Below are 49,170 nucleotides of genomic sequence, written 5' to 3'. Positions count from 1 at the left end.
ACTTGAGGCCCGCGCCCGTCTCGACCGCCACGCTGGCGCCAAGACCGACAAGACGCTTCACCGTATCCGGGGTCGCAGAGACCCGCGGCTCGCCGAGATCAACCTCGGCGGGGACAGCGATTTTCATCTAAGATGTCTCCGGTGCTCCAACCCGTCAGGGGGTCAGAGGAGGAAGATCCACATGAGGGTGAGGAGGACGGCGACCGCGATCGCGCCCCATTTGGTCAGGGCGGTGAAGAGCACATAGGTGCTCTCGTGCTCAGCGTAGTCGTTACCGTCCGCAATGGCGTATTCGGTCGTGGCGTGTTCAGCCATCTTTTCCCCCTTTTCAGGCCTCAATTAGCGCTTTAGCGGAGATGCGAATGTCTGGCAACCGGGTTGTGGTGTACAATATGCCAAATCCAAGCCGCTGAGTCACCGCCCTCATCCGGCAACCGTCTGAAGGCAATGGGAAAGGCACGGGCAGCTTCTTAAGTTCTTGTTTTGTTCTCGCTCGAGTGCTACTTTTTTTGCCATGAACCTCGAGCGCGAATCCCTCCCCGATCCTGCGAGCCAGCCCTCCTGCTCGGGCGAGTGTGCCATGGCAGCCAGGTCGCCGGCCGGTCCCCAGGTCAAGGCTGCCGCTCAGGTCAAGGCGGTACCGAAGACCGCCACCACCCCGAAGGCCACCCAGAAGGCCAAGGCGGCGCCGCTCGCGGCGAGCGAGCCGCGCGCCAATCGCATCCTCGGACGTCTTGTCGTGGAGAGGGCGGCTCCGCCCCCGGCGGTGCCGCCGGCCTTCGACGGGGAGGTCGGGATCGAGGTGGAGGCCGAGCGCCGGCGCGGTCGGGGGGCGGTCTCCAACGCCGCGGGGCGCTTCGAGCCGGCAGCCCGCATCCTGTTCGACGACGGGTGGCAGAGCCTGGAAGACCTGCCGCCCCTGCGCACGCAGGTGACGGAGGAGCGCGCGCGCACGGTCATCACCCGCAACCAGTCTCCTGACGTCGCCTTCGACCGCTCCATCAATGCCTATCGGGGCTGCGAGCACGGCTGCGTCTATTGCTTCGCCCGGCCGACCCACGCCTATCACGGCCTGTCGGCGGGGCTCGATTTCGAGACCAAGCTGTTCGTGAAGCCGGACGCGCCGGAGCTGCTGGCGCGGGAGCTGTCCCAGTCCTCCTACCAGCCCCGCGTCATCGCCATGGGCACCAATACCGACCCCTACCAGCCCATCGAAAAGCGCTACGAGGTCACCCGGCGCCTGCTGGAGGTGCTCTCCGAGTTCGGCCATCCGGTGGGCATCGTCACCAAGTCGGGGCTGGTGGCGCGCGACATCGACATCCTCGCCCCCATGGCCGAACGGGGCCTGGTGAAGGTGGCCATCTCCATGACCACCCTCGATCCGCAGCTGTCCCGCACCATGGAGCCCCGGGCCGCGAGCCCCCACGTGCGGCTCGGCACCATCCGCCGGCTTGCCGATGCGGGCATTCCAACGGCGGTGCTCACCGCGCCGCTCATCCCAGCGCTCAACGACATGGAGGTGGAGCGCATCCTCGACGCCGCCAAGGCCGCCGGCGCCAGCGAAGCCGGCTATGTCATGCTGCGCCTGCCGCTTGAGATCGCCGACCTGTTCCGCGAATGGCTGGTGACCCACTTCCCCGACAAGGCGCGACATGTGCTCGGCCTCATCCGCCAGATGCACGGCGGCAAGGACTATGACTCCACCTTCGGAAAGCGGATGCGCGGGGACGGCCCCTATGCCTGGACGGTGGGCCGCCGCTTCGAGATCGCCGCGCGGCGGCTCGGCCTTGCCGGCCGCGGGCTGAAGCTGACCACCGCCCATTTCCGCCGCCCCAAGCCGGCCGGCGTTCAGCTCAGCCTGTTCGATTGACGCGCCCCATGGAGACACCCGTGCCACCGCAACCCGCGCTGCGCCTGCATCTTGTCACCCTGGGGGTTGGCGACCTCGGCCGCGCCATCGCGTTCTATACGGCGATGGGGCTGGAACGGCGGGACCTGGACACGCAGGGCGTCGCCTTCTTCCTCGCCGGGCATGTGGTGCTGAGCCTGTATCCGCGCGACCGCCTGGCCGATGACGCCACGCTGGTCGACACGCCTCCGCAGCCCTTCTGCGGCCAGACCCTGGCCTGCAACGTGGCGCAGGAAGAGGAGGTCGCGCTCGTCATCGCCCGCGCCGTGGCGGCCGGAGGCAAAGAGGTCAAGCCGGCGCAGAAGGTGTTCTGGGGCGGCACCAGCGGCTATTTCGCCGACCCGGACGGGCATCTGTGGGAAGTGGCGCACAACCCCTTCTTCCCGTTCGATGCCGAAGGCCGGCTCACGGTGCCGGAGCGGGCCGCCTCATGACGGGGCGTGCGGACTGATCCTCGCGGGGCCAAGCTGGCCCGGGATCACTTGGCGCCATAGGCGCGCATGAAGACGCGCACCGCCCCCTTCACCGATTTCTCCACCGCAGCCGGATCGGGCGCGTCGGGCGCGCCGACGAGGGCGGGAATGGTCACCCCGTCCTTGCACAGGGTGAGGAACTGGCTCGCCGCCTGCTCCACGTCCTCGATGTCGAGCACGCCCTGCTCCACCTTGGCGGCGAGATAGGCCGACAGGCGGTACACCCCCTCGCAGGGCCCCGCCTCGAAGAAGCGTCGGCCGATGTCGGGAAACTTGGCGGAAATGGCAATCACCGTGCGCAGCAGCGCGATGCTGCTCGGCCGCAGGATGGCGTGGATGAACGAAAACCCGAGCTTGGTGAGGGCGGTTTCCACGTCCTCCTCCTCGGAATCCACCACGAACATGCGCTCGGCGGTCTCCTCGCACTCGCTGCCCACGAGGGCGGCGAAGAGGTCCTCCTTGTTCTCGAAATAGACGTAGAGCGTGCCCTTGGAGACCCCCGCCGCGCGGGCGATGTCGCCCATGCTGGCCGCATCGAAGCCCCGCTCGAAGAACACCCGGCGGGCGCCCGCGAGGATCTGGCTGCGCTTTTCCGGGTCCTGGCCCGCGCCATGCCCGCTGTCGCGGTGCCCGGTCTCGCGAGGCTCCGGGTTGCGCGGCTTGAGGTCCGCGCCACCAATCTCCGTCATACTCCCCCGTCTCTTTCTTTCCGGCCTTACGCTCTCGCGGGAGCGGGACCGGCGCGCAAGCCCCGGCCGGCGCATCCCGCGCCACGCGTGAACGACAGACATCCTCGCAGCACGAAAGCCTCGCAAAAAACCGACCGAACGGTTCAGTTCTCTCTTGCCAAGCTGGTCGCGCTCCGCTAGTTAATAAGCAACGAACCGAACCGTTCGGTCAATGTCGCGGTACCGCAACCCGCGTCGTGATCGAACCAGGGGGAGGAGAGCAACGCCCCCGCTCTCCTCCCCCGAATTTTTTGAGCGCACCTCAAAACCCACCGCCCAGTTGCGCCAGCACGCGGCAGGCCGGTGCGCTCAACCGCTTCTGACCGCGCGCGATCTGCGACATTCAGCCACATCACCTTGGCCGTCGCGCGCCGCACCTTACCTTACCGAAACCGATCCGGGCCCCTCTGGCGCAGTTCTGCTGCGCGATGTCGGATCACCGCGTGCTCAGCACTCACCGGAACCCATGGCCCATGATCGTACCCCACCAGAAATGATGCCGCCGCGCCCTCCCCACCGGCGCCGCGCGCTGTTCATGGTCAACCCCGGCGCCCGCCAGGGCACCGCGTCCCTCGGCGCGGTGCGCGACCTGCTGTCGGCCGAGCTCGACCTCACCGACGTGCGATGGCCCGGCGCCGCCGCAATCTCCGACACTATTCGCGCCCGTGCGGGCGAAGCCGATCTCGTCATCCTCGGCGGCGGCGACGGCACGCTGAATGCGGCCGCGTCGGGTCTGTTCGACACCCAGTTGCCGCTCGGCGTACTGCCGCTGGGCACCGCCAACGATTTCGCGCGCACCCTCGCCATCCCAACCGATCTTGCGGCCGCTGCCGACGTGGTCCTGGCCGGCGCACCGCGCCCCATCGACCTCGGCGAGGTGAACGGCCATCCCTTCCTGAACGTGGCCAGCATCGGCTTTTCCGCCGATCTCGCCCGCGCCCTGACGCAGGAGGCCAAACGCCGCTTCGGCGTGCTCGGCTATGGCATCGTCGCCGCCCGCCTTCTCATGCAGTCGCGGCTGTTCACAGCCTTCATCGAGCATGACGGACAGGTGGAGCATGTGCGCACCCTGCAAGTGTCCGTGGGAAACGGCCGGCACTATGGCGGCGGCATGACGGTGGAAGCCACCGCCACCGCCGACGACGGCCGGCTCGATTTCTACAGCCTCGAAGTCGACCACTGGTGGCGCCTGCTCGCGCTCCTGCCCTCGCTGCGGCGCGGCACCCAGGGCACCTGGGATGACGTGCGCACCTTCCGCACCACGCAGGTGGTGGTGCGCACCAGCCGTCCCCGCCCGGTGAACACCGATGGCGAGCTGGTCACCTATACCCCGGCTCATTTCCGGATCCGGCCCGCGGCCATCCTCGTTCATGCCCCACCGGCGCCCGCGTTTTCCTCGTTCCCCTCCCCTCACCTCCAGCCCGAAGGTTCTGCCTAGATGGACTACCTCCTTCAACTCGCCGCCGACCCCGCCGCGTGGGTGGCCCTGGTGACGCTGGTGGCCATGGAAGTGGTGCTCGGCATCGACAACCTCATCTTCATCTCCATCCTCACCAACAAGCTGCCGCCCCAGTACCGCACCAAGGCCCGGCGCATCGGCATCGGCCTCGCGCTGGTGATGCGGTTGGCGCTGCTCGGCACCATCGCCATCATCGTGAAGCTGACCGCTCCCATCTTCGAGGTGTTCGGGCACGGCTTCTCCTGGCGCGACCTCATCCTCATCGCCGGCGGCCTGTTCCTGGTGTGGAAGGCGACCACGGAGATCCACCACAATGTGGACCCGCGCACCCATGCGGAGGACGTGCAGGACGCAAAGGTCACCATCGGCTTTACCGCAGCCATTGCCCAGATCCTGATGCTGGACCTCGTGTTCTCCATCGACAGCATCATCACCGCCGTGGGCATGACCGAGCACATCCCCATCATGATCATCGCGGTGATCGCGGCGGTGACCTGCATGCTGCTGGCCGCCGATCCGCTGGCAAAGTTCATCGAGGCCAACCCCACCGTGGTGATGCTGGCGCTGGGCTTCCTCATCATGATCGGCATGACGCTGATCGCGGAAGGCTTCGGCGCCCACGTGCCCAAGGGCTACGTCTATGCGGCCATGGCCTTCTCCGCCGCCATCGAGGCGCTCAACATGCTGTCCCGCCGGCGCCGTCCGGCCTCCGGCGGGCATTGAGCGGGCCGCGCGGTCACGGACAAATGGCGGCTGGCGGGCCGCCATTTGCGCAAGGCCAATGGCAAGGCGGCGCGCGCCTCTCTATGCTCGTTTTGGGCCGGCCCGGCCGGCCCGATCTAAGTCTTCGAGGTCGAGAATGATCGCCCTGTTTGCATCCCGCACCGTTTGCGCGCTCGCCGCGACACTCAGCCTCCTCGCCTGGTCGGCGCCCGCCGACGCCGCCTGCCTTGAGCAGATCGTCACCGTGCAGGCGGAGCTCAAGGCGCGCGAGCCCGCGCCGAAGAAGCCGCCGTCCCAGGAACAGACCATCGGCGCGCAGACCGACCAGCAGCCGACCCCCGGCTCGCTGGCCGCCGCCGGCCTCACGCCGCCGGACAGCGGCGCCTATGGCGCGCTCAACCAGGCCATCAACCTCCAGGCCGGGGGCGACGAGGCGGGCTGTCTCAAGGCCCTCGCAGAGGCACGCCGGCTCGGCGGGCTGAACTGAGCCTGACCGGAGCTTTTCAAGCGCAGGGTGGGCCGGCTCGCGTCAGAGCCGGTCGCGCATGGCGTAATAGCTGAGGCCCGCCACCAGCAGCGGGTAGCGCATGAGCCTGCCGCCGGGAAACGGCGGCACCGGCAGGCGCTGGAGCAGGTCGAAGCGCTCCAGCTGCCCCTTCACCGCCTCGGCCAGGATCTTGCCGAACAGGGGCGCCAGCGCCACCCCCTGCCCGCTGTAGCCGGCCGAGACCAGCACCTTGTCCGACAGCCTGCGCACGAACGGCATGCGATTGAGGGTGATGGCGAGCACCCCGCCCCAGGCATAGTCGATGCGCACGTCCTGAAGCTGCGGGAAGATGCGCAGCATATAGGGCCGCACGAAGCCGGCCACGTCGGTCCGTAGGCCCCGCCGGTAGCTCTCGCCGCCGCCGAACAGCAGCCGGCCGTCGCCGCTCAGGCGGAAATAATTGATGACGAAGCGGCTGTCCGCCACCGCCGCGTCGTTGGCGATGATTTCCCGCGCCCGGGCCCCCAGCGGTTCCGTAGCGATGATGTAGTTGCAGATGGGCATGACATGGGTGTCCACCCGCCGGTCGAGGCCATCCATGAGGCCGTTGCCGCATTCCAGCAGGAAGCCGGCACGCACCACGGCGCCGCCTGCGGTGGTGACGGTGACCCCCGCCCCCTCCTCCTTCACGCCCACGGCGCGGGTACCCTCGAAGATCCGCGCGCCGGCCCCGGCCACCGCCTTGGCGAGACTGAGGGCGAAATTGAGCGGGTGGAGGTGGCCGGCTTTCCGGTCGATCACCCCGCCGTGGTAGGCATCGGTGCCCACCAGGGCGCGGATCTCCTCGCGGGTCAGCGGGTCGACCGCGTCATAGCCGTAGCGCTCCCGCAGCAGGCGGGCGTAGTCGTGGCTTTCCTTCACGAAGTGCGGCTTGTGGTCGGCATGGATCAGGCCGCTCTTCAGGTCGCACGCCATGCCGTGGCGCGCGATGAGGCCATGGACCAGCGCCTTGCCCTCCTCGGCGAGGTCCCAGAGCTTCTTCGCGTCGTCGAGGCCCACCGCCTTTTCGATCACGTCCTGGCCGTGGCGCTGGCCGGAATGGAGCTGCCCGCCATTGCGGCCCGACGCCCCCGAGCCGACGCGGGAGGCTTCCAGCACCACCACGTCGAAGCCGGCTTCCGCCAGATGCAGCGCGGCGGAGAGGCCGGTGTAACCGCCGCCGAGGATGCACACGTCCGCTTTCACCTCGCCCGCAAGCGGGGGAAAGGCGGGACAGGCGATGGCCGTCGCCGCGTACCAGGATGCGGCATGCCCGGCGGGATCGAGCCCCGCCGGCGGCCTGGATTGAGCCTCGCCCACCATGCGCGCCGTCAGACGTTCAGCAGCAGATATTCCCGCTCCCACGGCGAGATCACCCGCATGAAGGTCTCGAACTCCGCCTGCTTCACCGCCGCATAGGCGGCCACGAAGCGATGGCCGAGCACCTCGGCGAGGGGCTCGCTGTCCGAGAAGGCCGCCACCGCCTCCAAGAGGCCGCGCGGCAGGTCGAAGTCGAGGTTCTTGGCATCACCCTCAAGCGGATCAGTGGCGCGCAGGTTCTCGGTGAGGCCGAGATAGCCGCACGCCAGCGAGGCGGCGATGACGAGATAAGGATTGGCGTCGGAGGACGGCACCCTGTTCTCCAGCCGCCGCGCCTCGGGGGTGGAGGGGGGCACGCGCAGGCCCGCGGTGCGGTTGTCGTAGCCCCATTGCAGGTTGATGGGTGCCATGGAATCGCGCGTCAGCCGCCGGTAGGAATTCACATAGGGCGCCATGATGCACATGACGGACGGCAGGTATTTCTGGTGCCCGGCGATGAAGGAGAAGAATTCCGGGGTCGGGTCGCCGTCGTCGTCCGAGAAGATGTTCTTGCCGGTCTGCGCCGAGATGACCGACTGGTGGATGTGCATGGCGCTGCCCGGCTCGTTGGCGATGGGCTTGGCCATGAAGGTGGCGTAGATCTTGTGGGCCAGCGCCGCCTCTCGGATGGTGCGCTTGAACAGGAACACCTGGTCGGCCAGCGTCAGCGGATCGCCGTGGCGCAGGTTGATTTCCATCTGCGCGGCGCCGTCCTCATGGATCAGCGTATCGATCTCGAGCCCCTGGGCTTCGGAATAATCGTAGATGTCCTCGAACAGGGCGTCGAACTCGTTCACTGCCTGGATCGAATAAGACTGCCGGCCGATCTCCGGGCGGCCCGAGCGGCCCACCGGCGGCTTCAGCGGATAGTCGGGATCGGTGTTGGGCTCCACCAGATAGAATTCGATCTCCGGCGCCACCACCGGCTTCCAGCCCTTCTTCTCGTAGAGCGAGATGACGTGGCGCAGCACCTGGCGGGGCGCCAGCTCCACCGGGCGGCCGTCGCGATGATAGGCGTCGTGGATCACCTGGGCGGTGGGGTCCTGCGCCCACGGCACCGAGCACAGGGTGGCAAGGTCCGGCTCCATCACCAGGTCGCTGTCGGCGACCACGGAATCCACCAGCCCCTCATAGTCCGGATACTCGCCCGAAATGGTCTGGAAGAAGACCGACAGGGGCAGGTTCATCACCGGGGAGGAGAAGAATTTCGAGGCGGGCATGATCTTGCCGCGCGCGACGCCCGCGAGATCTGGGACGGTGCACTCAATTTCGGTGATGCCCCGGCCGGCCATCCAGGCCTTGGCCTCGGCGAGAGAGCTGACACCCCGCGGCGCCGTCACCGGAGTCTTTTGCGCGCCCTTGCTGCGTTTCGCCATGATGTCCTCGCGCGTGAACCGCTCACGCCCGATGAGGGAACACCTGTGCCATGGCGGGTGTCAACGCGGCGCTGTCAATGCCGGGCCGTCTGTGCCGGAATGGGGCACTTTCGCGCCATCCCGCCGGGCCGGGAACAGGCCCCGAACGAATCGCGACCGAATCGCATGGTTCCCGCTGTTCCTGCTTCTCCCCCTACGACCTGTGGGGGTGCGACAGGCCGCATGGCGGATTCAGGCCGGCGCGCCTCAGGGGCGAGGCGCGCTCACCGGGACGGTTCCCGACTTCACCTGCGTTTCGAAAGAGGAGGCCGCCAGCACCGCCGTGCCGATCATGGTGGCCACCGACACCTTGAAGGGCGCCAGCAGGCGGGTGCCGGCGATGGGCACCAGCCAGACCTGCATATCCTTGTTTTCCTGCATATATTTCACGGTAGACCGGGTCGGACGATGGCCGGCGACCGGGCTGTAGCGCACTCCGCACACCACGGCGGAGCCGGCATAGCCCTCGGCCTTCACCTTCTCCGTCCGCAGGAACGAAAGCTGTAGATCATAGCGCTGCCGGCCGTCGAACACCGGGATGGAACGGTCGCAGGCGGCGGCGGAGAGGAGGTCGGCGGTACCGGGCACGTAGATGAAAGCCCCGCTCATGGGGTCGATGACGTTCTGGAGCGCATCGCTCGTCACCGGCACGCGGTCGGGCACCGGCTTCAGCGGCGGTTCCACGTCCATGTCCTTGACCGCCCCGCCAGCGATGGTGATGCGGGCGGTCTCGGCCTTGCCGTCGGCCTCGGCATTCATGGCATAGACGCGGGGCGCCATCTTGCCGCCAGCCAGCGCCCCGCGCGACGCCGCCACGCCTTTGCCGGAGGACACCGCGCGCAGCACACCGGTGACCCGGGCGGCGCCGGTGATTTCGTAGGCGGTATCCCCCGCCTCCACCACGATGGAGCCACGCCCGAGTTCCACGCTGCCCACCGTCAGCGTGTATTTGGCTTCGAGGCGCCCATCGGCGCGGGCCGGGCCGGGCCGCGCCAGCAGGGCGCCGGCCAAAATGGCTCCAGCCGTCGCGAAAGCGTGCGCGGACAGAAAGGCGGAACGGGCGTTGCTCATCGGTGCGTCCGTGGCCGGAAAGGCCGGTTGTTCACGGGAAAGGCCCGCAAATCGGCGGCATTGTTACAGATGCGCAGGGAAGGCGGCTGAACTGTGGCTCGCCCCCCATCGGGAAAACCGCGCCCCAATGCCGCGAGAACGCCCCGCGAATCCTCATGGGTCATTGACTTTACGACCGTTTGTCACGATCTTTCCAGCCTACCCTGAGACGCGGGTCACATGGACGACGGCAGGAGCCGGCGCCGTGGCCCATTCGCCTCGGGTATTTCGTCAATGTCTGAGGAGTGAAAAGCCATTCGTCGCCCCATGAGACCCGTCGCGCCGGAGAAGGATGGTCCGCGCGTCAACGAGGAAATCCGCATCCGCGAAGTCCAGCTGATCGACCAGGATGGGCAAAACCGCGGCGTGGTGGCCATTCGCGATGCTCTCACCCTTGCGCAGGAAGCCGGCCTCGACCTCGTCGAGATCTCGCCGAATTCCGCGCCCCCCGTCTGCAAAATCCTCGACTACGGCCGGTTCAAATACCAGAACCAGAAGAAGGCGAGCGAGGCCCGCAAGAAGCAGAAGGTGGTGGAGGTCAAGGAAATCAAGCTCCGCCCCGGCATCGACACCCACGATTACGAGGTCAAGATGCGCTCCATGGAGCGCTTCTTCGAGGAAGGCGACAAGGTGAAGGTCACCCTGCGCTTCCGCGGCCGCGAGATGGCGCACCAGGACATCGGCTTCAAGCTGCTTCAGAAGCTGAAGGAGGATGTCGCCGCCATCGCCAAGGTGGAGGCCGAGCCTATGCTGGAAGGCCGGCAGATGATCATGATCCTCTCGCCCAGGTGAGCCTCTCGCACGGGGGAGCCCCGCACGAGAATGGGGAAAGTCAGTCAGGCCGGGCCTGACGCGGACATCTCCCGCAAGGACCGCTCAAGCACCCAAGAGCCCGTTCGGATCAGATTGCACCGCGATCTGATCCGAACGGGCTCTTTTTTTGGCCCATCCGGGGCGGCTCCGAAGGGATCGGAAATCACGCGTTTCAGCTGCCGGAGCGGCACGGGCCGTGCGACATCTTTCGCACACGGCCCAGACAGAATGATCGATGCACGCACATTGATACCGCCGCCATCGTCCTGCCACCTGAAATGGTATTGCGACGCCGGGGCAGTTTGCTAGACACGGATTAATCCAATTCGCAGTTAAGCCCTGAATGCTGGTTCTGCTCATCAATCTTGCCCGTCGCCCCGATCGACTCGCTTTCGTGCGCAACCAGCTGGATGCGCTGGAAATCGCCTTTGAGCGCATCGACGCCATCGACGGGAAGGCCGTGAACGTGGGGCCGGGCACCGACCTCATCTCCCCAGTCGAACGCGCCTGTGCCCTCAGCCATCGCGCGGCCTGGACACGCTTCCTCGAAACCGACGAGAGCCACTGCCTCATCCTCGAGGACGACGTGCTCATCTCGCCGCAGGCAAGGTGGTTCATCGAGGACCCGCCCGGTTTCCCCAAAGGCGCGGAAATCCTGCGGCTGGAGACGCGATTGCAGCTCTCGCTCCTGGGATCGGGGCGGCGGTGCGGTCCGCCGGGCTTCAAGGTGCATCCCCTGTTTTCAAGGCACCACGGCTGCGCGGCCTACATCATCACCCGCGCGTTCGCGGAGCGCGCGCTGCGCGATCTCACCGTGTTCGTGGAGCCGGTGGACGAGGTTCTGTTCGAGGTTAAAAGCCCGAACTACTACCCCAATGTCTCCTACCAGGTGCGCCCCGGCGTGTGCCTCCAGGCCGAGCTTTACGAGCCGGCGCAGAGCGCAGCCGTTTCAAGGTCCGACCTGGAGATGGACCGCCGGGTCCGCTTTCCCCGGCACGAGCCGGGCCCCCGCATCAAGGTGCAGCGGTCGTTCCTCAAGAAATGTCTGCGCGAGGTCGCCCGCTGGTGGCGCCGAAGCAAGGCGAAGGTGGAGTTTCTCTATGCGCGGTTCATTGTCCGGCGCGCCTGGCGCGACGTCCCCTTCGCCGGCGGGATCCTCCCGGTTGCTGCCGCCACGCTTTCTGTTTCTGGAAGTGAACAAGCGCTGCAACCTGAAGTGCAAGCATTGCGACTTCTGGCAACGGACGGATGACGACCGGGCAAACTACCTCTCTGTCGCCGGCCGCTCCCAGCTGATCGCGGAGTTTTCGCAGATCAATCCCAAGGGCAACGTGGTGATCTGCGGCGGCGAGCCCATGCTCGATCTGGAAGATTACTTCACGCTGGCGAAGGCATGCCGCAGCAATGGCCTTAACGCCCTCTCTGTGGTCAACGGCACGCGCATCCGCGAGGACAAGCTGGCCGAGCGCATGATCCTTGAAGGGCCGCACGAGATTTCCATCTCGCTCAACAGTCCCTTTCCGGCGCAGCATGACGAGACCCGGGGCGTGCCCGGCGCGTTCGACAAGGCGGTCCGAGCCCTGCGGCTTCTCGTGGCCGCCCGCAAGCGTCTGAACGCCCAGGACAAGACTCGCATCTATGTGATGGGGCTCATCTTCGGCGACAATTATCGCTCCATCGATGCCTTCTACGATCTCGTCCTGAACGACATCGGCGCCGACAAGCTGAAGCTGAACTTCCTCCAGCCCAGCTTCGGCCAGGCCGGCGAGCAGGACCCCTTCTTCGCCGCCCAGACACAGGTGGACCCCGACGAGATCGTGGCCATCCTGAACCACTGCGACGCCAAATACGGCCTCGGCTACAACCCGCTGTGGGTGGCCCAGGTGGGCATGTATTTCCGCTCGCTCACGGGCGCGTCGGACCTCGGCCGCGGCTGGCATTCCAAGACCGCGACGCAGGAGCACATCTGCAACTCCTACGACCGCAACATCATGGTCAATCATTACGGCGTGGCGCGGCTGTGCTTCTCGGGCCAGTTCCCGGGCAAGACGCTGCAGCGCAGCGGCGACCTGAAGCGGTTCTGGCTCGGCTCCGACAACATCCGCAAGCTGATGCGCTCCTGCAACCAGTTCTGCGGCATCAGCCACAGCGTGAAGCGCGAGAGCAGCACGCTCGATGGCCGGCAGAAGATGCTTGACCATCAGGCCGATGCCGCTCCCATGCGGCCCGATCTCGGGATTGCAGGCGACCTGACCTGGAAGATCATGGCCGGCATGCAGGCCGTCGCCCGCTTCACCGAACGGCCCCTGCCCTGAGTCCGGCAACCGGACCCTCCAAGCCTCGAGCGTGCGCGTTGAGCCCGCGCTTTCTGGCGAACCCATTCCGGCATCCGGCGTTGTGACAAAAGAACGAACCGCGCGCCTGCATCATCCGGGTGTAGCGCCGCCAGGAAAGTCCGCTATAAGTTGCACAATCTGACATTGCATTCGATGACTCACGCATGCAGATTCTGCTCATCAATCTTGCCCGCCGACCCGATCGGCTTGCGTTCATGCGCAGCCAGCTCGATGCCTTGGGCCTGGCATTTGAGCGCATCGAGGCTGTCGACGGGCGACAAGAGGACGTGGGGCCGGGCACGGACTTGGTCACCCCCGTCGAGATCGCGTGCGCGCTCAGCCACCGCAAGGCGTGGCTGAGGCTTCTCGACAGTGGTGACAGTCACTGTCTCGTCCTTGAGGACGACGTGCTGATCGCGCCAGGCGCAAAGCTCCTGCTCGACAACCCGCGCGGCCTGCCCCGCGACGCGGACATCGTGCGGCTGGAAACCACCTTGGAGCGCACCCTTCTCGGGTTCGGCCAGCGGTGTGGGTTGCCAGCCCACAAGGTTCACCGCCTCTATTCGCGTCAGCGTGGCACCGCTGCCTACATCATCACTCGCGCGTTCGCGGAACGGGCCGTACGCGATCTCACCACGTTCGGGGAACCTATCGACGATATCCTCTTCGTCGTGGACAGCCCTGGGCATTTTCCGAGCATCAGATACCAGATCCGCCCGGGGCTCTGCCTCCAGGCGGATCTATACGCGCCCGCGCGAAAATCCCTCCTCGCCGCATCGGATCTCGATACAGACCGGAAAATCCGTTGGGTCCCCCCAAAGCCGGTTTCCAGAATCAAGACAAAGTATTCTTTCTCGAAAAAATGTTTACGCGAGTTAAACCGCTGGTGGCGCCGAAGCAGGGCGACTGCCAACACTCTCCATCAATACGTCATCGTCGGGCGAATCTGGCGGGACGTGCCCTTCATCGGGACCGTCCTTCCCGCCGCCGCTACTGCTCTGGCCGAAGCTGAAACGCTGCCTTCATGCACACCGGCCAGCCATGCCATGCCGACGGACATCGCGACGAAACGATCGACCGGGCCCGATCCTGTCCGATGGGGCCCGGAGCCGCATTCGCAGGGTCGGGCGAGGTCCTCGATCCGCTCCTGACGGGTCCCGAAGCTCCCAAAAAGAAAGCCCGGCGCATCGGCCGGGCCTCCTTTACGCTCAGCCCACTGCCGGTCACGGGCAGGGATGCTGGTATCCGTCATAGCCGGTGTAGGTGCCGGTCGCCGGGTTGTAGGACCGGAAGCGCTGCATGCAGTAGGCCACCGCATCGTCGCCGTAGACCGGCTCGGCCGTGGCCGCCACGGCACCCAGGGCAAGGCCGCTGGCGACGCCGAGGGCGATCCACCCGCCATTGTTGTTGTAATAGCCCCAGCCCCAGCCGGGCCGGTACCAGCCCCAGCCCGGACGCCACGCACCCGGACCCCAGGCCCCCGGCGGCGGCCGCCAGCCCGGATGGCCCCAACCGGGACCACCGCCGGGACCCCACCCCGGACGCCCTGGACCCCAGCCCGGACGCACAGGCCCAGGACCTGGACGAAAGCCGGGACGATAGCCCCCGACATAACGGGGCCCCACGGCACGCGGTCCCACATAGCGGGCGCCGCCATAGCGCGGCCCTGCCATGTAACGGGCACCGCCACCGTAGCGCGGAGCCATCATGCGCGGCCCACCGCCATAGCGGGGACCACCCCCCACCCGCATGCCGCCGCCGCGATAGCCGCCGCCGCGGTAACCGACGACGTCCGCCGTGGCCGCGGCGCGTTGCATGTCTGCGTTCACGAGACCGAGCCGCAACGCCTGCGCGCTGGCGGGGCCTGGGGAAAACGAGAGCACGCTGCCCGCGACCATGGCGGCCGCGAGCAATGCCACTCTTTTCGTTCCGAACATGATTGCTCACTCCCTTGACGCGATACAGACTCACCGGAGTTTGTGTCGTTTGTTTCGCCGACCCTTGACAACCTACGGCGACAACGCGGCGAAGTTGTTGCCGTTGCTCAAATTCCGGCGGCGCGCGTTCAAGCCTGCGTGACGGTGCGGCACACAAACTCCATCGCACCGCAGCGCCAGCTGGCCACGTCCGGCCTGCCGCGCGCTTGCCTTTCCCGTCATCCTCCTGTAACGACTTTCGCCTTCGAGCCGGCCGGCGAACAAGGGCTGCCGCGCTGGCTCATATCGCTCAACAGCAACAAGAGGCTGAGCGTTCCCCGCCGCAAGGCGTGGCGAACCCATGCCACGGAGAGCCAAATGCCCAAGATGAAGACCAAGTCGGGAGCCAAGAAACGCTTCCGCCTGACGGGTACGGGAAAAGTGATCGCGGGCCAGGCCGGCAAGCGCCATGGCATGATCAAGCGGACCAACAGCCAGATCCGCAACCAGCGCGGCACGACCATCCTCGCCGAGTGCGATGGACGGATCATCCGCAAGTCGTTCCTGCCGAACGGCTGACGCCGCACCGCGATCTGAAGGAGTTTTTCCATGGCCCGCGTCAAACGTGGCGTTACTTCCCACGCCAAGCACAAGAAGGTCTTCGAAGCCGCCAAGGGCTTTTACGGCCGTCGCAAGAATACCATCCGCGCTGCCAAGTCGGCCGTCGAACGGTCGATGCAGTATGCCTACCGCGATCGCAAGGTTAAGAAGCGCAACTTCCGTGCGCTCTGGATCCAGCGCATCAACGCCGGTGTGCGCGCGCTCGATCTCGACCTGACCTACTCGCGCTTTATCAACGGTCTCGACAAGGCCGGGATCGAAGTCGACCGCAAGGTGCTTTCGGATATCGCCATCCACGAGCCCGATGCGTTCAAGGCCCTGGTGGAAAAGGCCAAGGCCGCCCTGGCCTGAGCCGGGCTCGCCTGAGCTTCCACCCCCGTCTTTGCGAGACCTTCAAAAGCCCCGTGCGGTCATCCGTCCGGGGCTTTTGCGTTTGGGCGGCCCCCGTCTATAAGCGGCGCAACCGTCCGCGAGCCGCGCCCGCCCGCCCCCGCGGGACTTCCAGAACTTCAAGAGTATCGACATGTCCGACATCGACGTGACCGACCAGAGCGCCATCGCGGACCTGGAGCAAGACATCGCGAGCGCGATCATGCGCGCCGAGGATGAAGCCGGCCTCGAAGAGGTGCGCATTGCCGCCCTCGGCAAGAAAGGCTCGGTCTCGGAGCTGCTCAAGTCGCTGGGCGCCATGAGCCCGGACGAGCGCAAGGTGATGGGCCCGGCCATCAACGGCCTGCGCGACCGGGTGCAGGGCCTCATCACCCATCGCCGCGCCGCGCTGAAGACCAAGGCCCTGGAAGCGCGCCTCGCCACCGAGACGGTGGACGTGACCCTCCCCGTCCGCGAGGCCGCCGCCGAGACCGGGCGCGTCCACCCCATCGCCCAGGTGATGGAGGAGCTGACCGCCATCTTCGCCGACATGGGCTTCTCGGTGGCGGAAGGCCCGGACATCGAGGACGACTTCCACAACTTCACCGCGTTGAACTTCCCCCCCGGCCATCCGGCGCGGGAGATGCACGACACCTTCTTCCTGCCTCCCGACGCGGACGGGCAGCGCAAGGTGCTGCGCACCCACACCTCCCCGGTGCAGGTGCGCACCATGCAGACCAAGACGCCGCCCATCCGCGTCATCTGCCCCGGCCGCACCTATCGCTGCGACTCAGATCAGACCCACACCCCCATGTTCCACCAGGTGGAGGGGCTGGTGATCGACAAGGGCGCCCATCTCGGCCACCTGAAGTGGATTCTGGAAGAATTCTGCAAGTCCTTCTTCGAGGTGGAGGGGGTGAAGATGCGCTTCCGCCCGTCCTTCTTCCCCTTCACCGAGCCTTCCATGGAAGTGGACATCCAGTGCGACCGCTCCCGCCCCGGCGAGATCCGCTTCGGCGAGGGCTCGGACTGGCTGGAGATCCTCGGCTGCGGCATGGTGCACCCCAACGTGCTGCGCAATTGTGGGCTCGACCCGGATGAATACCAGGGCTTTGCCTGGGGCATGGGCATCGACCGCATCGCCATGCTGAAATACGGCATGAGCGACCTGCGCGCCTTCTTCGAGGCCGACGTGCGCTGGCTCTCCCACTACGGCTTCCGCCCGCTGGATTTCCCGACCCTCGCCGGCGGCCTGAGCGCGTAAGGAGCAGGACCCATGAAATTCACCTTCTCCTGGCTCCAGGACCACCTTGAGCCCACCGCCTCCTTCGACGCGATCGTCGAGCGCCTGTCCCTCATCGGCCTCGAGGTCGAGGGGGTGGAGGACAAGGCCAAGCAGCTCGCGCCCTTCGTGGTGGGCGAGGTGCTGACCGCCGAGAAGCATCCCAACGCCGACAAGCTGAAGGTGTGCACCGTCTCCATTGGGAAGGGCGAGCCCGTCCAGGTGGTGTGCGGCGCGCCCAATGCGCGGGCGGGGCTGAAGACCGTGTTCGCGGCGCCGGGCACGGTCATTCCCACCTCCGGGCTGGAGCTGAAGATCGGCAAGATCCGCGACGTGGAAAGCCGCGGCATGCTGTGCTCGGCCCGCGAGCTGGGCCTGTCGGAAGAGCATGACGGCATCCTGGAGCTGCCGGAGGACGCCACCCCCGGCGCGCCCTTCGCCGAGGTGCTGGGCCTCAACGACCCGGTGGTGGAAATCGCCGTGACCCCCAACCGAGCCGACTGCCTCGGCGTCGCCGGCGTGGCGCGCGATCTCGCCGCCGCCGGCCTCGGCGAGCTGATGGCGCCGAAGGTGAAGCCGGTGGACGGCACCTTCCCCGCGCCGCTGGGCGTGACGCTGGAATTCGGCGAGACCGGCTCGCTCTGCCCCGCCTTCGCCCTTCGGGTGGTGAAGGGGGTGAAGAACGGCCCCTCCCCCCAATGGATGCAGGACCGCCTGCGCGCCATCGGGCTGCGCCCCATCAACGCGCTGGTGGATGTCACCAATTTCATGACGTTCGACCGCAACCGGCCGCTCCACGTCTTCGACCTTAACAAGGTGAAGGGCAATCTGGTGGTGCGCCGGGGCCGGCCGAGCGAGACCCTGCTGGCGCTGGACGGCAAGACCTACGCGCTGGATGAGACCATGTGCGTCATCGCCGACGAGAACGGCGTGGAAAGCCTTGCCGGCATCATGGGCGGCGAGGCCTCCGGCTGCGACGAGAGCACCACCGACGTGGTGATCGAATCCGCCCTGTGGGACGCCATCACCATCGCCCAGACCGGGCGCAAGCTCGGTATCAATTCCGATGCCCGCTTCCGCTTCGAGCGCGGCGTGGATCCGGACTTCACCGTGCCGGGGCTGGAGCTGGCCACCCATCTCATTCAGGAGATCTGCGGCGGCGAGGCCTCCGAGGTGGTGCTGGCCGGCGCCATTCCGGACACCACCCGCACCATCGCCTTCCCCCTCTCCGAGGTGAAGCGCCTCGCCGGGCTGGAAGCCTCCGAGCAGGAGATCCGCACCGTGCTGGAGGCGCTGGGCTTCGCCGTTTCCGGCGCGGCGCCGGTGCTGGATGTGGTGCCGCCCTCCTGGCGTGGCGACATCGAGGGCAAGGCGGATCTGGTGGAAGAGGTGGTGCGCATCCTCGGCCTTGATCGCGTGCCGGCCACCGAGCTGCCGCGTGGGGACGATGCCCGCAAGGCGGTGCTCACCCCGCTCCAGCTGCGCAGCCGCAAGGCCCGCCGGGCGCTGGCCGCGCGCGGCATGGTTGAGGCCGTTACCTGGTCCTTCGTCTCGCAGGAGGCCGCCAGGACGTTCGGCGGCGGCGCGGCCGAGCTGGCCCTGTCCAACCCCATCGCCGCCGAGCTGTCGGACATGCGGCCGAGCCTGCTGCCCGGCCTCATCAAGTCGGCCGGCACCAATGCGGCGCGCGGCTTTGCCGACGTGGCGCTGTTCGAGGTGGGCCAGATCTTCCTGGACGACACCCCCACCGGCCAGCGCCAGGCGGCCACGGGCCTGCGGCGCGGCACGGCCAAGCCCTCGGGCGCCGGTCGCCACTGGTCCGGTACCGCCGGAGCGGTGGACGTGTTCGACGCCAAGGCGGATGCCTATGCGGCGCTCGCAGCCTGCGGGGCGCCGGTGGCGAACCTCCAGGTCACCACCGATGCGCCGGGCTGGTACCATCCCGGCCGCTCGGGCACGCTTCGCCTCGGCTCCAACGCCATGGCCCATTTCGGCGAGATCCATCCCGCCGTGCTGGAAGCGCTGGACGTGAGCGGCCCGCTGGTGGCGTTCGAGATCATCCTCGACAAGATCCCCGAGCCCAAGGCCAAGGCGACGCGGGTGAAGCCCAATCTCGATCTCTCCGCCTTCCAGGCGGTGAAGCGCGACTTCGCCTTCGTGGTGGGCCGCGAGGTGGCGGCGGCGGACATATTGAAAGCCGCCCAGGGCGCCGACAGGAAGCTGGTCACCGCCGTGAACCTGTTCGATGTCTATGAGGGCAAGGGCATCGACCCCGACAAGAAGTCGGTGGCGGTGGAGGTCACCCTCCAGCCGCGCGAGCGCACCTTGACCGACAAGGAGATCGAGGAGGTGGCAGGCCGCATCGTCGCGGACGTTACCAAGAAGACCGGCGCCACCCTGCGGGCCTGACCCGCGCCCCGATCCCATTTCGCGGCGGCGCTTATGCTGCACCGCCGCGAATGCAATTTGCGAAAGGGCGGAAAAGGGCCTCCGGGCCTGCCCCGAAAAGCGCGCCGCGGTCTGCCGTAAGACCGGATTAGTTATTATAATACCGTTTATATGCTACTTTTTGCCGTCTCGGGAGCTATTCTCAAGCTTCCGGCGTTCGTTCGGTCACGAAACCGTGCTATCTCGCAGCTGCGAAATTCAGGCCCGCAGGAGCTCTCTGCATGTTCCCCACACCCAAGCCGGTCTTGACCCCCAACACCTATGCGTACGAGTCCGAGCCCATGGTGAAGCCGACCGGCTTCCGGGAGTATGACGCACGCTGGTTGTTCCAGAAGGAAATCAACCTGATGGGCGTGCAGGCGCTGGGCATGGGCCTCGGCACCCTGATGCACGAGATGGGCGTGAAGCCGGAGATCGTGACGGGTCACGATTTCCGCAGCTATTCGTCCTCCATCAAGCTGGCGCTGGTGTCCGGCCTCATGGCGGCGGGCATCAAGGTCCACGACATCGGCCTCGCCATGTCGCCCATGGCCTATTTCGCCCAGTTCGCCCTGGACGTGCCGGCGGTGGCCATGGTGACCGCCTCCCACAACGACAACGGCTGGACCGGCGTGAAGATGGGCGTCAACCGCCCCCTCACCTTCGGCCCCGACGAGATGACGAAGCTCAAGGAGATCGTCCTTAACGCCAAGTTCGACCTCAAGGGCGGCGGCTCCTACGTGTTCGTGGAGAATTTCCCGGACGTCTACATCAAGGACCTCACCGACCGTCCCAAGCTGAAGAACCCCATCAAGGCGGTGGTGGCCTGCGGCAACGGCACCGCCGGCGCGTTCGCCCCGAAGATCCTTGAGGCGCTGGGCGTCGAGGTCATCCCGCTCGACACCGAGCTGGACCACACCTTCCCCAAGTACAACCCGAACCCCGAGGACATGGAGATGCTCCATGCCATGCGGGACGCGGTGCTGGAGCACAAGGCGGACGTGGCGCTGGGATTCGACGGCGACGGCGACCGCTGCGGCGTGGTGGACAACACCGGCGAGGAAATCTTCGCCGACAAGGTGGGCGTGCTGCTCGCCCGCGACCTCGCCAAGATCTACCCCAACCCCACCTTCGTGGTGGATGTGAAGTCCACCGGCCTGTTCGCCACCGACCCCGAGCTGATCAAGCTTGGCGTGAAGGCGGACTACTGGAAGACCGGCCACTCCTACATGAAGCGCCGGGTGAACGAGACCGGCGCCCTCGTCGGCTTCGAGAAGAGCGGCCATTATTTCTTCAACAAGCCCATCGGCCGCGGCTATGACGACGGCCTCGTCTCCGCCATCGCCGTGCTCGACATGCTGGACCGCAACCCCGGCAAGAAGCTCTCCGACCTGCGCGAGGCCCTGCCCAAGACCTGGTCCTCGCCCACCATGTCGCCCCACTGCACCGACGAGGCCAAGTACGGCATCGTCGCCAAGGTGGTGGAGCATTACGAGAAGCTCGCCAGCGAAGGCGCCCTCGTCACCGGCCAGAAGATCCGCGACCTCGTGACGGTGAACGGCGTGCGCGTCACCTGCGAGGACGGCTCCTGGGGCCTGGTGCGCGCCTCCTCCAACAAGCCCGAGCTGGTGGTGGTGGTGGAGAGCCCGGTTTCCGACGCCCGCATGCGCGAGATGTTCAAGGAAATCGACGGCGTGCTGCGCACCTTCCCGGAAGTGGGCGCGTACAACCAGACCATCTGAGCGGGGCGGCCCGCCGCCTCTTTTTCGGCGCGCGGATGCTTTAGCGTTGCAAGTCTTCGACCCTCCGCCGTCGTCCGGCGGAGGGTTTCTCGTTTCAGGGCCCGGCCCACTCCGGGCGGCCCCTGGCATAAGGCAACAGATTGACCCTCGACGCGCCCTTCATCGCCATCGTCGGTGCCGGCCCGGCGGGCCTCGCCGCCGCGGAAATGCTCTCCGCCGCCGGGGCGCGCGTCGGCGTCTATGACCGCATGCCGTCCGTCGCCCGCAAGTTCCTCATGGCCGGGCGCGGCGGGCTCAACCTCACCCATTCGGAACCGCTGCCGCGCTTCCTGAACCGCTACGGCGCGGCCGAGGGCCGCCTCGCCCCGGCGCTGGAGGCGTTTCCCCCGGAAACCCTGCGCGACTGGGCCTTGGGGCTCGGCGAGGAGACCTTCGTCGGCTCCAGCGGGCGGGTGTTTCCCCTGAGCTTCAAGGCCTCGCCCTTGCTGCGCGCCTGGCTGGCGCGGCTCGCGCAGCAGGGCGTCACCTTCCACCTGCGCCACGCCTTCCGGGGCTGGAGCCCGGCGGGCGCCGTGCAGTTCGACACCCCGCAGGGTCGGGCCGAAGTGATGGCCAATGCCGTGCTGCTGGCGCTGGGCGGCGCCTCCTGGCCGCGCCTCGGCTCGGATGGCGGATGGGTGGAGGGGCTGCGGGCCTTGGGCGTTTCGGTGAACGCGCTGGCCCCCTCCAACATGGGCGTCACCATCTCCTGGTCGGAGAGATTCCGCACCCGCTTCGCCGGCACGCCGCTGAAGCGCATCGCCCTGCGCTTCGGCAAGACCCTGGTGCGCGGCGAAGCGGTGGTGACGGCCACGGGGCTGGAGGGCGGCGCCATCTATGCCCTCTCCACCGACCTGCGGCGGGCGCTGGGCCACCGCTCCATCACCCTCCATCTCGACCTGCGGCCGGACGTGGACGAAAAGGCCCTCGCCGCCCGGCTCGCCACCGCGCCGCAGAAGGCCTCCTTCTCCACCGTTCTCGGCAAGAATGGCGGCCTTGCCCCGGTGGCGGCGAACCTGGTGCGCGAAGTCACCGGCCCGGTGCGGCCGGATGCGCAGGCCCTCGCGCGCCTCATCAAGGCGCTGCCGCTGGAAGTGACCGGCCATGCCGGGCTGGAGCGCGCCATCTCCACCGCCGGCGGCATCGCCTGGAGCCATGTGGGCGACGACTACGCCCTCGCCGGCCTGCCGCCCCACCTGCCCCCGGTGTTCGCCGCCGGCGAGATGCTGGATTGGGAAGCCCCCACGGGCGGCTATTTGCTGCAGGCCTGCTTCTCCACCGGCCGCGCGGCGGCGGCGGGCATCAAGGCCCGGCTGAATTTCTGAAGAGAGGCGCCGTCGCGCTCCCTCTCCCGCGTGCGGGGGAGGGTTGGGGAGGGGGAAGGGCACACGCCGTCGAAACCGGTGGCCTCAGTGGCCCCAACCTGCCCTCACCCGCTGAAGCCGCCGCCATCCAGATAGGCCTGCTCCTCCGCCGACATGGGGCGGCCGAGGATGGGGTTGCGGTGGGGGAAGCGGCCGAAGCGGTCGATGATCTCCTTGTGGACCAAAGCGTAGCGCACGCCCTCCTCCTGCCCCAGCGCGCGGTAGAGGTCCACGCAGCGCGCCTGCGCCGCCCCGTCTTCTGCGTGCATGAAGGGCAGGTAGAAGAAGCTGCGCAGGGCCGCCGCGATGCCGGGCGCCCCGTCGAAGCCCCGCGCCACCGCTTGCTCGGCAGCGGCCAGCGCGCGGGGGTCGGTGGCGAAGGCGCGAGGGGTGGCGCGGAACACGTTGCGCGGCACCTGATCCATCAGAATGATCCAGGCCAGCGCGCCTTCCGGCGTCTCCCGCCAATCGTCCAGCGTGCCTGCTAGGGCGGCCTCATGGGCCGGCAGCAAGGCTTCGCGCACCTCGTCGTCGAAGGCCGCGCCGCCGCCGAACCATTTATCCCGGCCCGCCGCCAGCCAGAAGGCGAGCACATCCGCAGGCACCGTTTTCCCAGGTGTCATGTCCTTGAGCATCACCGCAGCCCCGGCGGCGCGAGTGGATTGTCGGTGAGCGCGGCGCGGTCCGGCGTATCCACCTGCGGCACGCCGAGGAAGGCGTTGAACAGGCGGGCGATGACCTTGGGGTCGAGGTCGCGCACGATCATCACCAGCCGGGTGCGATGGTCGTCGTCCGGCCAGGCGGGCAGGCGCGCGGGCGGGTGCATCACATGTTGCACGGCGTGGATGACGATGGGCGCGTCCGGCTCCTCCGCCACCTTCACGATGCCCTTCATGCGCAACACGTTGCCGCCATGGGTGGCACGCAGCAGCTCCAGGAACAGGTCGAGGGTGGAGGCCGGAATGGCGGCGTCGGTGGCCAAAGTGAAGGCGCGAATGCGGGCATCGTGGCGGTTGGGATCGAGGCCCGCCCCATCCGGCTCCGCCGCCGCCACATCCTCCGCCGCGAGCCAACGGGCCACGTCCGGCGCCTTGCCGGCGGCAACATAGAGCCCGGCACCGAGAATGGATGCGGCATCCGCTTCCCCCGCCGCCGCGTCCAGCAGCCGGGCGCCGGGGGCGAGGCTTTTTAGCCGTGCCTTCAGCGCCTCAAGTTGCGGGCGGTCCGCGTCCGCCACGAGGTCGGTCTTGGTGAGGACGATGCGGTCGGCCATGGCCGCCTGCTTCACCGCCTCCTCATGGGCATCCAGGGTGGCATCGGCATTCACCGCATCCACCACGCAGACGAGGCCGTCGAGCCGGTAGCGCAGGCCGAGATAGGGGTGGGTCATCAGGGTGTGGATCACCGGCGCCGGATCGGCAAGGCCCGTGGTCTCGATGATGACGCGGGCGAACGGCGGCAGGCGATCGTTGTCGCGGCCGCGCAGCAGGTCCTCCAGCGCCGCCACCAGATCGCCCCGCACGGTGCAACACAGGCAGCCCGAGGCGAGCATGACGATACCCTCCTCCACCGGCCGCACGAACAGATGGTCGAGCCCCACCTCGCCGAACTCATTGATGAGCACGGCGGTGTCGGCCAACCCCGGATCAGCGAGGAGCGCGTTGAGCAGGGTGGTCTTGCCGGCACCGAGGAAGCCGGTCAGCACGGTGACCGGAATGGGCTCCGGCGGTCCGCGACGGGGCGCGGGCGCGGTGTCGGCCGGCGCGTTTTGGGCGGGCGCCTCTGGGGCGGGCACGTTGCCCGGCATGGCGGTGTCTCCACAGGACAAAGGGACGTCTCTTCCCCCTGCCTCCATCACCCCGCGCGCCGGGTCAAGGGCGATGGATCTTCGTCACGCGCGGAGCGTCGCGGATGCATACCCGGCCGGTGCGCCTGGGGCACGGGCTGGATGCGGCTTTCTTTCGGCTGGAGACGGTTTGAACACCGCCGTCCACCGAGGCGCGCGCCTCAGGTGGCGGGCTTGGGCGCGGGGGCGGTGCTCTCGGCCGGGGTTTCGGCGGGCTTCGGCTTGGGCTTGGGCTTCGGTGCGGGCACCGAGCCGGCGGTGATCGGCGCCTGGGGCTGCACCTGCTTCTTCTGCGCCGTGCCGCTCGCAGGCTTGTCGCTCGCAGGCTTGTCGCCGGAGGTGCTGGCGGTCGCAGTCGCGGGCTTGGCGGCGGTCTTGGGCTTCGGCTTGGCGGCCGGCTTGGCGCCGTCACCGCTTTCGGCGGAGGCGCTCTCGCTGCCGGCGGAGGTCTTGGCCTGCTTGGTGTCCTTGGCGCCCGGCTTCTTCTTCGGCTTTTCCTCCTCGGGATAGGCCGAAGCGAGATCCTGCGGCGCGCCGCGGGTGCCCACATAGACCACCACCGGCGGCATGGAAGGCGGCAGGGTCTGGAGCAGCTCGGCGCCGGACTTGGGCAGCACCGGCGCGGCAAAGGCGAAGCCGCCGCTGCTGCCTTCGGATTCGTCGTCGGCCTCGGAGGCGGTCACGGCGCGCTTGCCGCCGCACACCTCGGGCTTCATGTCGTAGGCCGGGCCGCCGGTATTGGAAATATTGGACAGAAGCGGCTGCGCCGACCCGAACACCCCCCAGGACGACTGGAAGCCCTTTTCGAACAGCAGCGCCGCCTGCTCGGTGCGGGCGGTGCCGGAGCGGGCGCCCAGGATCACCGCGATGAGCCGCTTGTTGCCGCGGGTGGCGGTGGCCACCAGATTGTAGCCGGAGCCGCAGACGAAGCCGGTCTTCATGCCGTCCGCGCCGGGATAGCGGTCGATCAGGCGGTTGTAGTTGCGCAGCACCGCCTTGCCGATCTTGATGGCGGGGATGCGGAACAGGGCCTCGTGCTCGGGGAAATGATAGATGATGGCCCGCGCCAGGATGGCGAGGTCACGGGCGGTGGTGATCTGGTCCGGGTCCGGCAGGCCGTTGGGATTCTCGAAATGGGTGCCGCTCATGCCGAGATGGGCGGCGGTGGTGTTCATCTCCGCCACGAAGGCGGGCATGGAGCCGGCGACGCCTTCGCCCACCACCCAGGCCATGTCGTTGGCGGACTTCACCAGCACCATCTTCATGGCGTTGTCGAGGGTGACCACCGTGCCCGGCTTGAAGCCCATCTTGGACGGCTGCTGGGAGGCAGCGGCGGCCGAGACGGTGAGGGGCGTATCCAGGGTGAGGCGCCCGTTCTTCACCGCGTTGAGCGCCACATAGACGGTCATCAGCTTGGTGACGGAAGCGGGATGCCAGGGCCGGCCGGCTTCTTTCTGGTCCAAAACGCGGCCGGTATCGGCCTCCACCAGGAGAACCGGATTGGCCTGCGCGGGCTGTGCGAGCGCGAGGCCGAGCACCGCAGCGGCAAGACCGAGACAAAGTCCACGGCAGGCATCGCCCATGGAAGTCGCCCGGGCGCCGGGACTGGATTTCGTGCGCGCCAACCGATCAGCTCCCGTGTCAGCCAGAATAGCTCATCACCCTATAGTTCCTTCATTACCCGCTTTCGCCCCGCCGCGAAAGCCGCAATAGGGCGGCGCAAGGCAAGCAATGGCGCCATGGGCACGGTTCTGTTTGCCACATTCTTGCCCCACTCCGGGTAATGCCGGAATTGGGCTCCAGAAAACCTTTCCGTCGCGTTACGTTTCCACGATGGGGTGCGCCACGACCGGATGGGCTGCATCTGGCCCGCCGGTCATGAACTGGGCGCTGGCGAGGGCAGCGAACCGGCCGCCAAGCTGCACCAACTCGTCGAAGGTGCCGGCCTCCACCACGCAGCCCCGCTCGAATACCAGGATACGGTCGGCATTACGCACCGTGGCGAGGCGATGGGCGATGACCAAAGTGGTGCGGTCCTTCATCACCTCGTCCAAAGCGGCCTGCACCTTCACTTCCGTCGCGGCGTCCAGCGCGCTGGTGGCCTCGTCGAGGATGAGGATAGGCGGGTTCTTCAGCAGGGCGCGGGCGATGGACAGGCGCTGGCGCTCGCCGCCGGACAGGGCCCGCCCGCGCTCGCCCACCACCGCCTTGAGGCCGAGGGGATTGCGCTCCACCAGCTCCAGCGCCTGGGCGCGGGACAGCGCCTCGCGCATCTCCGCCTCGGTGGCGTCGGGCTTGCCGACCCGCAGATTGTCCTCGATGGAGCGGTTGAAGAGCAGCGGCTCCTGGAACACCACGCCGATGGCATGGCGCAGGGAGGAGAGCGTCACGTCGCGGATGTCCACGCCGTCGACGCGGATCGAACCCGACTGGGGGTCGAACACCCGGTGCAGCAGCGCCAGCGCGGTGGACTTGCCCGCCCCCGTGGTTCCCACGAACGCGAAGGTCTGGCCCGGCGCCGCGTGGAAGCTCACATCCTCCACCGCCGTGCGCTTGCCGTCGTAGGAGAAGGAGACATCGTCGAACACCACGTCGCCCACCACCTGCGGCAGGGGCTTCGCCCCCGGTCGGTCGCGCACCGAGCCCACCGTGTCCAGCACCTCGAAGAACTGGGCGAGCTGCGGGGCCGACATGATGAGCTGGTTGAAGAAGCTCACCGTATGGTCGAGCCGGCCGATGAGCATGTTGGCGAAGGCCACATAGGTGACGATATCGCCGATGGCGGCCATGTCGTGCAGATAGAGCCAGGTACCGATGAGCAGGATGGCGAGGATGGTCAGCGTGGTCGCCGCCTTGGTGGCCATGGACACCATGGCCCACCAGGACAGCACCGGGATCTGCACCGCCAGCACCTGCTTCACCGTGTCCTTGAGGCCGGTGACCTCGGCCTCGGTGCGGGTGTAGCTCTGGATCACCGCCACGTTGCCCAGGGCGTCGGAGGTCCGCTCGGCGAGGTCGGAATTATATTCCTCCACCTCCCGCTGCATGGCCTCGGTGCGGCGGATGACATAGCCGGTGACGATGCCGAACACCGCCATCAGCACGATCAGCACCAGGCCCAGCCGCCAGTTGATCCAGATGCCCACCGGCACCAGCACCACCAGCGAGATGATGGCCGCGCAATCCTGCCGGAAGAAGGAGAGCCACAAGCCCCATAGAGAATCCACGCCCTCCAGCATCACCTTCAGCAGGCGACCGGAATGGGTCTCGCCATGAAAGCTGAGGGGCAATTGGAGCACGTGCTCGAAATATTGCGTCAGGATGCCGAGGCGGCGGCGGTGGGAGAGCCGGTCCGCATGCAGCGAGATCAGCACCCCGGCGCCGATGTTGAACAGCCCGAACCCCACCCAGGCGGCGAGCAGGGGGGTGAGGTCGCCAAAGTTGGACAGGCGGCTGTCGGCCTTGGTGGCGGCCAGCGTATCCACGATGCGGCCGAACAGGATGGGCTCGGCGAACTGGGCGATGGCCAGCAACAGGTTGGAGATCACCAGCACCGCGCCGAGCCGGGCTTCGGGCCCCAGAAGGCCGATGGTGCGGGCATAAACGCGAAAAAGGCTCATGGTCGCGGGCTTCCCGTGCCGGTCTGTCGTCACAAGAGCGAAGCGCGGGCGCGGGCGCAAGGGGGTGGATCAAAGCGGGGGGGCTTCTCGCTTTCAACGCCCGCTGCGACCGGGCGCGCTCTTGAACCCGCTCCCGCGTGCGGGGGAGGGCAGGGTGGGGGCAGACCCGCTCCGCCAACACCCGCCGCCGGTGTCATGCCCCCGGCGCCGAGCCCCCTCCCCAGCCCTCCCCCGCAAACGGGAGAGGGAGTTGGCCGGTGCGGGGATGGAGAGCGGTGTTCACCGGTGATTCTTTTCAGACGAGATACCGCCCCCCGCACGCTGCCGATTGACGCGCGGGCTTCCCGCCCCTATAAGCCGACCCCGAACTCAGGCGGCTGCGGCGGCCGGAGCCCAGTCCTCATTGCTCGCATCGAACCTGGTATTGAATCTGGTTTCGTGCCGCGCGAAAGGGGTCCGGCGACAAGCGCCGGCGCAGCTCTGCTGCGGGGGTCCGATGCCTCAAGCCACGCAAGATACCCGGAGATTTGACCGTGAAGCGCACCTATCAACCCAGCAAGCTCGTGCGCAAGCGCCGCCACGGCTTCCGTGCGCGCATGGCGACCCGCAACGGCCGCAAGATCATTGCCGCACGCCGTAACCACGGCCGCCAGCGCCTGTCCGCCTGAGGGGTGGACATTCGCGGAGCTGCCCAGCTTGGATCATCTCCGCAAACGCCGTGACTTCCTCGCAGCCGCCAAGGCCGAACGGGCCGGGGCGACCTCGTTCCTGATGCAGGGCCGTGATCGCGGCGATGCCGGAACGATGCGCGTGGGCTTCACGGTCACCAAGAAGACCGGCAACTCGGTGGTGCGAAATCGCATCCGCCGCCGTCTGCGCGAGGCGGTGCGCCGCGTGCTGCCGGACGCCGGCCGGGCCGGTTTCGATTATGTGCTGGTGGCGCGCGAAGCTGCGCTGCGTACCCCCTTCGAGACCCTGGTGCAGGAGATCGAGCGCAGCGTGCGCAAGGTCAACACGCCCAAGGTCCCGGGGGCCAGGAAAAGCCCTTCCAAGACGAGCGCTTCGAAGACAAGCGCTTCCAAGGCAAGTGCCCTCAAGACCGGTGCACAGCCCGACGCACCCAAGCCCAATGCTCCCCACGACGCCCGCGAAACGGACGGCCGGCCGGAGCACCCCGCGTCCACCGGAGGGGCCGGCGCCGCGGCCGGCGCGCCTACCCCCCCATCCGACGACATTAAGCCGACGCCCGCCGACGGAGGCCTTCCGGCATGAGTGACAACCGTAACATGTTCATCGCCATCGGCTTGTCGCTGGCGATCCTCATCGGCTGGCAGTTCTTCTTCGGCATTCCACAGGCCGAGCGCCAGCGTCAGGCCGCCGAGCAGCAGCGCATCGCCCAGGAGGTGCAGCAGCAGGCGCCGAACGCCACCCCCGGCGCAACCGCTGGCACGACCCCCGGGGCTGCCCCCGGCTCGGCTGGCGTGCCGCAGGCGGGAAGCTCTGTCCCGGCGCGACCGCTGACCCGCGAGGAAGCCCTCGCCCTGACCCCCCGTGTCGCCATCGAGACGCAGCGCCTGAAGGGCTCCATCGCGCTCAAGGGCGGCCGCGTGGACGACCTGCTGCTCACCGAATATCACGAGACGGTGGACCCCAAGAGCCCGAACATCGTGCTCCTGTCCCCCTCCGGCGCGCCCCATCCCTTCTATGCGGAATTCGGCTGGACCGCGGCTGCCGGCACCGGAGTCAAGGTGCCGGGGCCCGACACGGTGTGGACCGCCAGCGGCACCCTGACCGAGAAGACCCCGCTGACCCTCAGCTGGGACAACGGCGCGGGCCTGATCTTCCACCGCACCTACACCATCGACGACCATTACATGTTCGCGGTGAAGGACGAGGTGGAGAACAAGACCGGCGCGGCGGTCACGCTCTATCCCTACGCCCTCGTCTCCCGCCATGGCCTGCCCAAGGTCGAGGGCTTCTACATCCTGCACGAAGGCCTCATCGGAGTGCTGGGCGACAGCGGCCTGCAGGAAATCACCTACGCCAAGATGGACAAGGAGAAGCCCCACACCTTCGCCGCCACCGGCGGCTGGCTGGGCATCACCGACAAATACTGGGCGGCCACCGTCATCCCCGACCAGAGCGTGAAGGTGGACGCCAAGTTCTCCACCTCCACCTTCGCGGGCACCCAGACCTTCCAGGCCGACTATCTGGCCGCTCCCCTCACGGTGGAGCCGGGCGGCACCATCGCCGCCAAGGGCCAGCTGTTCGCCGGCGCCAAGGTGGTGCAGGTGGTGGACGGCTACAAGACGCGCTACGGCATCGACCGCTTCGACCTGCTCATCGACTGGGGCTGGTTCTACTTCATCACCAAGCCGCTGTTCCTCGCCATCGACTGGCTGTATCGCCTGGTGGGCAATTTCGGCGTCGCCATCCTGATCATCACGGTGGCGTTGAAGGGCCTGTTCTTCCCCCTGGCCAACAAATCCTACGCCTCCATGGCGAAGATGAAGGCAGTGCAGCCGGAAGTGACCGCCATCCGCGAGCGCTACACCGAGGACAAGGTGAAGCAGCAGCAGGCGCTGATGGAGCTGTACAAGAAGGAGAAGATCAATCCGGTGGCGGGCTGCCTGCCCATCCTGATCCAGATCCCGGTCTTCTTCGCTCTGTACAAGGTGCTGTTCGTGACCATCGAGATGCGGCACGCGCCGTTCTTCGGCTGGATCCGCGACCTCTCTGCGCCCGACCCCACCACCATCTTCAACCTGTTCGGGCTCATTCCGTGGGACCCGTCCTCGGTCCCGGTGGTCGGCTCCTACCTCATGCTGGGCGCCTGGCCCATCATCATGGGCGTCACCATGTGGGTGCAGATGAAGCTGAACCCGGCCCCGCCGGACCCCACCCAGCAGATGATCTTCAACTGGATGCCCATCATCTTCACCTTCATGCTGGCCCATTTCGCCGCCGGCCTGGTGATCTACTGGGCGTGGAACAACACGCTCTCGGTCAGCCAGCAGGCCATGATCATGAAGCGCCACGGCGTGAAGATCGAATTGTGGGACAACATCAAGTCGGCCTTCAAAAAGAAGCAGCCGGCCAAAAGCTGAGGCCCACAACGGACCGGCACGGGCGATACCCGCCCGTGACCACCGCCGCAGGTTGACGAAAGGGACGCTCACCCTCGTGTGATGGCGTCCCTTTTCTTTTGCGCCATCCGCCCGCGATATCCCGGCGTACCGAGCGACACACCCCTTCGCCCGGGAGTCTTTTCCCATGCTCCGCAATTCCGTCGTCCTGTGCGCGGCAAGCCTTGTCGCTCTTGCCCTCGCCCCGCTGAGCCCGGCCGCAGCCGCAGCCTATCGCGTCGAAACCGGCCAGACCCATATCGACTTCGCCATCGGCGCCAAGGGCTATCCGGTGACGAGGGGCGAGTTCCATCGCTTCAACGCCAGCGTCGCCATTGATGCGGCAGCCCCGGCGAAGAGCCAGGTGGCCTTTGACGTGGCGGCCGCCTCCATCGACACCCACGCGCCGCTGCTCGACGATTATGTCCGGGGCGCCGGCTTCCTCGACACCGCCCATCACCCGGGCATCGCCTTCCACTCCACCACGGTGCGCCAGATGAACGACCGCACGGTGGAACTGGCCGGCAACCTCTCGCTGCTCGGCGTCACCCGCCCCGAGACCTTCCGCGTGACCGTGACGCCCGAGGGCACCGCCTTCCGGCTGGTGGCCCAAGGGGAAATCAGGCGCTCCGATTTCGGCATGACCGGCGGCCTGCCCTTGGTGTCGGACACGGTGACCATCACCGTTTCCACCCTGGCGCTCGCCCAGTGAGGAAGGCTCCGGAGGCGACCCGGCCGGCGCGCTGGAGCGGGCCGGTGCGGCTGCTGCACTGGACCATGGCTGGCCTGGTGCTCACGCTGCTCGCCCTCGGCTTCGTGATGACGCAGGGCACGCTGGGTGGGGCGTTCGATCTCGCCACCAGCTTCACGCTCTACCAGTGGCACAAATGGATCGGCCTGCTGGTGCTGGCCCTGTGGCTGCCCCGGCTCGTCGCTCGCGGCGCCACACAAGCCCCAGCCGCGCTGGCGGGATGGCAGGGACGTGCCGCCCGCGCAGCCCATGGCGGGCTCTACGTCCTCATGCTCGCCATGCCGGTGACCGGATGGCTCGCCACCTCCGCATCGCCCCTGCACCTGCCGTTGTTGGTGCCGCTGCCGGTGCTGGGGCCGGTGGCGCTGCCCGATCTCATCGCGCCGGATGCCCGCGCCTACGCGCTGCTCAGCACCGCCCACGAGATCCTCGCCTTCGCCCTCATCGGCCTCGTCGCGCTGCACGTGGCGGGGGCGGCAAGGCACGCGCTGGTCAATCGCGACGATACCCTGCGCCGCATGGCTCCTTGAGGCCCCTCACCGTTGCACTCACGCCGCCGGCTTCTGCGGCAGAAAGCAGCGGCCGCCCTCGCCTTCCGGCATCTGCGGCAGGAAGCTGCCGCCCTCGCGGGCGAGGAAATCCAGCAGCGCCCGGCCCGCCGGCAACAGGCGCTTCTCCTTGGCCCGCACCACCAGCCACTGACGTACCACCGGCAGGCCCTGCACCTCCAGCACCTTAAGGCGCCCGTCCGCCACCTCGGCCGCCACCGTATGGGCGGAAATGAAGGACAGGCCCAGCCCCGCCATCACCGCCTGCTTGATGGTCTCGTTGGAGCCGATCTCCATGGCGATGGCCGGCTGGGCGACGCCCGCCTCCTCGAACACCCGCTCCATGAGGATGCGGGTGCCCGATCCGCGCTCGCGCACCAGCAGCGGCTCCCTGGCCAGATCCGTGGGCGAGAGGCGGCGGCCGATGAGGCGGTGCTCGGGCGGGGCGATGACCACATGGGGGTGGTCGCCGAGGATCTGGGTTTCCGCCTCCAGCTCCGCCGGGGGGCGACCCATGATGCCCACGTCGAAATCGAGGCTCATGAGGCCGGAGATGATTTCCTCCCGGTTGCCGATCATGAGCTTCAGCTCGATCTCGGGCCGGCGCTTGCGGAACGCCGCCAGCGCCATGGGCGCGAAATATTTGGCGGTGGACACCACCCCCACCACCACCGAGCCGCGGTCGGGGCTTTTGAGCGCCGCGATCGCCCGCTCCGCCTCCTGGAGGGCGTGGGCGATGCGCTGCTGGGCGGCCAGAAGTTCCGCGCCAGCGGCGGTCGGTCGCAGCCGGCCATCCACCCGCTCAAACACCGGCACGCCGAGATCCTCCTCCAGCGCCTTCATCTGGGCGGTCACCGCCGGCGGGCTCAAACCCATGTCCTGCGCGGCCTTGGCGTAGGAGCCGGAGGCGGCGGCGAGGGCCACCAGCCGCAGCTGCTTCAGGGTCCAATGGGAGGCCATTTCAGATTTCCTGAATGCTCAGTTCATATCATTCAAATTTACCTAAATCGGGGCATGGGGCAAGGTCCCTCCAACAAGCAAGGAGGGCCGCCATCATGGGTGCCGACGCCGCCATCGGGCAGATCAAGGACGCCAAGAAGAGGTACGCCGCCGGCGTGCTGAAGTACGCCCAGATGGGCTATTGGGACGGGGACTACCAGCCCAAGGACACCGATGTCCTGGGCCTGTTCCGCATCACCCCCCAGGACGGCGTGGACCCGGTGGAAGCCGCCGCCGCCGTCGCGGGCGAAAGCTCCACCGCCACCTGGACCGTGGTGTGGACCGACCGCCTCACCGCCGCCGACATGTACCGCGCCAAGGCCTACAAGGTGGAGCCGGTGCCGGGCCAGCCGGGCCAGTATTTCTGCTGGGTCGCCTACGACCTCGACCTGTTCGAGGAAGGCTCCATCGCCAACCTGACCGCGTCGATCATCGGCAACGTCTTCTCGTTCAAGCCGCTCAAGGCCTGCCGCCTGGAAGACATGCGCCTGCCGGTGGCCTATGTGAAGACCTTCCGCGGCCCGCCCACCGGCATCGTGGTGGAGCGCGAGCGCCTCGACAAGTTCGGCCGGCCGCTGCTCGGCGCCACCACCAAGCCCAAGCTCGGCCTCTCCGGCAAGAACTATGGCCGCGTGGTCTATGAGGGGCTCAAGGGCGGCCTCGACTTCGTGAAGGACGACGAGAACATCAACTCGCAGCCCTTCATGCACTGGCGCGACCGCTTCCTCTACTGCATGGAGGCCGTCAACAAGGCCCAGGCCGAGACCGGCGAGGTGAAGGGGCACTACCTCAACATCACCGCCGGCACCATGGAAGAGATGTACCGCCGCGCCGAGTTCGCCAAGGATCTCGGCTCCGTGGTGGTGATGGTGGACCTCATCGTCGGGTGGACCGCGATCCAGTCCATCTCCAACTGGTGCCGCGAGAACGACATGCTCCTGCACATGCACCGTGCGGGCCATGGCACCTACACGCGCCAGAAGGGCCACGGCATCTCGTTCCGCGTCATCGCGAAATGGCTGCGCCTCGCCGGCGTCGACCATCTCCACACCGGCACCGCGGTGGGCAAGCTGGAAGGCGACCCCATGACCGTGCAGGGCTACTACAACGTCTGCCGCGAGACCGTGACCAAGACCGACTACACCCGCGGCATCTTCTTCGACCAGGATTGGGCTGGCCTGCGCAAGGTGATGCCGGTGGCTTCGGGCGGCATCCATGCCGGCCAGATGCACCAGCTCATCGACCTGTTCGGCGAGGACGTGGTGCTCCAGTTCGGCGGCGGCACCATCGGCCATCCCGATGGCATCCAGGCCGGCGCCATCGCCAACCGCGTCGCGCTGGAAACCATGATCCTGGCCCGCAACGAGGGCCGGGACATCAAGAACGAAGGTCCCGAAATCCTCATCGAGGCCGCCAAGTGGTGCAGCCCGCTGCGCGCCGCCCTCGATACCTGGGGCGAGGTGACCTTCAACTACGCCTCCACCGACACGTCCGACTTCGTTCCCACCGCGTCCGTGGCCTGAGGAGAGGAATCATGCGCATCACCCAAGGCACCTTCTCCTTCCTGCCGGATCTCACCCCGGCCCAGGTCCGCGCCCAGGTGCAATATTGCCTGGACCAGGGCTGGGCGGTCTCGGTGGAACACACGGACGACCCGCACCCGCGCAACACCTATTGGGAAATGTGGGGCCCGCCCATGTTCGACCTGCGCGACGCCGCCGGCGTCGTCGGCGAGATCGACGGCTGCCGCAATACCTTCCCCACGCGCTATGTGCGGGTCAACGCCTTCGACTCCACCCGCGGCTGGGAGACCGTGCGCCTGTCGTTCATCGTCCAGCGCCCGCCGGTGGAAGACGGCTTCCGCCTGGAGCGCACCGAAGGCCCCGGCCGCACCCAGCGCTACGCCATGCAGCACCGGCAGTATTCCGCCGGCTGATCCCGCCATCTGACGCCTTATCGCTTCACTAGCGCGGCCGTTCCCACCGCGCAACTTAAGCCGAGGTTCGAGCGATGCTCAACACAGCCTTTTCCGCACCGTCCGCCGCGTTGCCGGCTGAGGCCGCCGAGGGCAAGCTCGACCTCGGCTCTCTCTTCATCGAGAGCGAAGTCCCTGAATTCCTGGCCGAACTCGAGGCCGATCTCATCGGCCTGAAGCCGGTCAAGCGCCGCATCCGCGAGATCGCGGCTCACCTGGTCATCGGCCGCGCCCGCGAAACGCTGGGCCTGACCTCCGGCGCGCCGACCCTGCACATGGCCTTCACCGGCAATCCCGGCACCGGCAAGACCACCGTCGCCCTCAAGATGGCGCAGATCCTCCATCGCCTGGGATATGTGCGACGCGGTCATCTTGTCTCGGTGACGCGGGATGATCTTGTGGGTCAATATATCGGCCACACGGCACCGAAAACAAAAGAGATTCTTAAGAAAGCCATGGGCGGAGTCCTCTTCATAGACGAGGCTTATTATCTGTACCGGCCCGAGAACGAGCGGGATTACGGTCAGGAAGCCATCGAGATCCTGCTCCAGGTCATGGAAAACCAGCGGGACGATCTGGTCGTGATCCTCGCCGGCTACAAGGACCGCATGGATCGCTTCTTCGAGAGCAATCCCGGCTTCCGCTCGCGCATCGCCCACCACATCGACTTCCCCGACTACGAGGATGCCGAGCTGGTCTCCATCGCCAGGACCATGGCGGAGGCGGCCGACTACACCTTCAGTCCCGAGGCCGCGGTGGCGCTGGAAGAATATGTCTCCAAGCGCCGCGCGCAGCCCAATTTCGCCAATGCGCGGTCCATCCGCAACGCCCTCGACCGCATGCGCCTGCGCCTGTCGCTGCGCCTGTTCGAGGAGGGGGGCCTCGCCGACCGCGCCGCGCTCTCGACCATCACCGAAGGCGATGTGCGCGCCAGCCGTGTCTTCTCGGGGGGCATCGACGCCCCCGACTACAAGCCCCGCAGCGAATAGACGCTGCGGGACCAAAAACACCGATGACGGCCCGCCGAACGGGCCGCGCGGAGAGGACCCTTGGAGCCGGATCCGGTCATGCTGTCACGGCCTGATCGGTGAATCCGCCTCCAGAACCAAGGAATGAGACCGTCTGGCGATCCGGTTGCGCAGCAATCGCGCTCGGGCGGGCTCGAGGGAGACGACCGCCATGCCAACCGCCGATCATCGCGCCGCCGCGCCCGGAATCACGCTTGCCAGCGCGCTCGAGGAATGGGCGGGCGAGGACGCCCGCCGCCGCGATGTCGCCACGACCCTCACGGCTCTTGCCGCAGGCACGATCCAGCTCGCCCGCGCCATCGCCGAGGGGCCGCTCGCCGGCGACCTCGCGCGCACCCTCTCATCCGGCGAAGCCGGCGAGGGCCAGAAGGCGCTCGACATCATCTCCAACGACATGGTCATCGACGCCCTGCGCAAGGCCCCGGTGGCCGCCGTCGCCTCCGAGGAGAATGACGCGCCGGTGCTGCTCGATCCCGCAGCCCCGCTGCTGGTGGCCATCGACCCGCTGGACGGCTCGTCCAACATCGACACTTGCATCTCGGTGGGCACCATCTTCGCCGTGTTCCCGCACCAGGACGGCACCGACGCCGCGAGCGTCACCGCCTTCCTGCAGAACGGGCGCGACATGCTCGCCGGCGGCTATGTGATCTACGGGCCGCACACGGCTCTCATGCTCACGGTGGGCGCCGGCGCCTGGCATTTCGCCCTCGACAAGGACGGCACCTTCCGCCTCGTGAACGCGGCGGTGCGGGTGAAGGAAGGCGCGGCCGAGTTCGCCATCAACATGTCGAACTACCACCACTGGGACGATCCGATCCGCGCCTATGTGGACGATTGCCTGGCCGGCAAGAAGGGCCCGCGCGAGCGCGACTTCAACATGCGCTGGGTGGCGTCCATGGTGGCGGACGCGCACCGCATCTTCCAGCGCGGCGGCATCTATCTGTATCCCGGCGACAGCCGCAAGGGCTACACCCACGGCCGCCTGCGCCTGCTCTACGAAGCCTTCCCGGTGGCCTTCCTGATGGAACAGGCCCAGGGCGCTGCCATCGACGGGCGCGGCTCCATCCTCGACCTGTCGGCCACCAGCCTGCACCAGCGCGTGCCCTTCATCTTCGGCTCGCGCGACGAGGTGACCCGCGCCGCCCGCTATCACCTGGAGCCCTCCGGCCACGGCGAGCGCTCGCCGCTGTTCGCGCGGCGCGGCCTGTTCATCTGATCCCGGCAGCCCAGACACAAAGAGCCGAGCATTCCATGTCCATCAAGCATCCCATCATCGTCGTCACCGGTTCGTCGGGCGCCGGAACGACCTCCGTGAAGCGGACCTTCGACCAGATCTTCCGCCGCGAAGGGGTCAAGGCCGCCTATGTGGAAGGCGACGCCTTCCATCGCTACGACCGCCTGGAAATGCGCGAGCTGATGGCCGCCGAGGCCGCCAAGGGCAACCGCCATTTCAGCCACTTCTCGCCCGACACCAACCTGCTCGACGAGCTGGGCACCCTGTTCAAGGATTATGGCGCCACCGGCTCCGGCCGCGCCCGGCACTATGTGCACGACGCGGAGGAGGCCAAGCTCTACGGCACCGAACCCGGCCGCTTCACCCAGTGGGAAGACGTGGAAGGCGGCACCGATCTTCTGTTCTATGAAGGCCTGCACGGCGCGGTGGTGACCGATGACATCAACCTGGCCCAACATGCCGACCTGAAGATCGGCGTGGTGCCGGTGATCAATCTTGAATGGATCCAGAAGATCCATCGCGACAAGTCGACCCGCGGCTATTCCACGGAAGATGTCACGGACACCATCCTGCGGCGCATGCCCGATTACGTGCGCTACATCTGCCCGCAATTCACCGAGACCGACATCAACTTCCAGCGCGTGCCGACGGTGGACACCTCCAACCCGTTCGCCGCGCGCTGGATCCCGACGCCGGACGAATCGATGGTCGTGATCCGCTTCCGCGATCCCCACGGCATCGATTTCCCCTACCTGCTGTCGATGATCCACGACAGCTTCATGTCGCGGGCGAACTCCATCGTCATCCCCGGCAACAAGCAGGATCTCGCCATGCAGCTGCTGCTGACGCCGCTGATCATGAAGCTGATCGACAGGAAACGCCGCGCCGGCTGAGGCGCGCACGCTTCCCCTTCCCCGCGCCGGGGGAAGGGTGAGGGGGAGGGCGGCACGTCCGGGAGCCCAGCCTTAGGGGTGTTTCGGACGCGTGGCTGCCGCCCTCCCCGCCTCCCTTTTGCGGCGACACGATTTCCCTCCCCGCGCAGGGGAGACACGCGAGGGGGTCTGGTGCCGCCACCTTCGCGATCCCGGACCTATGGCCATGGCACCCCCCTTCCCCACCCCTCCCCCGCGCCGGGGAAGGCGGGACGACCGCGAAGGGGCAATGAAGGTTGAAGGGAGACGAGCCATGACTGCTCACGCCAGAACCACACAGGCCACCACGGCAGACGCCGTCCCGACGCTGGACCGCAGCCCCGGCTCCCTCGCCTGGCCGGTGACGGCGGCCCTGCGCGCGCTCGCCATGGATGGCGTGGAGCAGGCGAAATCCGGCCATCCCGGCGCGCCGCTGGGCATGGCGGACATCTCCGCCGTGGTGTGGCGCGAGCACCTGCGCCACAATCCCGCCGATCCGTCCTGGCCCGACCGCGACCGCTTCGTGCTCTCCAACGGGCACGGCTCCATGCTGATCTACGCGCTGCTCCATCTCACCGGCTACGACCTGCCGGTGGCGGAGCTGAAGCGATTCCGGCAGGTGCATTCGCGCACCCCCGGCCATCCCGAATACGGCATGACGCCGGGCGTGGAGACCACCACCGGCCCGCTGGGCCAGGGCCTCGCCAATGCGGTGGGCATGGCGCTCGCCGAGAAGACGCTGGCCGCCCAGTTCAACCGGCCGGGCCTTGCGATCGTCGATCATCGCACCTTCGTCTTCCTCGGCGACGGCTGCCTGATGGAGGGCGTGAGCCACGAAGCCTGCTCGCTCGCCGGCCGGCTCGGCCTCGGCAAGCTCGTCGCCTATTATGACGACAACGGCATCTCCATCGATGGCAAGGTGGAGGAATGGTTCGCCGACGACACCCCGGCCCGCTTCGAGGCCTATGGCTGGCACGTGGTGCGCAACGTGGACGGGCACGATCCCGCCGCCGTGCGCGCCGCCACCGAGGCCGCGCTGGCGCAGGGCAAGCCTTCCCTCATCTGCTGCAAGACAGTCATCGGCCGCGGCGCGCCCACCAAGCAGGGCCACCAGGACACCCACGGCGCCCCGCTCGGCCCGGACGAGATCGCCCGCACCCGCGCCGCCATGGGCTGGGATTATGCGCCCTTCGAGATCCCGGACGACATCTATGCCCAGTGGGATGCCCGCAAGGCGGGCGCCGCGCGCCAGCAGGCGTGGGAGGCCCGCATGGAGGCCTATGCCCGCGCCTATCCCAAGGAGGCGGCCGAGTTCCGTCGCCGCCTGAAGGGTGACCTCTCCCCGGTGTTCGCCGACACCTATGCGGCGGCGCTGAAGACCACCCTGGAGAAGGCCGAGACCGTGGCCACCCGCAAGGCGAGCCAGCAGGCCCTCGCCGCGCTCGCCCCGGCGGTGCCGGAATTTCTCGGCGGCTCGGCGGACCTCGCCCATTCCAACCTCACCACCTTCCCCGGCGCGGTGCCGGTGACGCGGGACCCGGCCGGCAACCAGATCTATTTCGGCGTGCGCGAGTTCGGCATGTCGGCCATCGCCAACGGCATCGCTTTGCACGGCGGCTTCATCCCGTTCGTCGCCACCTTCCTGGTGTTCTCGGACTACGCCCGCAACGCCATGCGCATGAGCGCGCTCATGGGCCAGCGGGTGATCTACATCCTCACCCACGATTCCATCGGCCTCGGCGAGGACGGCCCCACCCACCAGCCGGTGGAGCATGTGGAAAGCCTGCGCCTCATCCCCAACCTCGACGTGTGGCGGCCCTGCGACACGGTGGAGACGCTCACCGCCTGGCATGCGGCCCTCACCCGCACCGACGGCCCCTCCGCCCTCATCCTGTCGCGCCAGAACCTGCCGGTGTGGCCGCGCTCGGAGGCACAGGTGGCGGCGATTTCCGGCGGCGGCTACGTGCTGCACGAGAGCGAGGGGGTGGCCCGCGCCATCCTCGTCGCCACCGGCTCCGAGGTGAAGCTGGCGGTGGCGGCGGCCGAGGCGCTGGACACGGCGGGCATCGCCACCCGCATCGTCTCCATGCCCTGCCGCGAGCGGTTCGAGGCATTGACGGAGACCGAGCGCGCGGCGCTGTTCCCGAAGGGCGTGCCGGTGGTGGCGGTGGAAGCGGGCGTCACCCGCGGCTGGCGCGGCCTCACCGGAACCCGCGAGGAGGGCGTGACCGTCATCGGCATCGACCGCTTCGGCGAATCCGCCCCAGAGAAGGATTTGTGGCCCCTGTTCGGCTTCACCGTCGAGAAGGTGGCCGAGGCGGTGCGCCGCGCGGTGGGGTGAGGCGGTAATAAAAGCCCTCTCCCGCCCGAACTCGGCTGTTGCCGAGTTCGGAATGTGAGGTTCCGAAGCCGGAAACATCCGGCTTCGGGCGGGGGAGGGTTGGGAGGGGGCAGGCCCTCTCCGTTTTCATGGCGGCTGCCAATTCGAACCGCCCCTTCCCCCTCCCCGGCCCTCCCTCGCAAGCGGGAGAGGGGGAGCGGCGGTTCAAGTGACGAAACCCAGGACCCAAAAGGAGAGGACAATGGCCCTCGTTTCCATGCGCCAGCTGCTCGACCATGCGGCGGAGCTTTCCTACGGCCTGCCGGCCTTCAACGTGAACAACATGGAGCAGGTGAAGGCGATCATGGACGCGGCCCGCGCCACGCGGTCCCCGGTCATCCTCCAGGGCTCGGCCGGCGCGCGCAAATATGCCGGCGAGGCCTTCCTGCGCCATCTCATCGCCGCCGCCGTGGAGGCCTATCCCGAGATCCCGGTGGTGATGCACCAGGACCACGGCGCCTCCCCCGCCGTGTGCATGGGCGCCATCCGCTCCGGCTTCTCCTCGGTGATGATGGACGGCTCCCTGAAGGAAGACGGCAAGACCCCCGCCGACTATGACTATAACGCCGCCGTCACCGCCAAGGTGGTGGAGCTGGCCCATGCGGTGGGCGTCTCGGTGGAAGGGGAGCTGGGCTGCCTCGGCTCGCTGGAGACCGGCAAGGGCGAGGCCGAGGACGGCCACGGCGCCGAGGGGGCGCTGGACCACGACAAGCTGCTGACCGATCCGGAAGAGGCGGCCCAGTTCGTCAAAGCCACCCAGTGCGACGCGCTGGCCATCGCCATCGGCACCTCCCACGGCGCCTACAAGTTCACCCGCAAGCCCACCGGCGACATCCTCGCCATCGACCGGGTCAAGGCCATCCACCAGCGCATTCCCACCACCCATCTGGTGATGCACGGCTCGTCCTCGGTGCCGCAGGAGCTGCTGGAGGAGATCCGCACCTATGGCGGTGACATCCCGGAAACCTACGGCGTGCCGGTGGAGGAGATCCAGGAGGGCATCCGCTACGGCGTGCGCAAGGTGAACATCGACACCGATATCCGCCTCGCCATGACTGCCGGCATGCGCCGCGTGGGGGCAAAGAACAGATCAGAGTTCGACCCGCGCAAGTTCCTCGCCGCCGCCATGGAAGAGGCCAAGAAGGTGTGCATCAATCGCTTCGAGGCGTTCGGCGCCGCCGGCAAGGCGGACAAGATCCGCCCCATCGAGCTGGACGACATGGCCAAGCGCTACGCCTCCGGCGAGCTGGCGCAGGTGGTGCACTGACTAGCCGCGGATCGTCGTAGGGTCGTATATCCTCGACAAGAACGCGTCATGGCCGGGCTTGTCCCGGCCATCCACGCCCAGCGGCTCGGTGCAACCTCGAAAACGTTGCGCAGGCGGCTCGGCGTGGATGCCCGGCACAAGGCCGGGCATGACAATGCGAAGCACGGCGACATGCGGGGACACCACCATGCGCCAAGATACTGCAGGAGACCCCCATGGCCCGCGCTTATCCCATCATCGCCCCGTCCATCCTCTCGGCCGATTTCACCCGCCTCGGTGCCGAGGTGGAAGCGGTGCTTGAGGGCGGGGCGGAATGGATTCACTTCGACGTGATGGACAATCATTACGTCCCCAACCTCACCATCGGCCCGCTGGTGCTGCAGTCCCTGCGCAAGGTGACCAAGGCCTTCGTGGACGTGCACCTGATGGTGAAGCCGGTGGACGGCATGATCGAGGCCTTCGCGGGCGCCGGCGCCGACCTCATCTCCTTCCATCCGGAGGCGAGCGAGCATGTGGACCGCTCGCTCCAGCTCATCCGTTCCAAGGGGGTGAAGTCCGGCCTGGTGCTCAATCCTGCGACGCCGCTCTCGGTGCTGGACTATACGCTGGACCAGCTCGACCTGGTGCTGGTGATGTCGGTGAACCCCGGCTTCGGTGGCCAGGCCTTTATTCCCGGCGCGCTGGACAAGCTGAAGGCCATCCGCGAACGCATCGACGCCTCCGGCCGTGACATCCGCCTGGAGATCGACGGCGGCGTGAAGGTGGACAATATCGGCGCCATCGCGGCCGCCGGGGCCGACACCTTCGTGGCCGGCAGCGCCATCTACGGCGCCAAGGATTATGGCGCCACCATCGCCGCCATGAAGCGCGAGATCGAGAGCGCGACGGGCACCGCCGTCGCAGCGTGAGTTTGGACCGGCATCACCATCGTCATGCCCCGGCTTGACCGGGGCATCCACCTCTCCGCAATCCCACATCCCTGAACAGCGCCAACCGACCCGGCCGCGGCATGGATCCCCCGGTCAAGCCGGGGGATGACGGTGGCGCTGTGCGCCGGCCGGGGTGGCAAATCGTGGGCGCGTGCCCCCTCCCCACTCCTCCCCCGCAAGCGGGAGAGGGAGCAAGACTGTGCCCTACCCCTTCCGCGTCAGCAAAAACACCGCCTGCTCGCCGAGCAGGTTCCACACCCACCACGGCATGTTGACCCGCACCCGGTGGCCGGATGAATCCAGCGCCACCGCCTTCTCGATGCGCGCGTCCAGAAGCTCCGCCAGCGCCACGAAATCGCGGATGGTGCAGAAATGGATGTTGGGGGTCTCGTACCAGGACATGGGCATGTTGTCGGTCACCGGCATGCGGCCGTTGACCATCAGGTCCAGCCGCGAGCGCCAGTGGCCGAAATTGGGGAAGGACACCACCGCGCGGCGGCCGATGCGCAGCATCTGCTCCAGCACCCAGCGCGGGCGGCGGGTGGCCTGCAGCGTCTGGCTGAGGATCACATAATCGAAGGCGTCGTCGGGATAGTGGGCAAGGTCCACGTCCGCGTCGCCCTGCACCACGGCGAGGCCGCGCGCCACCCCCGCATTCACCCCCTCGCGGGACAGTTCGATGCCGCGCGCATCGCAGCCGCGCGTGGTGGCGAGCAGCTCCAGCAACTCGCCGTCGCCCGACCCCACGTCCAGCACCCGCGAGCCTGGCGCCACCATCTCCGCCACGACCACGAGATCGACGCGCCCGCCCTGCAGGCGCACCACGCCTTCGTCCAGCACCGGTTCGCCTGGGGCGGCTTCGCGAAAAGCCATCTCAGGCCTGCCGTGCGGCCGGCAGGCCGAAGGCCCGCGCCGCGCTGTCGAGGAAGCCACGGGTGATGGCGGTCAGTTCCGGCTCGTGCAGCAGAAAGGCGTCATGACCCTTGTCGCTTTCGATCTCGGTAAAGGACACGTTGGCCCCCGAGGCGTTGAGCGCATGGACGATGGCGCGGGAATCCTCCGTGGGAAACAGCCAGTCGGACGTGAAGGAGACCACGCAGAAGCGCGTCTTCGCCCCCCGGAAGGCGTTGGCGAGCACGCCGTCATGGTCGGCGGCGAGGTCGAAATAATCCATGGCGCGGGTCACGTAGAGATAGGAATTGGGATCGAAGCGCTGCACGAAGCTCTCACCCTGGTGCCGCAGATAGCTTTCCACCTGGAAGTCGGCGTCGAAGCCGAATGTGGGCATCGCGCGGTCCTGCAGGCGCCGGCCGAACTTGTTGTGCAGGGACTGGTCCGACATGTAGGTGATGTGGGCCGCCATGCGTGCCACGGCAAGCCCGCGATGGGGGGTCACCCCATCGGCGAGATAATGCCCGCCGCGCCAGTCCGGATCGGCCATCACCGCCTGCCGGCCGACCTCGTGGAAGGCGATGTTCTGCGCCGAATGGCGCGCGCCGGTGGCAATCGGCAGGGCCGAGAACACCCGCTCGGGATAGCTGGCCGCCCATTGCAGCACCTGCATGCCGCCCATGGAGCCGCCGGCCACGCACAACAGCTTGTCGATGCCCAGATGATCGAGCAGCATGGCCTGCGCATTGACCATGTCGCGGATGGTCACCACCGGCATGTCGAGCCCATAGGGCAGGCCGGTGATGGGATTGGTGGAGGCCGGCCCGGTGGTGCCCATGCAGCCGCCGAGCACGTTGGCGCAGATCACGTAGAAGCGCTCGGTGTCGATGGGCTTGCCGGGCCCCACCAGCGTCTCCCACCAGCCCGGCTTGCCGGTGACGGGATTGAGGCTCGCCGCATGCTGGTCGCCGGTCAGCGCGTGGCACACCAGGATGGCGTTGGAGCGCGCCGCATTGGGCTCGCCATAGGTCTGGTAGGCGATCTGCAGGTGCGACAGCTCCACCCCCGCGTCGAGCTTCAGCGGCTTTCCGGCGCCGAAACGCGCGACGGGCGAGTGGGGATCGTCCGCCTCGCGCCGCGCCTGGATGGCGGATGCTCCGGCGACGGCTTTAGGGGTATTGTCCTGCTGGACTGAAGAAGTCATGGGCGAACCAAGCGACGCGCGCGCGCGCCTGTCAAGCGGGGGCACGGACGCCGCGCGAAGGGGGCGGAACACGCGCTGCGCAGCAGAAAGCCGTGCAGCGAACCAGATAGATGGGCGACCTTCGCAAAATTGTAAGCCGGCGCGTGGATAAGTAGCCCGCCGCAGTGACGGCTGGAGCAGCCCCCAGCTCAGGGTGGGGGATCGGGCTCCGGACTGAAGTTCGGGGCCGGCCGGCTCCGGGGTCGGCGGGCGGGGGGATGACATGAAAGATCCGGTTCAGAAGACCATCGGCTACCGTCTCACCCATACCGCTCGGTTGCAGAAGGCGCTGTCGGCGCGGCTGCTGGCGACGCTGGGCCTGTTTCCGGGCCAGGAGGCGGTGCTAAAATTGCTGTGTGAGCAGGACGGCCGTACCATGGGCGACCTCGCCGGCGCCCTGCGCGTGCGCCCGCCCACTGCCTCCAAGACCATCGCCCGCCTCACCACCCAGGGTCTGGTGGAGCGCCGCACCACCGATGGCGACGGCCGGCTTGTGCGGGTCTTCCTCAGCGAGGCGGGCCGCGAGCGCGGCGCCTCCATCGACAGCGTTTGGGAGCAGCTCGAGGGCGAGATGGTGGCCGGGCTCGACAGCAAGGAAAAGAAGCGCCTGCGCAAGCTGCTGCGCAAGGTGGAGAAGAACCTCGCCCACCGCCTCGGCGCCGACGGCGGCATCGACGACGAGCCGGATATCGGTGAGGACGACGACGACAATTGAGGCCCCTGCTCCGCAGGCGCTTTCCGGGGAACTGCCGGACCGGGAGGGACGCCGTGGGTTGTCCATCCGGAAGCGTGACCCCGCCCTTTGAAGGCTGACAGCCTCGGACGTGCCTCCGGTGTCGTGGCGTGGCGTTCCACCCTGGCTGTCAGGCGGTTCCGCTCCGGATACCCGCTTGCCGTCCTTCCTGAAACCGGAACAGACGGTCTGGCTATTTCAATCGATTAGAGACAAACTGCGCGCCCAAGGCACCCAACGTCCAACGCGGCCGTTCGGGATGGACTGCGACGCACCCGGCCGTTCGCCATTTCCGCAACAGGACAGGCGACCGGCTGCGTCGTGGTCAAGTTGGGAGGCGGACCCTCGCGGGGAGTGAAACCCGGCCGGTCCCGCCTTCCGTCACCAACAACGGCCGGCACGGCCGCTCAAGACGGGGGAAACATGTCCAACGCCATCGACCTCAAGGACCGCATCGCCATCGTCACCGGCGGTGCGCAGGGCATCGGCCGCGCCGTGGTGGAGCGCTTCATCGCCTCCGGTGCCCGCGTCGCCATCTTCGACCGCGACACGGAACTGGCCGTGAAGACTGCCGACGACCTCGGCCGCGCCCGCGTCATGCCCGTGACCGTGGACGTGACCCGCCGCGAGGCCGTGGAGCAGGGCGTCGCCGAGGTGATCGCCGCATTCGGCAAGATCGACATTCTCGTCAACAACGCCGGCATCGCCGGCCCCAACATGAAATTGTGGGACTATCCCGAGGACGCCTGGCACCAGGTGATGGCCATCAATGTGGACGGCCCCTTTTTCTGTTGCCGCGCCGTGGCGCCGCACATGATCGCGAAGGGCTACGGCCGTATCGTGAACGTGGCCTCCATCGCCGGCAAGGAGGGCAATCCCAACGCCTCCGCCTATTCGGCCTCCAAGGCCGCCGTCATCGCTCTCACCAAGTCGCTGGGCAAGGAACTGGCGGAATACGACATCGCGGTGAACTGCGTGACGCCGGCTGCGGCAAAGACGGCGATTTTCGACCAGCTCAGCCAGCAGCACATCGACTATATGCTGTCGAAAATTCCGCGCGGGCGATTCCTGGCCGTGGAGGAGGCGGCGGCCACCATCGCCTTTGCCGCCTCGGCCGATTGCTCCTTCACCACCGGCGCCGTGTTCGATCTGTCGGGCGGCCGCGCCACCTATTGAGACGAATTTGCCATGCGTGCGCCGGAAGACACCCCAGCCGCTCCGGCGCACGCCCCCTCGCCACCCCTCACGCATGCGCCTTATGTCGGCATTGCCCTCATGTGCGTCGCGGTGGCGAGCTTCGCGGTCACCGACACCACAGCCAAGTGGCTGAGCGGACACATCAATGTGTTCGTCGTAGTGTGGGCGCGCTATGTCATCCACTTCGCGTGCTCGCTGGTGGTGTTCAATCCCTGGACCGTGCCGGGCCTCCTGAAGACAAGCCGGCCGCTGCTGCAGATCGGCCGCTCGGCCATGCTGTTCCTGACCACGGCGCTCAATTTCACGGCACTCCAGGTGCTGCAGCTGGACCAGACCGTCTCCATCATGTTCTCGGTTCCGTTCTTCGTCGCCCTGTTCGCCGGGCCCATGCTGGGGGAGCGGGTGGGCGTGCGGCGGTGGTGCGCCATCCTGGTGGGATTTGCCGGCATCCTGCTGGTGGTGCGCCCGGGAGCCGGCGGCATCCACCCGGCCGCCATCCTGTCGCTGGGCGCGGCGGCCACCTACGCGCTCTACGCCATCACCACCCGCATGCTGGCCAAGAGTGATTCGAGCGCCACGACGCTGTTCTATTCGTCCCTCGTCGGCTCAGTGGTCGCGAGCCTGCCGCTGCCGTTCGTATGGGAAACGCCCCACGATCCCCTTGTCATCGGCGCCATGCTCGAGCTTGGCATGGTGGCTGGCGTCGGCCATTTCCTGCTGATTCTCGCCCACGCCCGGGCGCCCGCCGCGACACTGGCGCCTTATATCTACACGCAGATCATCGCCATGATCGCGCTGGGCTGGCTGGTGTTCGGCCAAGTGCCGAGCGCCTGGACCCTTGCCGGCGCCGGCGTCGTCATCGCCTCGGGCGCCTATCTTCTGGTGATGGAATCCCGCAGCCGCCGCGTCTGACAGAGGCGGCCGAGACCTTCTGACCGGTGTCGTTCAGATCCATGAAGGCTTGGACACGGACCACGGAATCAGGCGGCATTTCTCGGTTTGGTCAAAATGCCGCTTATCCTTGGGTGCTCCCGCCCCGATGCGCCAAGGATGCCCATGCCAGCCGCCCGCCTTCTCGTCGTCGAAGGAAACACCGCCGAAGCCCGCGCCCGTCAGGTGGAATTCGGCGGACAGGCCGCGAGCGAGGGCTATGCGCAGATACTTCGAGAGCTTTTTCCCGGCCAGGTGAGCGTAGACATCTGCTATCCGGCAGATCCCGGGGCCAACCTGCCCGACGCCGGCGGCATCGACGGCTATGACGGCATCGCCATAACCGGCTCGTCGCTGAATATTTATCACGGCGGCATCGAGATCGCGCAGCAGATCGAGTTTCTGCGCACGGCCTTCACCACGGATGTGCCGATCTTCGGCAGTTGCTGGGGGCTTCAGCTGCTGACCGTAGCGGCCGGCGGCGTGGTTCGGCGCAATCCCAAGGGCCGCGAGGTGGGTTTCAGCCGGCGCATCCGCGCCACGCCGGAGGGCGCACGGCATCCCATGTACGCCGGCAAACCCGCCGTATTCGAGGCCATGACGGTGCATCTCGACGAGGTCGAAACCCTGCCGGAAGGTGCGCAACTCCTTGCCACCAATGATCACTCCCAGGTTCAGGCGGTGGCGTTCCAGGCCGGTCGCGCGTCCTGCTGGGGGGTGCAGTATCACCCCGAGTATCCCTTCCGGGAGATGGCAGCGATCTTCCGGCGCCTGCGTCCCTCGCTGGTGGCGGAAGGTTTTTTCATGGACGAGGACGAGGAGGCCGCGTTCATCGCCGACCTTGAGCATTTCGAGCGCGACCCCTGCAACGCTTCTCTGGCGTGGCGGCATGGGATCGACGGCGCGGTGATCACCAAGAGTGTTCGGACGCGGGAGATCGCCAACTGGATTG

45 protein-coding genes and 1 pseudogene are annotated in these 49,170 nt (G+C 67.5%); 32 read left to right on the top strand and 14 right to left on the bottom strand.

Going from position 1 to position 49,170, the window contains the following annotated elements; translation table 11 throughout:
- Both FBQ73_RS04425 and FBQ73_RS04420 read right to left on the bottom strand, forming a co-directional pair.
- Positions 1-127, bottom strand: a pseudogene (locus FBQ73_RS04425) (NAD(P)(+) transhydrogenase (Re/Si-specific) subunit alpha); the annotation flags it as partial.
- Positions 128-162: 35 nt separating this feature from the next.
- Positions 163-315 (bottom strand): aa3-type cytochrome c oxidase subunit IV, encoded by a 153-nt coding sequence (locus tag FBQ73_RS04420; protein ID WP_138398306.1) that lies wholly within the window; start codon positions 313-315, stop codon positions 163-165.
- 199 nt (positions 316-514) lie between these two features.
- Here FBQ73_RS04420 and FBQ73_RS04415 point away from each other — a divergent pair, with 199 nt between their 5' ends.
- Together FBQ73_RS04415 and FBQ73_RS04410 are read left to right on the top strand one after the other, a co-directional pair.
- Positions 515-1,870, top strand: a complete 1,356-nt coding sequence (locus FBQ73_RS04415) for a PA0069 family radical SAM protein (RefSeq protein ID WP_138398305.1) — start codon at positions 515-517, stop codon at positions 1,868-1,870.
- Between the two features lie 20 nt (positions 1,871-1,890).
- A complete protein-coding gene (locus FBQ73_RS04410) occupies positions 1,891-2,343 on the top strand; it encodes a VOC family protein (RefSeq protein WP_138398304.1) in 453 nt (150 codons plus the stop codon).
- Between the two features lie 44 nt (positions 2,344-2,387).
- On the opposite strand, the gene FBQ73_RS04405 is transcribed toward FBQ73_RS04410, so the two are convergent.
- Positions 2,388-3,071, bottom strand: a complete 684-nt coding sequence (locus FBQ73_RS04405) for a TetR/AcrR family transcriptional regulator (RefSeq protein WP_138398303.1) — start codon at positions 3,069-3,071, stop codon at positions 2,388-2,390.
- 532 nt (positions 3,072-3,603) lie between these two features.
- On the opposite strand from FBQ73_RS04405, the gene FBQ73_RS04400 reads away from it, so the two are divergent.
- The 3 genes from FBQ73_RS04400 (at position 3,604) to FBQ73_RS04390 (ending at position 5,779) form a co-directional block, all read left to right on the top strand.
- A complete protein-coding gene (locus FBQ73_RS04400) occupies positions 3,604-4,548 on the top strand; it encodes a lipid kinase (RefSeq protein ID WP_138398310.1) in 945 nt (314 codons plus the stop codon).
- The gene (locus FBQ73_RS04395) at positions 4,549-5,292 is read left to right on the top strand and encodes a TerC family protein (RefSeq protein ID WP_138398302.1); all 744 of its coding nucleotides are present in this window, start codon (positions 4,549-4,551) and stop codon (positions 5,290-5,292) included.
- Positions 5,293-5,428: 136 nt separating this feature from the next.
- Positions 5,429-5,779, top strand: coding sequence for a hypothetical protein (locus FBQ73_RS04390; protein WP_138398301.1), 351 nt, complete (start codon positions 5,429-5,431; stop codon positions 5,777-5,779).
- Positions 5,780-5,821: 42 nt separating this feature from the next.
- On the opposite strand, the gene FBQ73_RS04385 is transcribed toward FBQ73_RS04390, so the two are convergent.
- The 3 genes from FBQ73_RS04385 to FBQ73_RS04375 all read right to left on the bottom strand — a co-directional run bounded on the left by FBQ73_RS04385 (position 5,822) and on the right by FBQ73_RS04375 (position 9,663).
- Positions 5,822-7,141 carry an NAD(P)/FAD-dependent oxidoreductase gene (locus FBQ73_RS04385; RefSeq protein WP_138398300.1) on the bottom strand — a complete coding sequence of 440 codons (1,320 nt, stop codon included), beginning with the start codon at positions 7,139-7,141 and terminating at the stop codon, positions 5,822-5,824.
- 8 nt (positions 7,142-7,149) lie between these two features.
- A complete protein-coding gene (locus tag FBQ73_RS04380; protein ID WP_138398299.1) occupies positions 7,150-8,553 on the bottom strand; it encodes a glutamine synthetase family protein in 1,404 nt (467 codons plus the stop codon).
- A 246-nt stretch (positions 8,554-8,799) separates the two neighbouring features.
- Entirely contained in the window at positions 8,800-9,663 is an 864-nt protein-coding gene (locus FBQ73_RS04375; RefSeq protein WP_138398298.1) for a DUF3108 domain-containing protein, read from the bottom strand.
- Between the two features lie 306 nt (positions 9,664-9,969).
- Between FBQ73_RS04375 and infC the strand changes: the two genes are divergently transcribed.
- The 4 genes from infC to FBQ73_RS04355 all read left to right on the top strand — a co-directional run bounded on the left by infC (position 9,970) and on the right by FBQ73_RS04355 (position 14,002).
- Positions 9,970-10,494 (top strand): translation initiation factor IF-3, encoded by a 525-nt coding sequence (infC, locus tag FBQ73_RS04370; RefSeq protein WP_012113959.1) that lies wholly within the window; start codon positions 9,970-9,972, stop codon positions 10,492-10,494.
- Between the two features lie 364 nt (positions 10,495-10,858).
- Complete coding sequence (locus tag FBQ73_RS23065; RefSeq protein WP_138398297.1) at positions 10,859-11,767, top strand: glycosyltransferase family 25 protein; 909 nt, start codon at positions 10,859-10,861, stop codon at positions 11,765-11,767.
- Complete coding sequence (locus tag FBQ73_RS04360; protein ID WP_246089560.1) at positions 11,679-12,830, top strand: radical SAM protein; 1,152 nt, start codon at positions 11,679-11,681, stop codon at positions 12,828-12,830. The genes FBQ73_RS23065 and FBQ73_RS04360 overlap by 89 nt, the downstream gene beginning before the upstream one ends.
- Before the next feature lie 185 nt (positions 12,831-13,015).
- On the top strand, positions 13,016-14,002 hold the full coding sequence (locus tag FBQ73_RS04355; protein WP_138398295.1) for a glycosyltransferase family 25 protein: 987 nt from the start codon (positions 13,016-13,018) through the stop codon (positions 14,000-14,002).
- 72 nt (positions 14,003-14,074) lie between these two features.
- On the opposite strand, the gene FBQ73_RS04350 is transcribed toward FBQ73_RS04355, so the two are convergent.
- Positions 14,075-14,770 carry a BA14K family protein gene (locus FBQ73_RS04350; protein WP_170218742.1) on the bottom strand — a complete coding sequence of 232 codons (696 nt, stop codon included), beginning with the start codon at positions 14,768-14,770 and terminating at the stop codon, positions 14,075-14,077.
- A 375-nt stretch (positions 14,771-15,145) separates the two neighbouring features.
- On the opposite strand from FBQ73_RS04350, the gene rpmI reads away from it, so the two are divergent.
- From rpmI to FBQ73_RS04320, 6 genes are all read left to right on the top strand, one after another.
- Positions 15,146-15,346, top strand: coding sequence for a 50S ribosomal protein L35 (gene rpmI / locus FBQ73_RS04345; protein WP_041575364.1), 201 nt, complete (start codon positions 15,146-15,148; stop codon positions 15,344-15,346).
- A gap of 30 nt (positions 15,347-15,376) precedes the next feature.
- On the top strand, positions 15,377-15,739 hold the full coding sequence (rplT, locus tag FBQ73_RS04340; protein WP_138398293.1) for a 50S ribosomal protein L20: 363 nt from the start codon (positions 15,377-15,379) through the stop codon (positions 15,737-15,739).
- Positions 15,740-15,911: 172 nt separating this feature from the next.
- A complete protein-coding gene (gene pheS / locus FBQ73_RS04335; RefSeq protein ID WP_138398292.1) occupies positions 15,912-17,021 on the top strand; it encodes a phenylalanine--tRNA ligase subunit alpha in 1,110 nt (369 codons plus the stop codon).
- A gap of 12 nt (positions 17,022-17,033) precedes the next feature.
- Complete coding sequence (gene pheT, locus FBQ73_RS04330; RefSeq protein ID WP_138398291.1) at positions 17,034-19,448, top strand: phenylalanine--tRNA ligase subunit beta; 2,415 nt, start codon at positions 17,034-17,036, stop codon at positions 19,446-19,448.
- A 260-nt stretch (positions 19,449-19,708) separates the two neighbouring features.
- Entirely contained in the window at positions 19,709-21,208 is a 1,500-nt protein-coding gene (locus tag FBQ73_RS04325) for a phosphomannomutase/phosphoglucomutase (RefSeq protein ID WP_138398290.1), read from the top strand.
- A 140-nt stretch (positions 21,209-21,348) separates the two neighbouring features.
- A complete protein-coding gene (locus tag FBQ73_RS04320; protein ID WP_138398289.1) occupies positions 21,349-22,572 on the top strand; it encodes a TIGR03862 family flavoprotein in 1,224 nt (407 codons plus the stop codon).
- 104 nt (positions 22,573-22,676) lie between these two features.
- Here the strand turns inward: FBQ73_RS04320 and FBQ73_RS04315 are convergent, their stop codons facing one another.
- The 4 genes from FBQ73_RS04315 to FBQ73_RS04300 all read right to left on the bottom strand — a co-directional run bounded on the left by FBQ73_RS04315 (position 22,677) and on the right by FBQ73_RS04300 (position 28,077).
- Positions 22,677-23,234, bottom strand: a complete 558-nt coding sequence (locus FBQ73_RS04315) for a DUF924 family protein (protein WP_210236662.1) — start codon at positions 23,232-23,234, stop codon at positions 22,677-22,679.
- Positions 23,235-23,245: 11 nt separating this feature from the next.
- Entirely contained in the window at positions 23,246-24,418 is a 1,173-nt protein-coding gene (locus FBQ73_RS04310) for a CobW family GTP-binding protein (protein WP_246089559.1), read from the bottom strand.
- A 200-nt stretch (positions 24,419-24,618) separates the two neighbouring features.
- Positions 24,619-26,040: a D-alanyl-D-alanine carboxypeptidase family protein gene (locus FBQ73_RS04305; RefSeq protein WP_246089558.1), complete on the bottom strand. Its 1,422-nt coding sequence runs from the start codon at positions 26,038-26,040 to the stop codon at positions 24,619-24,621.
- Positions 26,041-26,277: 237 nt separating this feature from the next.
- Entirely contained in the window at positions 26,278-28,077 is a 1,800-nt protein-coding gene (locus FBQ73_RS04300; RefSeq protein WP_138398286.1) for a glucan ABC transporter ATP-binding protein/ permease, read from the bottom strand.
- 533 nt (positions 28,078-28,610) lie between these two features.
- Between FBQ73_RS04300 and rpmH the strand changes: the two genes are divergently transcribed.
- The 5 genes from rpmH to FBQ73_RS04275 all read left to right on the top strand — a co-directional run bounded on the left by rpmH (position 28,611) and on the right by FBQ73_RS04275 (position 32,483).
- A complete protein-coding gene (gene rpmH / locus FBQ73_RS04295; protein WP_012113946.1) occupies positions 28,611-28,745 on the top strand; it encodes a 50S ribosomal protein L34 in 135 nt (44 codons plus the stop codon).
- Between the two features lie 28 nt (positions 28,746-28,773).
- On the top strand, positions 28,774-29,349 hold the full coding sequence (gene rnpA, locus FBQ73_RS04290; RefSeq protein ID WP_138398285.1) for a ribonuclease P protein component: 576 nt from the start codon (positions 28,774-28,776) through the stop codon (positions 29,347-29,349).
- Complete coding sequence (yidC, locus tag FBQ73_RS04285) at positions 29,346-31,184, top strand: membrane protein insertase YidC (protein ID WP_138398284.1); 1,839 nt, start codon at positions 29,346-29,348, stop codon at positions 31,182-31,184. Before rnpA ends, yidC begins: the two co-directional genes overlap by 4 nt.
- A 166-nt stretch (positions 31,185-31,350) precedes the next feature.
- Positions 31,351-31,914 carry a YceI family protein gene (locus tag FBQ73_RS04280; protein WP_138398283.1) on the top strand — a complete coding sequence of 188 codons (564 nt, stop codon included), beginning with the start codon at positions 31,351-31,353 and terminating at the stop codon, positions 31,912-31,914.
- A complete protein-coding gene (locus FBQ73_RS04275; RefSeq protein WP_138398282.1) occupies positions 31,911-32,483 on the top strand; it encodes a cytochrome b in 573 nt (190 codons plus the stop codon). The genes FBQ73_RS04280 and FBQ73_RS04275 overlap by 4 nt, the downstream gene beginning before the upstream one ends.
- 18 nt (positions 32,484-32,501) lie before the next feature.
- On the opposite strand, the gene FBQ73_RS04270 is transcribed toward FBQ73_RS04275, so the two are convergent.
- A complete protein-coding gene (locus FBQ73_RS04270; protein WP_138398281.1) occupies positions 32,502-33,461 on the bottom strand; it encodes a LysR family transcriptional regulator in 960 nt (319 codons plus the stop codon).
- A 95-nt stretch (positions 33,462-33,556) separates the two neighbouring features.
- On the opposite strand from FBQ73_RS04270, the gene FBQ73_RS04265 reads away from it, so the two are divergent.
- From FBQ73_RS04265 to rpe, 8 genes are all read left to right on the top strand, one after another.
- Positions 33,557-35,023, top strand: coding sequence for a form I ribulose bisphosphate carboxylase large subunit (locus tag FBQ73_RS04265; RefSeq protein ID WP_138398280.1), 1,467 nt, complete (start codon positions 33,557-33,559; stop codon positions 35,021-35,023).
- An 11-nt stretch (positions 35,024-35,034) separates the two neighbouring features.
- Positions 35,035-35,436, top strand: a complete 402-nt coding sequence (locus tag FBQ73_RS04260; protein WP_138398279.1) for a ribulose bisphosphate carboxylase small subunit — start codon at positions 35,035-35,037, stop codon at positions 35,434-35,436.
- A 74-nt stretch (positions 35,437-35,510) separates the two neighbouring features.
- Positions 35,511-36,464 (top strand): CbbX protein, encoded by a 954-nt coding sequence (gene cbbX / locus FBQ73_RS04255; RefSeq protein WP_138398278.1) that lies wholly within the window; start codon positions 35,511-35,513, stop codon positions 36,462-36,464.
- 190 nt (positions 36,465-36,654) lie between these two features.
- Complete coding sequence (locus FBQ73_RS04250) at positions 36,655-37,719, top strand: class 1 fructose-bisphosphatase (RefSeq protein WP_138398277.1); 1,065 nt, start codon at positions 36,655-36,657, stop codon at positions 37,717-37,719.
- 35 nt (positions 37,720-37,754) lie between these two features.
- Positions 37,755-38,630: a phosphoribulokinase gene (locus tag FBQ73_RS04245; RefSeq protein ID WP_138398276.1), complete on the top strand. Its 876-nt coding sequence runs from the start codon at positions 37,755-37,757 to the stop codon at positions 38,628-38,630.
- A 292-nt stretch (positions 38,631-38,922) separates the two neighbouring features.
- On the top strand, positions 38,923-40,989 hold the full coding sequence (gene tkt, locus FBQ73_RS04240; protein ID WP_170218741.1) for a transketolase: 2,067 nt from the start codon (positions 38,923-38,925) through the stop codon (positions 40,987-40,989).
- A gap of 241 nt (positions 40,990-41,230) precedes the next feature.
- The gene (fba, locus tag FBQ73_RS04235; protein ID WP_138398275.1) at positions 41,231-42,295 is read left to right on the top strand and encodes a class II fructose-bisphosphate aldolase; all 1,065 of its coding nucleotides are present in this window, start codon (positions 41,231-41,233) and stop codon (positions 42,293-42,295) included.
- Positions 42,296-42,510: 215 nt separating this feature from the next.
- Positions 42,511-43,203, top strand: coding sequence for a ribulose-phosphate 3-epimerase (gene rpe / locus FBQ73_RS04225; protein ID WP_138398273.1), 693 nt, complete (start codon positions 42,511-42,513; stop codon positions 43,201-43,203).
- Between the two features lie 225 nt (positions 43,204-43,428).
- Here the strand turns inward: rpe and metW are convergent, their stop codons facing one another.
- A complete protein-coding gene (metW, locus tag FBQ73_RS04220; RefSeq protein ID WP_138398272.1) occupies positions 43,429-44,097 on the bottom strand; it encodes a methionine biosynthesis protein MetW in 669 nt (222 codons plus the stop codon).
- Position 44,098: 1 nt separating this feature from the next.
- Positions 44,099-45,319, bottom strand: a complete 1,221-nt coding sequence (gene metX / locus FBQ73_RS04215) for a homoserine O-acetyltransferase MetX (RefSeq protein ID WP_246089557.1) — start codon at positions 45,317-45,319, stop codon at positions 44,099-44,101.
- A 262-nt stretch (positions 45,320-45,581) separates the two neighbouring features.
- Here metX and FBQ73_RS04210 point away from each other — a divergent pair, with 262 nt between their 5' ends.
- From FBQ73_RS04210 to FBQ73_RS04195, 4 genes are all read left to right on the top strand, one after another.
- Positions 45,582-46,073: a MarR family winged helix-turn-helix transcriptional regulator gene (locus tag FBQ73_RS04210; RefSeq protein ID WP_138398271.1), complete on the top strand. Its 492-nt coding sequence runs from the start codon at positions 45,582-45,584 to the stop codon at positions 46,071-46,073.
- A gap of 441 nt (positions 46,074-46,514) precedes the next feature.
- The gene (locus FBQ73_RS04205; RefSeq protein WP_138398270.1) at positions 46,515-47,267 is read left to right on the top strand and encodes an SDR family NAD(P)-dependent oxidoreductase; all 753 of its coding nucleotides are present in this window, start codon (positions 46,515-46,517) and stop codon (positions 47,265-47,267) included.
- A 12-nt stretch (positions 47,268-47,279) separates the two neighbouring features.
- The gene (locus FBQ73_RS04200) at positions 47,280-48,200 is read left to right on the top strand and encodes a DMT family transporter (protein ID WP_138398269.1); all 921 of its coding nucleotides are present in this window, start codon (positions 47,280-47,282) and stop codon (positions 48,198-48,200) included.
- 144 nt (positions 48,201-48,344) lie between these two features.
- Positions 48,345-49,170 (top strand): type 1 glutamine amidotransferase (locus FBQ73_RS04195; protein WP_170218740.1); only part of this gene is annotated, 826 nt, incomplete at its 3' end.

The sequence above is a fragment of the Xanthobacter autotrophicus genome, from assembly GCF_005871085.1.
Classification (GTDB): domain Bacteria; phylum Pseudomonadota; class Alphaproteobacteria; order Rhizobiales; family Xanthobacteraceae; genus Xanthobacter; species Xanthobacter autotrophicus.
This window is presented reverse-complemented; position numbering and strand designations above follow the sequence as displayed.

What these genes read in the sequence shown, in the direction of transcription:
- tkt (WP_170218741.1), top strand. Translation starts at nt 38,923, where the DNA reads ATGACTGCTCACGCCAGAACCACACAGGCCACCACGGCAGACGCCGTC.
- FBQ73_RS04210 (WP_138398271.1), top strand. Translation starts at nt 45,582, where the DNA reads ATGAAAGATCCGGTTCAGAAGACCATCGGCTACCGTCTCACCCATACC.
- FBQ73_RS04200 (WP_138398269.1), top strand. Translation starts at nt 47,280, where the DNA reads ATGCGTGCGCCGGAAGACACCCCAGCCGCTCCGGCGCACGCCCCCTCG.
- FBQ73_RS04280 (WP_138398283.1), top strand. Translation starts at nt 31,351, where the DNA reads ATGCTCCGCAATTCCGTCGTCCTGTGCGCGGCAAGCCTTGTCGCTCTT.
- infC (WP_012113959.1), top strand. Translation starts at nt 9,970, where the DNA reads ATGAGACCCGTCGCGCCGGAGAAGGATGGTCCGCGCGTCAACGAGGAA.
- FBQ73_RS04270 (WP_138398281.1), bottom strand. Translation starts at nt 33,461, where the DNA reads ATGGCCTCCCATTGGACCCTGAAGCAGCTGCGGCTGGTGGCCCTCGCC.
- rplT (WP_138398293.1), top strand. Translation starts at nt 15,377, where the DNA reads ATGGCCCGCGTCAAACGTGGCGTTACTTCCCACGCCAAGCACAAGAAG.
- FBQ73_RS04245 (WP_138398276.1), top strand. Translation starts at nt 37,755, where the DNA reads ATGTCCATCAAGCATCCCATCATCGTCGTCACCGGTTCGTCGGGCGCC.
- FBQ73_RS04325 (WP_138398290.1), top strand. Translation starts at nt 19,709, where the DNA reads ATGTTCCCCACACCCAAGCCGGTCTTGACCCCCAACACCTATGCGTAC.
- cbbX (WP_138398278.1), top strand. Translation starts at nt 35,511, where the DNA reads ATGCTCAACACAGCCTTTTCCGCACCGTCCGCCGCGTTGCCGGCTGAG.
- FBQ73_RS04265 (WP_138398280.1), top strand. Translation starts at nt 33,557, where the DNA reads ATGGGTGCCGACGCCGCCATCGGGCAGATCAAGGACGCCAAGAAGAGG.
- FBQ73_RS04390 (WP_138398301.1), top strand. Translation starts at nt 5,429, where the DNA reads ATGATCGCCCTGTTTGCATCCCGCACCGTTTGCGCGCTCGCCGCGACA.
- yidC (WP_138398284.1), top strand. Translation starts at nt 29,346, where the DNA reads ATGAGTGACAACCGTAACATGTTCATCGCCATCGGCTTGTCGCTGGCG.
- fba (WP_138398275.1), top strand. Translation starts at nt 41,231, where the DNA reads ATGGCCCTCGTTTCCATGCGCCAGCTGCTCGACCATGCGGCGGAGCTT.
- FBQ73_RS04400 (WP_138398310.1), top strand. Translation starts at nt 3,604, where the DNA reads ATGATGCCGCCGCGCCCTCCCCACCGGCGCCGCGCGCTGTTCATGGTC.
- FBQ73_RS04205 (WP_138398270.1), top strand. Translation starts at nt 46,515, where the DNA reads ATGTCCAACGCCATCGACCTCAAGGACCGCATCGCCATCGTCACCGGC.
- FBQ73_RS04385 (WP_138398300.1), bottom strand. Translation starts at nt 7,141, where the DNA reads ATGGTGGGCGAGGCTCAATCCAGGCCGCCGGCGGGGCTCGATCCCGCC.
- FBQ73_RS04395 (WP_138398302.1), top strand. Translation starts at nt 4,549, where the DNA reads ATGGACTACCTCCTTCAACTCGCCGCCGACCCCGCCGCGTGGGTGGCC.
- FBQ73_RS04380 (WP_138398299.1), bottom strand. Translation starts at nt 8,553, where the DNA reads ATGGCGAAACGCAGCAAGGGCGCGCAAAAGACTCCGGTGACGGCGCCG.
- FBQ73_RS04260 (WP_138398279.1), top strand. Translation starts at nt 35,035, where the DNA reads ATGCGCATCACCCAAGGCACCTTCTCCTTCCTGCCGGATCTCACCCCG.
- metW (WP_138398272.1), bottom strand. Translation starts at nt 44,097, where the DNA reads ATGGCTTTTCGCGAAGCCGCCCCAGGCGAACCGGTGCTGGACGAAGGC.
- FBQ73_RS04375 (WP_138398298.1), bottom strand. Translation starts at nt 9,663, where the DNA reads ATGAGCAACGCCCGTTCCGCCTTTCTGTCCGCGCACGCTTTCGCGACG.
- FBQ73_RS04355 (WP_138398295.1), top strand. Translation starts at nt 13,016, where the DNA reads ATGCAGATTCTGCTCATCAATCTTGCCCGCCGACCCGATCGGCTTGCG.
- FBQ73_RS23065 (WP_138398297.1), top strand. Translation starts at nt 10,859, where the DNA reads ATGCTGGTTCTGCTCATCAATCTTGCCCGTCGCCCCGATCGACTCGCT.
- FBQ73_RS04250 (WP_138398277.1), top strand. Translation starts at nt 36,655, where the DNA reads ATGCCAACCGCCGATCATCGCGCCGCCGCGCCCGGAATCACGCTTGCC.
- FBQ73_RS04300 (WP_138398286.1), bottom strand. Translation starts at nt 28,077, where the DNA reads ATGAGCCTTTTTCGCGTTTATGCCCGCACCATCGGCCTTCTGGGGCCC.
- pheS (WP_138398292.1), top strand. Translation starts at nt 15,912, where the DNA reads ATGTCCGACATCGACGTGACCGACCAGAGCGCCATCGCGGACCTGGAG.
- rpmI (WP_041575364.1), top strand. Translation starts at nt 15,146, where the DNA reads ATGCCCAAGATGAAGACCAAGTCGGGAGCCAAGAAACGCTTCCGCCTG.
- FBQ73_RS04420 (WP_138398306.1), bottom strand. Translation starts at nt 315, where the DNA reads ATGGCTGAACACGCCACGACCGAATACGCCATTGCGGACGGTAACGAC.
- pheT (WP_138398291.1), top strand. Translation starts at nt 17,034, where the DNA reads ATGAAATTCACCTTCTCCTGGCTCCAGGACCACCTTGAGCCCACCGCC.
- metX (WP_246089557.1), bottom strand. Translation starts at nt 45,319, where the DNA reads ATGACTTCTTCAGTCCAGCAGGACAATACCCCTAAAGCCGTCGCCGGA.
- FBQ73_RS04405 (WP_138398303.1), bottom strand. Translation starts at nt 3,071, where the DNA reads ATGACGGAGATTGGTGGCGCGGACCTCAAGCCGCGCAACCCGGAGCCT.
- FBQ73_RS04305 (WP_246089558.1), bottom strand. Translation starts at nt 26,040, where the DNA reads ATGGGCGATGCCTGCCGTGGACTTTGTCTCGGTCTTGCCGCTGCGGTG.
- FBQ73_RS04310 (WP_246089559.1), bottom strand. Translation starts at nt 24,418, where the DNA reads ATGCCGGGCAACGTGCCCGCCCCAGAGGCGCCCGCCCAAAACGCGCCG.
- rpe (WP_138398273.1), top strand. Translation starts at nt 42,511, where the DNA reads ATGGCCCGCGCTTATCCCATCATCGCCCCGTCCATCCTCTCGGCCGAT.
- FBQ73_RS04315 (WP_210236662.1), bottom strand. Translation starts at nt 23,234, where the DNA reads ATGACACCTGGGAAAACGGTGCCTGCGGATGTGCTCGCCTTCTGGCTG.
- FBQ73_RS04415 (WP_138398305.1), top strand. Translation starts at nt 515, where the DNA reads ATGAACCTCGAGCGCGAATCCCTCCCCGATCCTGCGAGCCAGCCCTCC.